Below are 57,210 nucleotides of genomic sequence, written 5' to 3'. Positions count from 1 at the left end.
ACAGCTTCCTCATGGCGGCCATTGCCGGCGTCAGATATTTGCGCGGATCGAACTCGCTCGGGTTCTCGGTCAGCACCTTGCGGATCGCGCCGGTCAGCGCCATGCGGTTGTCGGTGTCGATGTTGATCTTGCGCACGCCGTGCTTGATGCCGCGCTGGATCTCCTCGACCGGCACGCCCCATGTCGGCTTCATCTGGCCGCCATATTTGTTGATGATCTCCTGCAGCTCTTCCGGCACCGAGGACGAGCCGTGCATGACCAGGTGCATGTTCGGCAGGCGGCGGTGGATCTCCTCGATCACGTTCATGGCGAGCACCGCGCCGTCCGGCTTGCGCGAGAACTTGTAGGCGCCGTGGCTGGTGCCCATGGCGACGGCCAGCGCATCGACATGCGTGTCCTTGACGAACTGCACCGCCTGCTCCGGATCGGTCAGCAACTGGTCATGGCTGACGGTGCCCTCGACGCCGTGGCCGTCTTCCTGTTCGCCGCCGCCCATCTCCAGGGATCCGAGAACGCCGATCTCGCCTTCCACCGACACGCCGCCCCAATGCGCCATGTCGACGACGCGCCGCGTGATGCCGGAATTATAGTCGTAATCGGCCGGCGACTTGCCGTCCTCCTTCAGCGATCCGTCCATCATCACCGAGGTGAAGCCGTGCTGGATCGCGGTCACGCAGGTGGCTTCGTTGTTGCCATGGTCGAGATGCATGCAGACCGGGATATCGGGATGGATCTCGACCAGCGCGTCGATCAGCTTGGCCAGCACGACGTCGTTGGCATAGGCGCGGGCGCCGCGGCTCGCCTGCAGGATGACAGGCGATTTGGTCTCCTTGGCCGCCTCCATGATGGCAAGGCCCTGTTCCATATTGTTCATGTTGAAGGCAGGCACGCCATAGCCGTGTTCGGCGGCATGGTCGAGCAATTGTCTCAATGTGATGCGAGCCACCCAATGGTCTCCCGTATTTGGTTTCAAGCCTATGGTTTGCGAGCTGTCCGGTCGTCATTCAGCCCATTGATGCTTCTGGCCGGATTTCCGGAGAACCGCAACCTCTGGCCATGCCGGCGAGAGCAATTCTTGTTACAAGGCAGCGATCAGAAGCAAGGAATATCCCAAGGAAACGTAACACCATCACAAAAAATTTGCCATGCATGCGATTTTATCTGTTATAATAGCTTCTATCAGCCGTTTCTGCCACGGCGGACGCGGCGACGTGAATTAAAGGAAACAGGCTGGACAATGAAGAGCGACGGCCGGCGGCAAGGCATCATGGATTTTCTGATGGACACCGGCACGGCCAGTGTCGATGACCTTGCCTCGCGCTTCGGCGTGTCGAAGATGACCGTCCATCGCGACCTCGACGAACTCGAGGAAAGCGGCTTCCTGCGCAAGATACGCGGCGGCGCCTCGATTCAGCCGAGCGGCCTTTTCGAGAGTGATTTCCGCTATCGTCAAAAGCAGGCCGCCGAGGAGAAGCAGCGCCTGGCGGTTGCTGCCGTGGCTGTCATCGAACCGGGCCAGACGGTGATCATCGACGACGGCTCGACGGCGGGCGGCATTGCGCGCCACCTTGCGGATCTGCGCCCGCTGACCGTGATCTCCAACAATCTGGCCGTGATACAGGATCTGGCCGGCGTTGCCGGTATCACCCTGATCGCGCTCGGCGGCCAGTACAGCAAGAAATTCCACGGTTTCTTCGGCCTGCTCGCCGAGGACACGCTGAGATCGTTGCGCGCCGATGTCGCCTTCCTGTCGTCGTCCGCCATCCACGGCGTTTCCGCCTTCCACCAGGACCAGGAAGTGGTCCATACCAAGCGGTTGATGATGGCCGCGGCCGCCCGCAAATATCTGCTGGTCGATCACGGCAAGTTCGGCCGCACCGCCCTGCATTTCCTGACCGATCTCAAGGCGTTCGACGCCGTCTTCACCGGTCGAGAACTGGGACCGCAGATGCGGGAGGCGCTGGATGGCGCCGGCGTTTCGCTGACACTGGTCGAGAAGGACTAGACCATGATCCCGAAAAGTGGGAACCGGTTTTCGGAAAAAGATCATGGTCAAAGGAGAAGATAGAACCATGATCCCGAAAAGTGGGAACCGGTTTTCGGAAAAGATCATGGTCAAAGAAGAAGATAGAACCACGATCCCGAAAAGTGGGAACCGGTTTTCGGAAAAGATCATGGTCAAAGAAGAAGATGGAGCCCCATCCCGCCTCGCGGGATGGAACAGGCTCTAGAAGGAGGACGCGTGGCTTACTGGGTCGGCACAAGCTGGAAAATGAACAAGACGCTTGCAGAAGCGACTGACTTTGCCAGGGCGCTGGCGGGGTTCGTCCCCGGTTTCGACGACCGTATCCAGCCCTTCGTCATCCCGCCCTTCACGGCGGTCCGCGAGGTCAAGAAAGCGCTGGCATCGACGCGGATCAAGGTCGGTGCCCAGAACATGCACTGGGCCGACGCCGGCGCCTGGACCGGTGAGATCTCGCCGGTGATGCTGACGGACTGCGGGCTCGATCTCGTCGAGCTCGGCCATAGCGAACGGCGCGAGCATTTCGGCGAGACCGACAATACGGTTGGTCTCAAGACCGCAGCGGCGGTGAAGCACGGGTTGGTGCCGCTCATTTGCGTCGGCGAGACATTGGCGCAACGCAACAGCGGCCAGGCCGATGCGGTGCTGGCCTTGCAGGTGCACGGCGCGCTGCAATACCTCGAGGGCCGGGCCAAGGCGGCGACGATCCTGTTTGCTTACGAACCGGTCTGGGCGATCGGCGACAAGGGCATTCCGGCAAGTGCCGACTACGCCGACAGGCAGCAGGCGCTGATCAAGAAGATCGCCGGCGATCTTCTGCCGGCCATGCCGCCGGTGCTTTATGGCGGCAGCGTCAATCCGCAAAATGCCGCCGAGCTGATCGGCCAGCCTCATGTCGACGGGCTGTTCATCGGCCGCTCCGCCTGGCAGGCGGAAGGCTATATCGACATCCTCGAACGCGCCTCGGCGGCGATCTAGAGCATGATCCCGAAAAGTGGAATCCGGTTTTCGGAAAAGATCATGCTCAAACAAAAGATAGCATGATCCCGAAAAGTGGAATCCGGTTTTTCGGAAAAGATCATGCTCAAACAAGAGATAGCATGATCCCGAAAAGTGGAATCCGGTTTTCGGAAAAGATCATGCCCAACAAAAGTTAGAGCCCCATCCCGATGCCATCGGGATGGAACAGGCTCCAGAGCAATCGAACAGGAAAGGACAGAAAAAATGAAAATAGCCATTGGGGCCGACAGCGCCGGCAAGCCGCTGCTCGACGTCATTGCCGCTCACCTTGCCACCAAGCCCGGCCTCTCCGTCAGCGACGTCAGCCAGGCCGGCTACTATGCCGACCTGTCGCAGAGGCTCGCCCAGACCATCCTCGACGGCGAAAACGATCGCGGCATCTTGTTTTGCGGCACCGGCATCGGCGTTTCCATCTCGGCCAACAAGGTACCCGGCATTCGCGCCGCACTCACCCATGACACCTATTCGGCGGAGCGCGCGGCGAAATCCAACAATGCCCAGATCATCACCATGGGCGCCCGCGTCATCGGCCCGGAACTGGCCAAGTCGATCGTCGATGCCTGGCTCGCATCGGAGTTCGACGAAAACGGGCCATCGGCCGGCAATGTCCAGGCGATCGACAGGCTCGACGCGGCGAAGCTGGGCTAATGCATGTCGCCCAAAAGCATGCCCTCGGGCGTGAACCGAGGGTGCGCAGCGGTTTTGGGATAACGACATGTATAAAACAGGAGCTTAAGCGCGTCGCATCGATGCGATGCGCTTAAGCCAGGCTTTTTCGCATCGCGCCGATAACGGTGACCGCCGACGCCGCACCGGGATCGATGTGTCCGAGCGACCGCTCGCCGAGCCGCGACGAGCGGCCCTTCGCGGCGATCATGTCCTTGGTCGCCTCGGCGCCCCGTTCGGCTGCTTCGAGGGCGGCTGCCAGGCTTTCGGACAGGGTCTTGCCGGCGGCATGGGCAGCGGCCGCGGCTTGCGCCGCCGGCAGCCAGGCGTCGACCATCGTCTTCTCGCCGATCTCCGCCTTGCCGCGATCCTGGATGCCTTGCGCCATCGCCTGGAACAGGGCGACGACATCGGCGCCCGCCAAGGTCGCCTTGCCCTTGACGGCAGCCGCGCCACGCATGAAGGCCGTCGCGTAGAGCGGGCCCGACGAGGCGCCGACGGCGTTGAGGAACGACTTCGCCGCAGTGTTGAGGAGAACAGTCGGCTCGGTTGCCGTGAGCTCCAGCGACGCCAGCGCATCGCGCACCGCCCCAAAGCCGAGCGCCATGGCGATGCCATGATCGGCGTCGCCGATGACCCCGTCGAGCTGACAGAGCCTGTCCTTGTCGGCTTCGATCGCCATCGCGATCGCATCGAACATTCTTTTCAGATCGGCTGCATCGATGGATGTCATGGATGCACCCTTTCAGCCGGCGCGGAACATGGCGCAGTCGCAAGGATGGTCGAGCATCGTCTGCAATTCGGCGTCGAGATGCATCAGCGTCACCGAGGCGCCGGCCATTTCGAGCGAGGTGCAATAATTGCCGACCCAGGTCGCGTGAACTGACACGCCGATGTCATCGAGCCGCTGCTTGACGCGCCGGTTCATGATGTAGAGCTCCATCAGCGGCGTCGAGCCGAGCGAATTGATGAGCACGGCGACCTTGTCGCCGCGTGCCGGCGCCATCTCGTCGACGATCTTGTCCAGCATCTCGTCGGTGATCTCGTCGGCGGTTTTCAATTTTCCGCGGGCGATGCCCGGCTCGCCATGGATGCCCATGCCGATCTCCATCTCATCCGGTCCGATCTCGAAATTCGGCCGGCGGGTCTGCGGCAGCGAACAGGGCGACAGCGCCACGCCCATGGTGAAGGTGTGATCATTGGCCTTCCTGGCGATACGCTCGCATTCGTCGAATGACAGCATCCGCTCGCAGGCGGCACCAGCGGCCTTGAAGATGAAGAAATTGCCGGCGACACCACGGCGCTTTTGCCTCTGGTCGCGCGGCGCCGATGCCACGTCGTCGGTGGTCAGCACGGTGCGCACTTCGATGTCATCCATCGCCGCCATCTCTGCGGCCATGTCGAAGTTCATCACGTCGCCGGCATAGTTGCCATACATGAACAGCACGCCGGCGCCGCCGCTGGCCGCCTTGGCGCATTCAAGGATCGGGTCCGGCGGCGGCGAGGCAAAGACATTGCCGATCGCCGCCGCGTCGGCCAGCCCCTTGCCGACGAAACCGAGGAAGGTCGGCTCGTGGCCGGAGCCGCCGCCGATGACGAGGCCGACCTTGCCCTGGCGAGGTCCATCGCGAGCGATGATCGAGCGTGGGCTGCCCTTCATGCTTTTGAGATGGCGGGGATGCGCGGCCAGAATGCCTTCCAGCATCTCGTCGACAGTGCGGTTGCCGTCGTTGATGATCTTCTTGGTCTGCACCGGCAGCCTCCCGATTTCGGTAATTTCGCAGATAGTACAGCGTGTTACCGGAATTTCCACCCGGGGAGGGAGATTTCACGCGGCAATATGTTCCGGCGCGGCCAGTACCTGCACGCAGGGATTGGCAGCCGCTTTGTCCTTGAGCTTGAAATGCCCGAACAAGACTTGCCGCGTCAAATGGCGATCACCGGCAAGGCAGGCAGCAGCTTGTCCAGGGTGATGGGAAAGTCACGCACCCGCACGCCGGTCGCGTTGTAGATGGCGTTGGCAACAGCTGCCCCCGCACCGCAGACGCCGAGTTCGCCGATCCCCTTCGCGCCGAATGGATTGGCCTTGTCGTCATGTTCCTCGAGGAAGACGACCTCCATCTCCGGGACGTCGCCGTTGATCGGGACGTGATACTCGGCAAGATCGTGATTGACGAAGTGGCCGTAGCGCCGGTCGAGCACCGTCTGCTCCATCAGCGCCGCACCGATTCCCCAGGTCATGCCGCCGATGATTTGCGAGCGCGCGGTCTTGGGGTTGAGGATACGGCCAGCGCCCATCACCGCCAGCATCCGGCGCATGCGGATCTCACCGGTATCGCAATCGACAGCGACCTCGGCGAAATGCGCGCCATAGGAATGCTGCGAGTAAGCCTTGTATGACGGGGTGGCTGCGCCGGCGGCTACGGAACCCTCGGCCTCGAACCCGTCGGGAGCGATCCGCCGGACGACGTCGGCCAGGCTTGCCGAACGCTGGCCGAGCCTGACCTCGCCGTCGGCAAAGCTCGCTTCGGTGGCGCCAGCGCCGCGCAACGGCGAGGCTTCGCTCGACCGCGCCGCCTGCAATATCCGTTCCCTAAGGGCGTCGCAGGCGTTGTGCAGCGCCGACCCTGCACTTGCCGCGCCCCAGGACCCGCCGGAGCCGGCGGTACGCGGGAAGCGGCTGTCGCCAAGCTCCACTTTGACGGACGAGATCGGCACGCCGAGGCTGTCCGCGGCGATCTGGGTCAGGATCGTATAGGTGCCGGTCCCGATATCGGTCATGTCGAGCCGCGCCGTCACCCGACCGTCGCGGTCGATCGCAACCCGCGCCGTCGCCGCGCCGATGTAGTTCGGACGGATCGCCGCCGCCATGCCGTAGCCGATGAGCTTGCGGCCCTCTCGGGCGCGGCCCGGCGTCGGGTTTCTTCGCTGCCAACCGAAACGGCGGGCGCCTTCCTCCATGCAGGCGACGAGGTTGCGGGTGGAGAACGGCACGCCGCGCTCGGGATCCTGGGCCGGTTCATTGCGGATCCTGAGTTCGATTGGGTCCAGTCCGAGCCGCTCGGCGAGTTCATCCATGGCGCATTCGAAGGCCAGCATGCCGGGGGCTTCGCCGGGCGAGCGCATCCATTCGCCGCGGTTGATATCCAGCGGGACCAGGCGATGGCGGGTGACACGGTTCGGCGCCGCATAGAGCGAGCGGGCAAAAACTGCCGTTTGCTCGCAGTACTCCTCGAAGCTGGACGTTGCCGACCAGACGTCGTGCGCGATCCCTGTGAGCCGCCCGTCGGGGCCCGTGCTGAGACGTACCTGTTGGATCATCTCTGCGCGATGACCGGCATTGGCGAACATCTGTTGTCGCGTCAGCGCGATCTTGACGGGACGCTGCAGGACCTTTGCAGCAAGCGCGGCCAGGATCGTATCGGCATGGGCAATCAGCTTGGAGCCGAAGCCGCCGCCGATGAACGGGCTGATGATGCGCACACGCTCGGGTGGGATGCGAAGCGTGCTGGCGACCCCCGCCCGGAAATTCGCCAGGGTCTGCGCCGATGTATGGATCGTCAGCTCGTTGCCTGACCAGGCGGCGAGCGTCGCATGGGGCTCCATCGGATTGTGATGTTCGAAGGGCGTCCGGTAAGTGGCATCGAGCTTGACCGGAGCCGCGGCAAAGGCGCTCTCGAAGTCGCCGATGACGCTGTCGGTCTCGAAGCCGGCATTGGTCCGCTTTGGTGCGTAGGCGTCGGCCACATGTCCCGGCAGATCGTAGAGGCCCGGCTCCTCGTCGTAGCGCACTTTGATGAGGCCGGCAGCAGCGCGTGCCGCCTCGAACGTCTCCGCAACGACCAGCGCGACGGGCTCGTCGTAATAGCGCACCCACTCGCTGTTGAGCGCGGGCCGGGCGCGGGTGAAGACCTCCGGCACCGTCGGCGTGACCGCCGGGCCGAAATCCGGCTGGGCCGGCGCATTCCGGTGCGTCATGACGAGCAGCACTGCCGGCGCCCGTTCGGCTTCGGCCGTGTCGATCTCGGCAATGCGCCCCTTGGCGACGGCAGCCCCGAGAATATAGCCAAAGGCTGTACCCTCCAGCGTATTCTCGTAGGCGTAGGTGGCATCGCCTCTCACCTTGAGCGGACCATCGATGCGATCGAATGGACGCCCGATGACGCCGCTGCGTGTTTCGCGAGACCGGTTCGAGATCTTCGTCTCTGTCATCATGTCACCTCACGCACTCTCGGCGGCAGCAGCGAGCGTGTGCCGCATCGTCCGTTTCGCCAGCGGGATCTTGAAATCATTGCCGCCATATCCGACGGCTCCGGCGAGCGCGGCTTCGGCCGCGTCGGTAAAGGCGCCGGCGGACGCCGCCGCTCCTGCGAGCATGTGCTCCGCCTCCGTCGCGCGCCAGGGCTTCGCTGCCACGCCGCCCATGGCGATCCGAGCGCTTTGGATACGATCGCCGCTTTTCTCGACGACTGCCGCCACCGATACCAGCGCGAAGGCGTAGGAGGCACGGTCGCGCACCTTGCGGTAAACCTGCCGGCCGGGCGGTGGCGGCGGCAGGGTGACGGCGGCGATCATCTCGCCGTGGTCGAGTATGGTTTCCACATGCGGCGTCGCCTTCGGCAATCGATGGAGATCGCCAATCGGCATCGTGCGGGTCCCGCCGCCGGGCGATATGGTCTCGATCCTGGCGTCGAGCCCGGCCATGGCGACCGCCATGTCGGAGGGATGGACCGCGATGCAGGCCTGGCTGGCGCCGAGCACGGCGTGCATGCGATTGAAACCCTGCAGCGCCGCGCAGCCCGAACCTTGCTCGCGCTTGTTGCAAGGCATGTTGCGGTCGTAGAAATAGGGGCAGCGCGTGCGCTGCAGGAGATTGCCGCTGGTCGAGGCCTTGTTGCGTATCTGGCCGGACGCTCCCGCCAGCAGCGCTTGCGTGAGCATCGGATAGCGCGATCTCACCCGCGGATCGGCGGCAAGATCGCTGTTGCGGACCTGGGCGCCGACCCGAAGCCCGCCTGCCGCCGTCTCCTCGATCCGATCGAGCGGCAGCCGGCTGATGTCGACGAGATGCGCAGGGCGCTCGATCTCGAGCTTCATCAGGTCGAGCAGATTGGTGCCACCGCTGATGAACTTGGCGCCCGGCCGCGCCGCGACCGCGGCGGCTGCCTGCTCGGCACTTGCCGCACGTTCATAAGTGAAGGACTGCATTGCTCACGCCCCCTCTGCCGCGTCGCGGATTGCAGCGACAATGTTCGGATAAGCGGCACAACGGCAGATGTTGCCGCTCATCCGCTCGCGGATCTCGGCATCGGTGAGAGCGACCGATGCCGCAGCCACGTCGGCGCTCGCATGGCTCGGCCAGCCGGCCCTGGCCTCGCCTAGCATACCGACCGCCGAGCAGATCTGGCCCGGCGTGCAGTAGCCGCACTGGAAGCCGTCGCGGGCAACGAAGGCGGCCTGCACCGGATGCAGCCGGTCGCCCTCGGCAAGACCCTCGACCGTGGTGATCTCGTCGCCTTCATGCATTGCCGCAAGCGTCAGGCAGGAATTGATCCGGCGCCCATCGACCAGCACCGTGCATGCGCCGCACTGGCCGTGGTCGCAGCCTTTCTTCGAGCCGGTGAGGCCGAGATGATTGCGCAGCGCGTCGAGCAGCGTCGTCCGCGGGTCGAGCTCGACGGCAAAATCCTTCGCGTTGATCCGCAGGGATATCGGCATCGTCGGCGCCGGCGTCGGCGATGCGGCCGCCGAAACGGCGCCGGCCGGCTCCGCGTATACCGGTATACCGGTAGCCAGGAGCACGCCGGTCGCCACCCCGCCCTCCAGCACCGCTCGGCGAGTCGGCCCGCTCCTTGTGTCTGTTCTGGCCATACATGATCTCCCAGTCGCAGTTCTGTCACTCATCGACCTTGGAGGTGGGGAGGCGCGCGGTGGCTTTCTTTCAAGAAACCGGCGGAAATATCAGGATTCCGGAGAAGAATTCACCCGATAGGCCCGAGGCGTCATGCCCCTGAGACGCCGGAATGTCGTGGTGAAGTGGCTCTGGCTTGAAAAGCCGAGCCGAAAGGCAATGCTGCCGATCGACAAGCCCGTTTCGCGCAGCAGTATCTCGGCTCGCCGGACGCGTTCCTCGATCACATAGGCATAGGGTGCAAGCCCGGTCGTCGCCTTGAATCGGCGCGCAAAACTGTCGACGGCCATATCAGCGACGGCTGCCAACTCGCATAGCGAAATGTCTGCATTCATATGGGCATCGATGTAACCCCGAACTCGACCAAGCGCGCGACGGCTGAGACAGCCGTGGCGCACCGACGGGTGTTGCTCCCGGTTCAGGGCGGCCACGCGGAGGCTGACCAGGGCGACCAGATGCTCGATATAGGCAGTGTCCGGCTGGTGGCCGAGTGCCATCTCGTCGCGAAGCGAACTCAGCAGCGTGGCGATCACCACGTCTTTCCTGTTCACCAGGATCGGCAACTCTCTCAGGCGTTCGCAGCCAGGAAGCCTGATATCGGGATCGATCCACAGGGCTGAGTAGGAGAGGTCTACATCGCGATAGAAGCCGTGCCGCTCCGCGCCTGCGGGGACGAAGGTGAGGGCTCCGGGACGGTCCATTCCGTCGTACAGCGATTTTGCCTCGTGCCGGATAGATGTATGGGAAGTTCCGCCTTCTTCGGTCAGCACGATCAGATGATGAGGGGCTGTCCAGCGCAGTTCCGCCTCGCGGCACGCCCACCGCCGGTTGTCGAAAACGATCGAAGAGCTGGCCCATGACGCGGTTTGCAGGGGCTCCGACTTCTCCTCCTGGCTCCGAACCCGTCCGTCACCAAGCAATGGTCTGAATGACATCGCGGCATCCCGCTGGTTCATTCGCGGAGCCGTGATCCAGCCCCGCTTGAGCGTTTACGCCGCCCCGCCGCTGCGCGTACGGCGCCTTATGTGGGGCAGCTATCGTGTGTTGGTAACCGCGCCGTGTTCAAGAAGTCGTGAGATCAGGCAAATCCAGCGCGCCTGCTGTCACCCGCCAAGCCCATCGCGGATGGCGCAGAAATAGCGATCGGTACCGACTTGCCCGCCCTTGAGCGCAATCTCCAGTCCGTCGATCGCCTTGACGCGCGAGTGGGCGACGCAAAGCGGCGAGCCCGGCGAGGCGGGCAGCGGCATCCTGACCGTCAGCGCATCGACGCCCATCTGGCCGAGCGCATGGCTCGACGTGTCACCGCCGGCAATGACCACGCGCTGCAATTTTTGTTCGATCGTCAGCTCGCGAAGAAGTTCGCCGAGGCCGCGGCCAAGCTTGTGGCGGCCGCCTTCCTGCCGATCGATCTCGGCGCCCCGATCGGCTGTGGGGCCGAGGGCAGTGTAGAGGACGACGCTGCGACCGGCTTCGAGGCTGGCACGCCCGCTTGCTGCCGCGCGCGCAATCGCATCGCTGGAGGCCTCGGAAACCAGTTCGACAGGGTCCACCTCGACCCGGTCGAAACCGTCCGTCAAAGCATACCGGATCTGTCGTTCCGTCGTCGGCGAGCAGCTGCCCGAGACCACTGCGATCCGGTCGGCCGTACCCGGCGGCGAAAAGCTGGGCTCGGCACGGACGGTCCGGTTGGCGGCCCATTCGGCCAGCAGCGCATATTCGATGCCCGAAGAGCCGACGACGAATGCGCCCGGCCGGCGAACGCGCCATATCTCCTTGCCGGCAAGCGCCTGACTTTCCAGGCTGGCGACATCCAAAAGCACGATGCTGGTGCCATCGCCGAGCAAGCGATCGAACGCTTCCGAGCGCGATGCCGACTGCAGCGTCGCCAAGTCGACCAGCCCCGAGGTGAGGTCCGTCTGGCGCGATAGATGGATCAGCAGGTCGGATTCATCCATTGGCGTGGTCGGGTGTCGGCTCATCACCGGGTGGCGGTCGATACGGAAATATTTGTCGCGGTAAGCCGCAAACAGATGGCCGAAGGCGGTGTAGCGCTTGAGCTGCGGCGCGCCGACCACCAGCGGCACGCTGTCCTGGCTAAAAACCGAGCGGCCGATCTCGATAGCCCGGCCGATGCTGCCGATCGCCGGGCTGGAATCGAAGGTCGAGCAGACCTTGTAGTGGCAGATCTCGGCGTTCAGGGTCTTCAGCCAGGCGAAGGCGCGGTTGAGGTGCATGTCCATCCACTGCGGCGTCTCGCTTCGGCTGGTGCCGGCCAGGCCGATGGCACGGCAATGCCCGAACTGCGAAAGCATGGCCTCGTCCGGCTGACGCATGAACAGCACGGTCGGCACGCCGCCGAGCTCGAGCGCCTCCATGACGTCGGTCGAGCCGGTGAGATCATCGCCATAATAGCTCAGAAGCAGGCTTTGCATGGCGTCAGGCCGCTTTGCCGTCGCCGAATTTCTCGATCGACCGCGCCAGTTCCGGGTGGCTCAGGGCGAAGTCCGCCAACGGTATGCCATCGACGGCCGCCTGCCAGGCTTGCTGCACGGCGCGTACGCCGGCGCCCGGTCCGTCAGGATGGCTGACGATGCCGCCGCCGCAGAGATAGAGAAGATCGACTGTTCGGCCGGTTCGCCGGTAGGTTTCGGGGGCTTGTCCACCCCATTGGCCGGAGCCGGCGACCGGCAGCGCGCAATCCTCCGGCGAAAAGATCGGCGTGGTCACCGCCTCGAAGGAACTGATGAAGGACCAGTCCGGCTCCCAGTATTTCGAGGCGATGCCGTTGATCTGGAACTGGTCGACGCCGAGCAGCCGCCAGAACTGCTGCCAGACCTTGAAGTCCATGCCCAGACCGGGGTGGCGGGTGAGGATATCCCAGCCGTTGCGGTGGGCATGGAGCACCAGGCTGGAGCGCTTTCTCAGGTAAGCCATGCCGCCGAAGCCGACGGAATTGATGTTGACCACGGCGCAATTGCCGCCGGCCTTGGCCACCAGATCATGGTTGCGCATCATCTCGTCCGGGTCGGCGTGCGAGATGCCAAAGGCATACATCACCTTTCTGCCGGTCTTCTGCTCATGGTCGAGGACAAGCGGCATGATCGCCTTCACCCGTTCCGACAGCGGCGAATAGGCCGGGCTCATCAGCTTCTCGTCGTCCTTGATGAAATCGACGCCGGCGTCGATCAGCTCACCGACCATTTCGGCCGTCTCGTGCGGGCGCAGCCCAAGCGCCGGCTTGACGATCGTTCCGATGATCGGGCGATCCCTGACGCCGGTCAGCCGGCGGCTGCCGGCGACACCGAATTGCGGACCCGGGTGCGCGCCCCGGTATTCCTCCGGCAGCTTCATATCGACGACGCGAATGCCGTACAGGTCCTTGATCGAGAAGGCGCCACCGATGGCGATGGTCATCAATGCCGAAAGATCGGTGCCGATGGCATCAAACGGAAATGCGATGTCGACATCCGCGCGCTTGAAGGGCCCGACGCCGGCTTCCGGAAGGGACGGGCGTTCGGCGTCCGGAAGAGGCCGTATCGCCAGTACGCGCGCCGCCACCCGGGCCTTGAGCTCCTCGGTCTCGCCGGCCAGCGCAACGAAGGTTCCGGTCGACTGGTCGCTGGCGATCTTGGCCGCCAGCGCCTCGATGCTGCCTGGGGTTTCGATGCGATAGGTGAGGGTGATCATAGTCCGAAAAAAGTTCCCTGATCCTCGGAATCTGGTATAATGAGTACATAAGTATTGCAAGCGATATCCTGCTCGGCCGAGCATTCCGAGATTCGTGATGACGATGCTAAACAGAACCGGTCAAGGGAGTGATTCGCGACGATGAACCGTTCGGAGCCGATCGTCCGGCGCAAACTTTCCGACGAAGTGTTTTTGCGACTGAAGCGCTTGATCACCAGCGGCGAATTGCAGCCGGGCGACGACATGCCGTCGGAGCGCGAGCTGATGGAGCGCTTCGCGGTCGGCAGGCCGGCGATCCGCGAGGCGATGCAGGCGTTGAGCAATATGGGCCTTGTCGCGATCTCGCATGGCGAGCGGGCGAAGGTGCTTCAGCTGACCGCCAAGTCGATCATCAAGCAGGTCGACGGCGCCGCCAAGATCATTCTGTCGTCGTCGAAGGACACGCTCGAGCACCTCAAGAGCGCCCGCATCTTCTTCGAGCGCGGCATGGTCAGGGAAGCCGCCGAAAAGGCCACCGCCGAGGACGCTCAGCGGTTGCGGGCAACCGTTGCCGAACAGCGGAGCTTTCGCGGCGATTCCGAAGCCTTCATATCTGCCGATATGAAGTTTCATACCCAGATCGCGGCGATATCCGGCAACCCGATCTACGTCGCGGTCAGCGAAGCGATGCTTGGCTGGCTGAAGGAATATCACACCGAGATGCTGATCTGGACCGGCAAGGAAAATTTTACGCTGACCGAGCACGAAGAGATCATCGGCCGCATCGAGCAGAAGGACGCGGACGGCGCCGAGAAGGCGATGATCAAGCATCTTGAACGTTCACGCGCTCTCTACGTGATGAACTCCGGGTGACGAATTCCGGCAGCTGATTCACCCGATCCGGGTGATCGCGTAAGGCGTCATCACAAGGCGGCGTCGTTCGAACCCGGAAATATCAACCGTCACTTCGCTCGCCGTCAGGTTTGCCAGCCACATGACGGTCTGGCCCGCGGCAGAACGGCCGGCCAGCGTGAGCACCCGCGTCTCATCGCTCGTCCTCGCCGCCACTTGCCTGAAGCCGGCCAGTTCGCAAAGCCCCTGCACGGCTTGGAAGATCGGCCGGGGTTCACCTTCGCCGACGGGTTCCCCGGATGCCCCCAGCACGCCGAACGGTCCGCTGAAGCTGGACAGCGTGAGCATCTCCAGCCCGGCCGGCGCGACCCGCGCGGCATAGCCGATCGTCCATGCTGCCGCGAACAGCCCGGCATGGCGCGGATCCCGGTCGGCCATGGCGATGCGCTGACGGTGCGGATTGGCCTTGGTCGCGCCGCCATAGGGGTTCTGCCGCATGGCGATGGTCGATGGGCCGATCCGGTAGGGTTTTGCTCCGAAGATCGCCCGCGCCGATTGGGTGATGAAAGGCAGCGCCTCCAGCGATTGCATGACGCTGAGATCGTCGGCGGCGTGCACGATCGGGCAGGTGCAGTGGCTGACGAAATCGAGCAGATCGGCGGGAACGCGCTTGCGGTTGAGTTCGGTGAAATAGCTGAACATGCCACCGCCGAGGCGGATGTCGGGAAAGGCGCGGCGTGCCGCGGCATAGACATCTTCAAGCGGCGGACATTGAGGCCATGCGCTGCCCGGCGGCGTCGACTGCCGGTCGACCGAAGGCGAGACGGCAATAGCCGAGAGTTTCAGCCCGGCCTGACGCACCATGCCGGCGACGCCTGAGAGCTCGGCATCGAGATCGCCAACGCAGGAAACGACGCATTCGAGCATGGTCTCGACCGGGTAGGCTGCGGCGAGCCGGGCAAAGGACTGCAAGGCGTCGAGGCCATGGCCCCGCGTTGGATCGTAATGGAACATCAGCTGCTGCGGGCCGAGCGCGGACAGTGTCGGCAGGTTTGCCAGCGCCGTCTCGACCTCGTCCGGATAGATGATCACGCCGATATCCGGCAGCAGCGGTCCGGTTTCGCCGAGTTCGACTCGGACCGGCTCGGCGGTTGCTGCGGCAGCCGGCACCCTGCCGTCCCCGGTCACACGCAGCCTGATCGTCTGGCGCACAGTCTGGCCGGCGGGCAGCATGTAGGGCCAAGGCAGCGCCAGCGGCCGGACATAGGTCTTGTAGGACGCGTCCGACCAATTGCGCTGGTCCTCCATCTCGAACGCATCGCCTTCCATCCGGCATTCCGCGGTGACGCCGGGCCGGACCTCATGCGTGATCGCCCGCAGATCCTTGAAAGGCTGCCAGGGGTCGATCAGCTCAGGAAGTTTCGTTGCGACGACGCTGCCGTCGGTGTGCTCGACAGTGACCGGGCTGCCGGCCAGGCCGGCGATCGGATGCAGGATGCAGAAGCCGCAGCGATTGGTCTCGAAAGCGTTTTCGGGAAGCGCGCTCACGTCGAAAACCAGCTGGCCGTCGGCGCAACCTTTGATCGTCGCGCGAAAGTCGAGCCGGCTTCGCTCCGGTCCGACACAGCTTGCCGAATAGCTGACAGTGAAAGTGTCGGCGCCCTGGTCGATGACCAAATCCGTCAGCGCCGGCTCGTAGGTGCCCCAGTCGCGATCCCTGACGATATAGGCTATGGCGCGCAGCACCTCAATGCCGCCATGGCGGATGGTGCGCAGATTGCCGTTGACGAAGTCGGCGCTGAGCGCGCCGGCGCGCAAGCTGACTGGCTCGGTTTCGACCGTGTGTGTGCCATAGAGGAGGAAGGCATCCGCGGTCATCTCAGCAAAGCGTCGAGTTGCACCGGTTCACCGCTTGCAGCACCGGCATAGGCGGCCTCGACCAGCGCCAAGGTCCTAAGATTGTCGGCGCCCGAGGTTGCCGGCTCGGTTTTGCTCGCCAAGCAGGCGACCCAGTGCTTTTGGATGGCGACGACGCTTTCCTGGATGTTGTGCCACGGCCGCGATGCCCAGGGCAGCAGCGGCGGCGAGACGTCGCTGACCGCCGTTCCGTTCCTGCCGGTGACGGTGAGCCGGTAATTCTGCTCGAGCCGGATCGTGCCGTCGCTGCCGTCGATCTCGACCAGCGTCTGCGGAAACGGCTCGGTCGCGAGCTTGGTCGCATAGCTGCAGTCGACCACGGACGTTGCACCGCTCTTGTGGTCCATCAGCATGGTAGCGACGTCCTCGCCGGCAATGTTGGGGTTGATGCGAGCGGTTCGGGTCGTGATCGTCGAAACGTCGCCCAGTAGGAAGCGGGCTATGTCGAGACTGTGGATGCCGAGGTCTTCGATGATGAAGCGCTTTCCCGTCGCCAGATAGGGCTGCCCGGAAAATACGTCATAGGCCGAGCGGAACGAGATCCGGCCGAAGAAGGGCGTGCCGATGTCGCCGCTGTCGAGCACCGCGCGCACCGTCTGGATCGGCGACTGCCAGCGAAAATTCTCATGCACCATCAACGCCACGCCGGCATCGCTGCATGCCTTCACCATGGCCTTGGCGTCGGCAAGCGTCGGCGCAAACGGCTTTTGGCAGATCGCCGGAACGCGGTGTTGTGCCGCCATCTCGACAAGCGAACGATGGCTCGGCGCGGTGGTGGCGATATCGACGAAATCCAGGCTTTCGCCGGCAAACAGTGCCGCCGCGTCTGTGTAGCGTCGCTCAATGCCGAACTGGTCGCCGAGCACCTTGAGCCGTTCCGGGTCGCGGTCGCAGATGGCGACGATCGAGGCGCTGTCGATGTCGCGCCAGGCATGCATCTGGTTGACGGCAAAGAAGCCGCAGCCGATCAGCGCTCCTCGCAGTTCCGCCACGGGTCAGCCCGCCTTTGCCATCTGCATCAGCGTCACCCGGCTCTGCAGCCGGCGCTGCGCCTGGTCGACGACGACGGCGACGATGATGACCAGGCCCTTGATCACCATCTGCCAGAACGAGCTCACCCCCATCATCACCAGCCCGTCGGAAAGGATGCCGATGACGAAGGCGCCGACGATTGTGCCGCCGATCGTGCCGCGGCCACCCGACATCGAGGTGCCGCCGAGCACAGCCGCGGCGATGGCGTTGAGCTCGAAGCTTTCGCCGGTCGCCGGATGCGAGGCCATCAGTTCGGACGAGATGATCAGCCCGACGACCGCCGCGCAGAAGCCGGAGAACATGTAGACGAACATCTTCACCATGTTGACCCTGACGCCCGAAATCCGCGCCGCCCGTTCGTTGCCGCCGACGGCGAAGATGTGGCGGCCGAGCGGGGTGTATTTGGCGAGATAGGCCGCCCCAACTGCCACGACGACAAGAATCCATATCGAGACCGGCAGGCCGAGCAGCCGGCCGGCGCCGAGGAAGCCGAACCCCGTCGTGCCCAGATCGGGCTTGCCGACGAGGTTCGGAAAGGTGCGGCCATCCGACGACAGCAGCGCCAGGCCGCGCGCGACATAGAGCACGCCGAGCGTGGCGATGAACGGCGCGACATTCAGCCTGGTGATCAGCAATCCATTGACGGCGCCGATCAATATGCCGACCGCCAGCGTGATCAGTGCGATCTCGAAGACGTTGAAATAGATCGTGTAGCCGACCTGCAGGTCGATGCCGTTGAGCACGAGATAGCCGGCGACCATGCCGCACAGGCCGACAATCGAGCCGACCGAGAGGTCGATGCCGCCGGTGATGATGACGAAGGTCATGCCCATGGCGAGGAAGGCGTTCAGCGCGACGTGCTTCGACATCAGGATCAGGTTGGCGGCCGACAGGAAATTCGGCGCCGCGATCGAGAAGAAGATCAGGACGGCGATCAACGCAATGAACGTCCTCGCCTTCATCAGCGTCAGCAGCACGGACCCGCTCGAGGCGGAGGCAACCGAAGCCTTGGCCGGGATGTCAGTCATGGGCGTGGCTCTCCATGTGCGGGACCGGCCCGTGGCCAAGCGCCGATGCGGCGACAAGTGCCGCCTCCGTCGCCTCGGCGCGATCGAACATGCCGGTCAGTTTTCCATTGCTCATCACCGCGATGCGGTCGGACAGCGCCATCACCTCGTCGAGATCGGAGGTGGCGAACAGAATGCCCAGCCCGTCGCGGGACAGTTTGCGCATGGTGCGAAAGACGTCGGCCTTGGCGCCGACATCGATGCCGCGGCTTGGTTCGTCCATCAACAGCACCTTCGGTCCGGTGAGCAGCGCCTTACCGATCACCACCTTCTGCTGGTTGCCGCCCGACAGCGACGAGACCTCCTGCGCCGGATCGGCGACCTTGATCGCCAGTTCCCGCACCATCTGTGTCACCGCCTGGTTCTCCTTGGCGCCGCTGATATGGAACAGGCGGACAAACCGCGACAGGCTGGCCAGAGTCAGATTGCTGGCGACCGAGAGGATCGACACCAGACCTTCGCGCTGGCGATCCTCGGGGATCAGCGCCAGCCCGCGCCGGATGCGCCGCGTGGTGTCGCGTTCCCTGACCTTCTTGCCGACAATGAAGATCGCCCCGGTGGCATGGCCGTGGCGCCCCATGATGCAGTCGAACAGCTCGCTGCGTCCGGCGCCCATCAGGCCGTATATGCCGAGGATCTCGCCGGCACGCAGCGACAGCGAGACATGATCGACCGCAAGCCCCCCGGTTACGCGCGGCAGGCAGATATCCTCGGCGCGGAAGATCTCATCGCCCGGAACATGGCCGTCGGGCTTGGCGAAGTCCTTGGCGTCGGAGCCGATCATCTGCCGCACGATCCATTGCGTGTCGACGTTTTTCATCCTCTCCTGGCCGGTGATGCGGCCGTCGCGCAGCACGGTGATGTAGTCGCCGATGCGGATCAGCTCCTCGAGCCGGTGCGAGATGTAGACGATCGCCACGCCGCGCGCCTTGAGGTCGGCGATCACCTTGAACAGGATCTCGACTTCCGCCGCACTCAGCGCCGAGGTCGGCTCGTCCATGATCAGGATGCGCGCATCGAGCGAGACCGCCTTGGCGATCTCGACCAGTTGCTGCTGGCCGATGCGCAAATCCTCGACCAGCATGTCCGGCCGGATGCCGGCCTGCAGGCGCTCGAGAAATTCCGCCGCGCGGCGCTCCTGTTCCCGGCTGTCGATCTTGCGGAACCGGTTGCTGATCTCGCGGGTGGCAAATATGTTTTCGGCGACGCTCAGATTGCCGAACAGGTTCAGCTCCTGGAACACCATGCCGATGCCGCGGTTCACCGCGTCGCCGGATGAGGAGAAGGAGACCTCTTCGCCCTCCAGGAGGATGCGGCCGAGCGTCGGCTGTTCGACGCCGGCGATGATCTTCATCAGCGTCGATTTGCCGGCGCCGTTTTCGCCGACCAGCACGTTGACCGCGCCCTTGCGCACTTCGAAATTCGCGCGCTTGACCGCGACTGTCCCCGAATAGACCTTGGAGACGTCTTCCAGCTTCAGGATGACATCATGATCGCCGGCGGCAGTCATGGCTTCGGCCCCACCTCTGCCTCCGCCGGGGTCACCAGCGGCAAGTCCTGGCCGCTGCCCATGACATAAGCGCCGACGACCCTGGCGCTGCGGCCCTCCAGCGCTTCGCGCGGCAGCTTGGAGAGCACCGTCTTGTCGGCATGGATGTTGAACGCCTTGCCGAACTGGGCGAAGTCGATCTGATTGGTGAAATCGTTGAACTGGATGAAGTCGAGGCTGTCGCGCAGCGCGGTGCCACGCATCGCGGGTCCGATCTGCACCCGTGCATCCGCCTTGCCGTCACCGTCGGCATCGACATCCATGGTTGCCGCGCGTGACTGTGTGTTCGCCGCAACAATCTTGCCTTCGAGGCGAACCGCGAAGGTCCACGGCGAATTCGCCTGCTTCTTCGGATTGCCATACTTGGCGCCGGCAGCCGCAGGATCGGCTTTCGCCAGGGCGTGAACCTCGGGAAACGATCCGGCCTTCTGCTGGAGATAGGGCAGCATTTTGGCAGCCCAGATATCGCCGACCATCTTGTCCGCATTGAAGGCCGGTGCATTGCCGCCATCTTCCGCGGACGGTGTCGGCAGGATCTTGCAGGCAGTCAGGCTGATGCCAAATATCACGGCAACGGTCGCCCAAGTCAGCTTGTTCAACATGTCGGCTTGTTCGGCATGGCGGTCAGGCACCCGGGAAATGGAAGCAAGGGACGAGCCGGAAGCTCGTCCCTTGCGATTGATGTCACACCGGCTCAGTTGGTCAGCGCGAAGGTTTCCAGCTTGGCGGCATTGTCGCCATTGATCAGGACGCAGTCCATCAGCTGCTTTTCCTCGGCCGGAGACTTCTTGTTCTTGATGAAGTCGTTGGCCTGCTCGACCGCCATCTGCGCCTGCGCATAGGCCGGTTGCAGGACCGTGGCCTTGATGCCGCCAGAGGCGATCGAGTCGCGCACGTCATTCGATCCGTCGAAGCCGACGACGATGACGTCCTTGCGGCCGGCGGCGGCAAGGGCGGCATGGGCGCCCATCGCCATCGTATCGTTGCCGGAGATCACGCCCTTGATGTCCGGGTTGGCCTGGAGGATCGATTCCATCTTGGCATAGGCCTCGGTCTGGCTCCAGTTGGCCGATTGCTGCGCCACCATCTTCAGATCCGGATAGTCGTCGATGACGTCGTGATAGCCCTTGGAGCGGATGCCGGCATTGGTGTCGGATTCCTTGCCGACCAGCTCGACGTAATTGCCCTTCTCGCCCATCAGCTTGACGAACTCCTGCGCGCCGAGCTGGGCGCCCTGGTAGTTGTTGGAGACGATCTGCGCGACGGCGACGCCGGTGGCGTTGATCTCGCGATCGATCAGGAACGACGGAACGCCCGCGTCCTTGGCCTTCTGCACGGCGGCGACCGAGGCGTCGGCGCCGGCATTGTCGAGGATGATCGCCTTGGCGCCGCGGCCGATCGCCGTGTCGATCAGCTCGGACTGCTTGTTGGCGTCGTCGTCATGGACTAGCACCAGCGTTTCATAGCCGAGTTCCTTGGCCTTGGCTTCCGCGCCGACGGCTTCGGCCTTGAAGAATGGGTTGTCGTGCGAGGGCGTGATGATGGCAATGAGATCCGCCGCGTAGGCGGGTGCCGCGGTGCCCAGCGCCAGCATGCCGGCAAAAGCCGCAAATGTCATTCTGCGAGTGAGTTTCATGATTTCCTCCCATTTGAAAAAGCCTGTGCTTCCGCGGCCCAGGCTGAAATGCATTCCAGTTTGTCAGGCGGATCGCATCCGGTGTCGCGGGACCGGGTCATTTGCCGGCTCACCTGGGCGGATCATCCGGTTCGGTTCCGTCTTCAGCCTGCCCCTCCACCTGCCGCCTGCCCAATTTTCAGCCCGGCCTCGGCTGGCCAAAGCCAATCCAACAGCTAAGCCAACTGGTATAATGAGTCAACCACAAATTCAGATGATATGTATCTGATGAGCAGAAAGCGCCACCGGAGAGTCATCCCACCAAGAGCGATACTTCGTTCCCTGCGATGCGCCTGCATCTGGCCAGGTCGGAGAACCACCACCTTAAGCGGTATGATACGCGGGCGAGGGCGCAATAAGTAAGTAAGGAGGAGACATTCCTAAGCCTTATTCGGTGCTCAGCGCTACGCGCAGGCTTTGCTAGTATCGCCTACTGGTTGTGGAATTTCTCCGCGGCCCCAGCCTGCGCGCGGTTTTTCTAAAAAATCCGTTCGCGGCAAGGGTCGCGTTGCCGGTGAGGTTCAGCTATGACTTTTGTGCAGAGTTTCAGGCCGCCATCCTGCAGCCCCGCGCCAAGCTTTGCTGACCGACGGCATTCGGCTTCATTGCGTGGCATGCGCGGCAGCAGCTGCAGCGCCGTGCTGTGCCTCATTTCGTTGTGTATCATCCTGCTGCTGGGATCTGCGGCACACGGTCGGCCGCAGGCTGACGACAGACTTGCTCCGCGAGACACGATCGAACTGCACGTTTGGCAATGGACTGCCTTGCGCGACGGCGTTCTGGAGGCGCTGCAGCTCAACCATAGTTTCACCATCGACTCGACTGGCACGCTTGACCTTCCCTTGATCGGCAGCATTGCCGCGGCAGGTCTGCGTGAGGAGGAATTGGCAAAGCTGATTTCCGATCGCTTGCAAGCCAGGAGCGGCCGTCAGGAACGGGCTGACATAACCGTCAAACTGATACAAAGTTCGCCTTCCGACCTCACGGCTTCGGTGGAGGTTAAACAAGAAGCGCCCGAACCGCCGGCGGACGCAGCCAGCGACGGCTCTTCGGCCGTGGCTTCGCAACGCGCCAGTGTCGAGAACGGCCAGGCCGAGGCGCAGCCGGGCGTGCGCGGTTCCCACACACCTCGGCAGCCTGCTGCGGAGCAGCGGCAAAATCTGCAAGGGGCATTGCTGAATGAGCTAGCCGCCGCTCGTATGGAAATTGCGGCAGCGCGCGCGGAAGCACTTGCGGCTCGCCGGACTGCTCGCAACGATGCCGCCCGACACAATCAGAACCTTGCGACGGCCCGTCAACGGGCCGACGCCTTGGTGCGGGAACTCGATGCGGTGCGGATTAACCGTGGTACGCTGGAACAAAAGCTCTTTGCGGCGCTGAGGGAAGTCGACGCGCTCAGGAAGAGCGTGCAGCCGGCTCGCGGTGACCCAGCTCGCGCTGACCATGACGGCCGCGATTTGGCGGCGGCGCGAGCCGAACTGGCCGTGATGCAGCGCGGCGCCCGCGATGCCAGTGCGCAGGCGCGTGCGGTAGCCGACATGATGGCTGAACAAGGACAGGCGCTAAAACAGCAGCGGCGATGGGCCGAAGAGCTCGCGCTCGATCTGGAAGTGGCGCAAAGCCAAGTGAAAGGCTTGAAGGCCAAAGCCATTCTCGCCGATCACGAGAAGGCCGCCATGCTTGAAGCGCGTCACTCCATGGCGGCCTCTGTGGCAGAGGCGCAGCGAGCGCTGGATGAGGAGCGGCACAAGGCTGAGCGCTTCGAACGCGAACTCACCGCGGCGCGCCAGACCATCGACGCGCTTAGGACAAGCGCGGATCTGGCTGCTGCTGCGCGCACCGACGCCATCAGGGAACGACAGGTGGCCGAGGCGGCTTTGAAGCGAGCTGGCGACGCATTCGAACTGGAGCGCGAACGGGCAGATTCAGCTGCTCGTGATCGCGACAGCGCCCGGCGGGAACGCGACGCGGCAAGGCAGGAAGCGAGCCGCGTCTCGATGGAGCTGAGCGTGGCGTTGGAGCAAGAGCGCAACAAGGCCGTCGGCCTGGCCCGCGAGCTCGGCGCCGCTCGAAAGGCGATTGACGTTGAAAAGGCCCGGGATGAGCGTCGCAGCGAGCGTATCAACCGCGTTCCGAAAACGCGTGCCGTCGCAGCTTCGCGTGCAGATGTGTCCGTGCGCTCGCGACCAGCCCGTCAATCGGGGTTGCGGGAAAACCACAAAGTGAAGGCCAAAAAACCAACGCGACCTGTTCTGGTGGCGACCATCGCGCTTCCCGACGCGTTGCTCCCGACGCGACCGCCGAAGCTCGGCGCTCCCTAGCGAGGCTGATCGTGAAGGGCATTTCGGTGGGCCGAATCCATGCCGCAGGAGGAATATGGTGATGAACAAATACGTCGCAGCCGCATTGACCGTCGCGATCGCAATTTGCCCTGCCTCGGCTCTTGAGGCGGGGCTTGGCGGCAAACTTGGCGGTGTCGGGGTCGGTGCTGGCCTTAGCGCCGGCCCGAAAGGCGCCTCGGTGGCGGGCGGCTCGAGCGTCGACGGAGTAGGGGGAGCAAGCCTTGGCGGATCGCTCGGCGCGGGCAAGGGATCGCTCGGTGCCGGACTTGGCGTCAGCGGCAACCTCGGCGGCGCAAGCGGCGGCCTGTCGACAGGTGTCGGGGTGGGCGACCCTTCGTCCGCATCGGGCACCGCTCCAGGAGGTAAGCCAGGCAACCCGGCGCTGGGCGCTGGGCAAGCCGCGAGCAGCAATGCCGGCATCACGCCAGCCACCACCAAGGCCAAGGCTGCGAGTCAATTCGCCATCCTGCCACGCAAGCTCAGGCCTTCCGGAACTGGTCGCAACACGTCGGCGCGGATCACCTACGGCTATCCGTTTATGGCGCCACTGAACGCCAAACCCGGTATCCCACCAGCTGTGGTGCGCGCCTGCCGCACGGCGATCGCGTCGGCCGCGACGCCGCTTGGCGCCGTGCTTGTTCACGCGGTAAGCGCGGGCCCGTTGCAGCAATTTCGGGGCGCACTCACGGCGCCGATCGAGGTGCGCATACACTATGCAAGACAAGGCGGCGTCGAGGTTCGGCAGGCGCGAGTCGGCTGTCGCCTCGATGCGGCGGGCAGGGTCACCGCGGTGACATAGGACGCGCCTGTACCTTCTCCTACGAGAGGAGAAGGAAAGGCGGCTTCCGCCTTCAGGTGATGCGCTGGATGCTCGCTGCAATCTCTTCCGGCTCGAAGACCCGCTTCCAGTCGTCGCGCATCAGCACCGGCTTGCCGAACTCGATGGCCTTGTTGCAGGCGTCGGAGAACACGCCCTTGGTCTCGCCGAAGATGACGGCGCCGAGCACATTCATGTGGCCAAGCAGGAAGTCGAGCGCGGCCTGCTGGTCGACCCCGCGCGCAACGACCTCGTCGACCGCTTCCTTCATGACGACCAGCAGCGAAGCGCAGACGGTCTCCGAAAGGCCCGGCTCAAGCAGCGCCATCTGGTCGACCGTGACGCGATGCGACCGCATCACCGGTGCCCAGATGATCTTGGCGATCGCTTCGCCCTTGGCGAAATCCTCTTCCGGTCCCTGCATCAGCGCGCTGACCATATGCTGCTTGGCCTTGACGCCGCCGAAATAGTCCTTCTTGGCCGCCATGTCGGTCTCGTCGTTGAAGATCGGCGGATGGCAGGGATGGGTGACGAAATAGGTCAGGTCCGGCCGCTTCGGCAAATGACCGGCGAAAGGCGCTGCGGCGTCGAGCACGACCACCATGGTGCCGGACGCAAGCTTGCCCTCGATGCTGGCAGCGACCTTGCCGACATGCGTGTCGGGAACCGCCAGGATCACCACCTCGGCGCCGTTCAGGGCTTCATCGGCGCTGACCGCGTCGATGCCCAGCCCGGTCTTCAGCCGCTCGCGGCCGGCGTCGCTGACCTCGACATGGCGTAGGATGTAGGGAGAGCCACGAAAATTGGTCGACAGGCGGTAACCCATTTTGCCGCCGGCACCAAACAGCGCAATCGTTGTCATCTAGCCGTCCTCCTGATCTCCAACGATGGCCCTGCCGATCGTCACCTTAGTAACTGGTATAATCACACTACCATGGATTTGGCAACCGTTTGGGACGAACGCGTTCACGACAGCCAATTCCGCAGTCCCGCCGTTGGCTGCGCCAGTTGGTGGCGGCCTTGTCGGATCATGCGGTGGATCGACATCGCATTTGGCATTGCCGGCGAGGCCGGGTCTTTTCGGGGGTCCGGCGAGCCGTCAGTCTTAACGTTGTGTTACATTAATTCGCACATGACAGCGGCATGTCCGCCCGTCCATTGAACGGGCGAGTTTCTAGCTAGCCGGAAACGGCAACTCGCGACCCAAAACGGTCAGCGAAGGCAGATGCCATGAGTGGCTCGATTGGAGTTCTTCGGATACGTTCCCTCAGGCGATGCGCGGCTGAAAGGCGATTCCACCCCCTGCCCAGATTTCCGCCATGACTGGGGGCTTTTTCGTCACAGACCGCAATTGTATCGGGTGTGCACCAGGATCTGCGAATAGGACGGCTCGACCGTTACGCCGTTGACGTTGTCACGGATCCATTTGGCGGCCGCCGTCAGCTCGCCACTGAAGTCATGTGAAATGACATAGTCCATGACGCCGGATTCCAGGAGGTTTCGTGAGTGGTTGGTCAATTCGTGGCCGACGAAGACCGTGTCGCGGGCCTTTCCGGCGTCCTCCAGTGCCTTTGCCACGCCGCGGTTGGCGCCGGCGACATTGTAGATCGCGGCCGGGTAACCATGTGCCTCGAAATAGCGGGTTAACTGCTCACAAGTGCTCTCCGGCCTGTCGTCAGAAATCACACGTTCCTCGATCTTCAAATATGAAAAGTCGGAACGGAGCACCCTCCGGAAGCCCATCTCACGCTCTTGCTTGCAGCGGAACGCCACGCTCATGACGATCAGAATATTGCTACGTTCCTTTGGGAGAGCATTGCCGATCAGAAGCGCCGCCACGCTGCCAGCGGCGTACTGATCATTGCCAATATAAGCGCTGCGACGGGAACTCGGCAGATCGGTCGTCAGGCAGATGACGGGAATTTCAATGGACCGAAGCTTGCGTATCGCGCGGTTGATCGCCGGATGCTCGCGAGCGATGACTACGACACCATCCGCGGCGTTACCTTGCTGCTCAATCCGGCGCGCAAACGATGAAGGCTCGACTTCGCTGGTGGTTAGGTAATCTCCCTCAATCTCGATGCCGGCAAGGGTTCGGTTGACCTCGGTTACAGCGGCCGTCATTGCTGCATTGAATGTTTCGCCGGAGTCACAAAATAGACGAATATGCAAAGGGATGTCGCGGTCCGCGCTTTCGTTTTTCAGCTTTTCGACCGCCCCCAGGACGCGGGCTCTCGTTCGTTCTCGGACACCGCTGCGGTTGTTAAGGACCCTGTCGACCGTCGCAGGACCGACTCCTGCGAGCTTGGCAATTTCCTGGACCTTGGGGCCTTTCCATGTCCGATTTTGCAGGTGATCGATCACAGCTTTCTCCAGTTTCCGCTTAAAAACTGATGGTGAAAACATCATCTCGGAAGTCATTACTCATCGCAACGCCAAATTTTTGAACGGCTTGCCCCATTGTTGTGTTGCATGGGCATTATGATGTATTTCGCATCATAAAATGGCCTCCATCTTCCTTGTCTGATGTGATTTCAATCCAGATAATCACATCGTTAACGGAGGAGGAACCCCATGAAATTCGGAAATTCAATTCTGCTTTCTGCCTTGATGGCCGCCACCGCATTCGGCGGCACCGCCCATGCGCAGGACGGCGAAAAGCAATATCGCTTCGTCATGGTCTCTCACATCGGATCGAACGATCCGAACATGGGTTGGCTGACGAAGTCGATGGAGGAGTTCGAGAAGAAATATCCGAACGTCAAAACCGAATACATCTCCACCAACAACTATTCGGTCCAGGAACACGTTCGCCTTCTCGAGCAGGCTATCTCGACCCAGCCCGATGGCATTGCTGTCCCGATCGTCAGTTCCGATGCCTTCGAAGGACCGCTGCGCAAGGCTATCGAAGCCGGCATTCCGGTCGTTGCCTTCAATATTCCGGACGGCCGGCCTGAGGGCGAGCGCATTCCCTACCTGACTTATGTTGGCGGCGACGAATATCTCACAGGCAAGAAGCTCGGCGAATACGCGCTCGAAAAGGCCGAAGCCGGCGAAATCCCGAAACCGACCCATATCGTCTGTGCAAGCCATGACTCCGCCCACCAGGGTCTCAAGGCTCGTTGCGCCGGAATGAAGGACGCAATGGAGAAGGCCGGCGCCAAGGTCGATGAACTGTTTATTGGCGCCGAACCGGCGACGGCACGCAATACCTTGCAGTCCTTCCTGCAGGCCAACCCGGACACCAATTACATCTTCACGGTTGCTGGCTGGTCTTCACCCTGGGCATGGGGTGTCGCCAATGAGATGAAGCTCGACCCGGATGTCGACGACAAGGGTGTGACTGTCCTGACGGTTGACGAGGGTCCGGTTTCGATCGAGGGCGTGCGCGCCGGACATGTGCTGGCGACGAACAGCCAGGGCTTCTGGCTGCAGGGTTACGCGCCGATGGAATGGCTCTACTGGAACAAGGAGTTCGGTTACGCGCCGCAGTCGAATATCCTGACCGGTCCCGTGATTATCAACAAGGATAACGCCGACAAGTGGGCCGAACTGGTTCGCGGTGTCTTTGGCGACAAGGCCTACGACGAGCAGAACACCTGGTAAGGGTTCCTCCCGGAGGGGCGGCCGGCTGCGACGAGGAGCGCCGGCTGCCCCGACTCATTTGTGCGCCTGATGTCGCACATGAAACCAGCGAGCAGAGTGTCATGAAACAGCTTGTGCGAGGCCAGGGCTTCGGCGCGATCATCGGCGTCGTCGTCATGCTTGTCGTGTTTTCCCTGATCGACTTTTCCGGCTGGTGGACCGCCCAGACCATCACCAATGTCACGCAGTTCACAGCCATCCTGTCCTTCGTCGCCATGGGCCAGGCCTTTGTCATCATGACGAAGGAAATCGACCTGTCCGTCGGCTCCGTTTACGGACTGGCTGGCGTTGCCTTCATCACGCTGGAACCGAGTTTCGGCGTGCCCGGATCGCTCGTTGTAGCGCTGGTCATGGCCGCCTTCGTCGGCCTTCTTCAGGCGCTTGCCGTCGTCAAGGGGCACTTGCCGTCGATGATCGTGACGCTCGGCGGACTCTTCGCGGTCCGCGGGATCATCTATGTCTGGACGGGTGGCTCGGTCCACAATTTCTCAGCCGATGCACGCATCCATCCGGTGACCCGTCTGTTCGGCGGCGAACTGTTCGGTGTCGAAGCGGCCATATTCTGGCTTGCCGTGGCCGCGGCCGTTCTTGGTATCGTCCTCTGGGCCACACCCTTCGGAAATCGCCTTCTGGCCACCGGGGGAAGCCGTGAAAGCGCGGAATCGCGCGGCGTCCGCACCGACCGAGTGAAGATCTGGGCCTTCGTCCTTTGCTCGCTGCTCGCCGGATTCGCCGGCATCCTGACCCTATGCAACCAGCCGCAAACCCATGTCACGCTCGGCGAGAACATGGAGCTCGAGGCCATTTCTGCCGCGGTCATCGGCGGCTGCCTGCTGACTGGCGGACGCGGCTCGATCATTGGAGCCGTACTCGGAGCTCTCATCGTCGTCAGCTTCCGCTACGAACTCATCGCTCTTGGCGCGCCCTCGTCCTGGTACATCACCTTCGTCGGTGTCGTGCTCATCGTGGCGGTCATCTTCAATCAGAAACTGGCCCGTTTCCTCGGACACAGCGTTTGACGCGGGAGGACATCAAATGGCGAACAGCAACGCCCTCATTCAGGTCAAGAACCTTGATCTCCACTTCGGCGCTTTCCACGCCCTCAAGAACGTCTCGGTGGACTTTCACGCCGGCGAGATGATTGGCCTGGTCGGCGATAACGGTGCCGGCAAGACAACGCTGATCCGCGTCCTTTGCGGCATTTACGCCCCGACGTCGGGCGAAGTCTTTTTCGATGGCAAAAAGGTGGAGAAGTTTCACCCGAAGCTCGCGATCGACCAAGGGATCGAGACGATCCAGCAGTCCGTCGGCCTCTGCGACAACCTGTCGATCGCGCGCAATTTCTATCTTGGACGCGAGCCGGTCAAGCGTGTTCTCGGCATCCCCTTCCTCGATATGGGCAAGATGCGAGAGAAGTCTACACGCGTGATCCGGCAATTCGGCTTGCGTGCAAATGTCTCCGCGGACGACGAGGTGGAACGCCTGTCAGGCGGAGAACGTCAGTCCGTGAAGATCGGTCGCGCGGTCGAATTCAAGAACAGGGTCGTCATCATGGACGAGCCGACCAACCATCTGTCGGTACGCGAACGCGAGCACGTCAACGAGCTCGCCGTCCAGCTCAAGGAGCAGGGCCTGCTCGTCATCTACATTACCCACGACATCTTCCAGGTGCACAAGCTCGCCGATCGAATTGTGATCATGGAGAATGGCGAAAAGGTCGCGGACGCAACGACGGATTCCATGACGGCGGAAGAACTCGAAGAGGTTATCCGCCGGGGCGGGCGCGTCGTGGAAAAGCGGGAGGCGGTCTGATGGCTCTCTCCTCCGCCAAGCCTCTCATTCGGCGTCACGCGGAGATCGGGATCTTCCTGATCGGCGTCGTTCTGATCGTCATCTTCGCCTCAACATCGGACGGTCGATGGGCCAATCTCTACAATATCGGCACCATCCTGCAGGTGACGGCAACGCTGGGTTTGATGAGTCTCGGCGTCGCTCTGGTGATCGGGACGGGCGAGATCGACATCTCGGTCGGTTCGACCTTCGGCATAGGCGCGCTAGCCTACCTCTGGCTTGCGGCTCAGGTTGACCCGTCGATCGCGGCAGTTGCTGCGGTGTTGGCCGGCGCCGCGATCGGACTGTTCAACGGCTTGCTGGTAACCCGAACCGGCACGCCATCCCTCATCATCACGCTTGGGACGCTGATGATCTTCCGCGGCATCGCCATCGCTCTGACCGAGGGATTTTCATTCTCTATTCCCTATGCAGCGCGCAAGGGCTGGACCTACTTCGTCCTCGGCGGCGGTGACTTCCTGGGCTTTAACACCGCGCTCTACTGGCTCATGACCTTGACCGTTATTCTCCTGGTGGCGTTGAAAGCAACGCCTTTCGGCAACCGCCTACTCGCCGTTGGCGAGTCTGCCGAAAGCGCGCATTCGCGTGGCGTTCGCGTTGATCGGATCAAACTGTCCGCTTTTGTCCTGTGCGGCATGTTGGCGGGTTTCGCTGGCACGCTCGAGGCCGGCAAGCTTGGCTTCGCAGACGGCTCGATGGGGCGCCTGATGGAACTGCAGGCGATTGCTTCCTGCGTGCTTGGCGGCTGCCTGCTCGCCGGCGGCAGGATCTCGCTGCCAGGTGCACTGATGGGGGCCTTCGTTCTGTCCTCCATTCAATCCTATCTCGTGGTCACAGGCGTCCGTCCACAATGGTTCATCCTCGTCCTTGGTCTGATTGTGGTACTCGCCGCCTACGGCGACCGATCGCTGCGGCAATGGGCGCTTCGCAAGTAAAGGATCCAAAATGTCTGTCAGAATAGCGATCATAGGCGCGGGTATCATGGGGGCCGACCACGCCCGCATTGTCGCCGAAGATCTTCCGGGAGTCTCGCTGCAGGTTGTGTGCGACGCCTCGCAGGAGCGTGCGCGCAAGGCGGCCGACGAATACGGGGCAGGTGACGCCTCGGACGATCCGCTTGCCACCATAAGACGCGGTGACGTTGATGCCATTCTGATTGCCAGCCCCGACGAAACCCATGCGCCGCTTGCACTAGCAGCCATCGAAGCCGGAAAACCCGTCCTTTGCGAGAAGCCACTCTCGCAAAGCTCGAAGGAGTGCCAGGACGTCATCGAGGCGGAAGTGTCCCGCGGCCGGCAGTTCGTCCAACTGGGCTTCATGCGCCGCTTCGACCCGTCCTATCGAGACATGAAAGCGGCCTTGGACGACGGCTCGCTCGGGGCCGCGATCATGATGCACAATTTCCACCGGAACGTGGAAGCGCCTGCAAACTTCACGGGCCAGATGGCTATCACCAACTCTGCCCCCCACGAGTTCGATGTCGCCCGGTTCGTCCTCGGCGCCGATTACAAGGCGATCTCCGTCTTCCAGCCAGCCGGGATAGACGCTTCCAGGACGGGAGCGCCGGTCTTCATGGTCCTGGAGACCGACAAGGGCCAGTTGGTCAACATCGAAATCAACAACAACGCCGCCTACGGCTATGACGTCCGCGGTGAGCTCGTCGGCGAAAAGGGGTCAGTCTTTCTCAACGCGCCGATCCATACGCGACAGAACGGCCGGCTCATGTCCTACGAGCTTTATGCGCCGGACTGGAGGCCGCGATTTGCGGAAGCCTATCGGCTTCAGAACAAGGCCTTTCTCAATTTCGTCCGAACCGGGGAATTCCCTCCAATCGCGGCGGACGCTTGGGACGGCTACTGCGCAGCGCGCGTTGCGGAAGCGGCCGTCGAAGCCCTTCAGAAGGGCGCGCGCGTCACCCTTGCGAGACCGAAAAAGCCGTCTCTCTACAAACATTAAAGGATAAAAGAGATGAAACTCGGCTTCGTTTCCGACAGCCTCGGCGGAATGACCTTCGATGCGCTTCTCGACAGCGCCGCGCGCCTTGGAGTCTCGGGCGTGGAGGTCAACACGGGCGGCTGGTCGACAGCTCCCCACTTCGACCTGAAGACGATGAAGGCAAGCGCCGATGCTCGCCGCGCCTTCACTCGCGCCTTCGAAACCCGCGGGCTCGAGATCATTGCGCTGAACGCCAACGGCAATCCCTTGCATCCAACCCAACCCGAGCAGGGCGAGTGCCTCAAGGACACGATCCGCATCGCCGGCGAGATGGGGATCAAGACCGTCTGCACCATGTCCGGACTGCCGGCAGGACGTAACGGCGATCTGATGCCGAACTGGGTCGTCTCTTCCTGGCCGCCGGAAACGCAAGAGATCTTGCGTTACCAGTGGGAGGAAAAGCTCCTACCCTTCTGGGCCGAGATCGTCGTTCTCGCGAAAGACTGCGGTGTCGAACGCATCGCGCTCGAGCTTCACGGCAACCAGTGCGTCTACAACGTTCCCTCGCTTCTGAAGCTCCGGGCGGCCGTCGGCCCGATTGTCGGCGCCAATCTCGATCCATCGCATCTGTTCTGGATGGGGGCGGATCCCCTCGTCGCCGCCGAAGCACTCGGCGAGGCCGTCTATCACGTCCATGCCAAGGACACGATGCTCAACGCGCCTGTTCAAGCGACAACTTCGCTCCTCGAGAATGGTTCGCTGATGGACATTCCGGCGCGAAGCTGGTCCTACATCACCCTCGGTTTCGGCCACGGCGAGGAGTGGTGGCGACAGTTTTGCTATCGGCTGAAGATGGCAGACTATGATGGCTGGTTGTCGATCGAGCACGAGGACGTGTTGCTCAATAGCCTCGAGGGGTTGGAGAAATCCGTTGCGCTGCTCAAGGCGGTGATGCCCGTCGCGCCGAGTGACTTCAAGCCGCAGGCAATTTGAGGGTCGAACGACGGTGCGCCCGAATTCACATGGACATCCGTAATTGCCGCTCACATCTGGAGAACAGTAGAGAATGCGAGGCCTGAATGAAGATGCACCACCAAGCAGTCTTTCGGAACTGAAGTCGATGATCGCCTCGAGACAGCTCGAATTCCCAGATCAGCTTGAACGGGTTGTCCGCTGCGCCCTCGTCACGCCGGAACTAATCGCCTTTGGTAGCTCCAATTCGGTGGCACTTGCCTGTTCGGTGTCACCGACGACCGTGGTCCGGCTCGCTGGCTTCCTCGGCTTCGAGAACTTTCGAGATCTTCGAACTCTGTTTCGAGAGCACATGAGGCGGCGTGCCGCACGAGCGTCGGCATCCGGCTCAGCGACGGGGCTAGCCGAATAGCGCCTCCACACGGATCCGCGGTGAAATGTGAGGCTGGCCGCTTGAGAATTTTGGGGGCGCCTTTGGCGCGATGGCCGCTGTTGGCCACATTCCGGTCTCAACGGCCGATACAGCCGAACTTCCGCAGTCCACCCGCAGCCGTCATTTAGCATGGTCTAATATCTGGCGGGCTGTACTCGCTGATGTTGAGGTCCGCTGCCGTTTCAGCAGTATTCGTGGCAGCCCGGATCATCCCCGTCCGGGAAACATCGCCTTCAAGCCGTCGCGCGACGCCCTGGCGACGCCGCGTTCGGTGATCAATCCGGTGACCAGCCGCGCCGGCGTCACGTCGAAGGCCGGGTTTGCCGCGGGCGTCGTCTCCGGCGAGATGCGGACCTGCGCAATCTCGCCATTCGCGGTCTTGCCCCAGACCAGCGAGACCTCGTCGCTGGAACGCTGTTCGATCGGGATTTCGGCAAGCCCGTCCCCCACCGTCCAGTCGATGGTCGGCGACGGCAGCGCGACATAGAACGGCACGTCGTTGTCGGCGGCGGCCAGCGCCTTCAGATAGGTGCCGATCTTGTTGCAGACATCGCCGTCGGCGGTGGTGCGGTCGGTGCCGACGATGACCATGTCGATCTGGCCGCGCTGCATCAGATGGCCGCCGGCATTGTCGACGATCAGTGTATGCGGCACACCGTGGCCGGCCATCTCCCATGCGGTCAACTGGGCGCCCTGGTTGCGCGGGCGGGTTTCATCGACATAGACATGAACGGGAATGCCGGCTTCCGTTGCCAGATAGATCGGCGCCGTGGCGGTGCCGTAGTCGACGGTGGCCAGCCAGCCGGCATTGCAATGGGTCAGGATGTTGACCGGCTCGCCCGGTTGCTTGCGTGCTGCGATTTCCCTGATGATTTCAAGCCCGTTGACGCCGATGGCGCGGTTGAGGCCGACATCCTCGTCGGCGATTTCGCCGGCGCGCCGGTAAGCCGCCTCGGCGCGCTGTCCTGATGGAAGCGGCCGCAGCAAATTGCGCATCTCATCGAGCGCCCAGCGCAGATTGATCGCGGTCGGGCGGGTTTCGTGCAAGACCTCCCAGACGCCGTCGAGTGCCGCATCCGAAGGGTCGTCGGCCATCTGCATGGCGACGCCATAGGCGGCGGTGACGCCGATCAGCGGCGCGCCGCGCACCCACATGTCGCGGATCGCAGTGGCGATGCCGGCAACGGTGCCGACTTTTTCGACGCGGAAATCATGCGGCAGCCAGCGCTGGTCGATGATCTCCACCGAACGCCCGTCGTCGCTCAGCCAGATGGTGCGGTAGTGGCGGTCGCCGACGTTCAAATCCTATTCTCCCGTTCGATCAGTGCGGCCAATTTGTTGACCTCGTCGATGCTGTGGATCTGGCGCCGGTTGACGGCGATGTGACGGCCGAATTTCAGCGCCTTTGCCTCACATGTGGCGCGCAGATCGGCGTCGGCAATGGTCTCGAAATCGGCGTTGTGCGCGAGGCCCAGAATGCGCCTGTGCACCTCGACGCCGGCAAAGCCCAGCATGTCGGTCCACACCTGGTGCAGCATGTGGTCGAGCGCCTGTTCGGCGCCAAGCCTGTCGCCCTGATCCTCGAACAGGCTTTGCTGGTAGAGCATGCCGGTGCGCTCGGTCCGCCACAGATGCGAGAACTCGCTGCGGAACACCGACCATGTCTCGACCGTCACTCCGAGCAGATAGGCGCGCATGGCGTCGCGCGTTCCGTTCTGCTCGTGGCCACGCTGCGAAAAGAACGCCATCCAGAAATTGGCGAGCAGCATGCCGACGTCGAAGGCGATCGGGCCGTAGAAAGCGAATTCGGGATCGATCATCCGCGTTTCTGTCTCGGTGACCATGATCGAGCCGGAATGCAGGTCGCCGTGCAGCAGCGTCTCTGCATTGGCCGCAAAAATGTGCTTCAGCCGCTGCGCCTCGACCTTGAGGTCGCGGTCGGCGCGCAGCTCTGCGACGACGCTGTCGAGTTGCGGGCTCGTATGCCGGTTCATCCTGGCGTCGAAATACGGGTCCGAGAACACCAGGTTCTCGGTAATGTCGCAGAGCTCGACATTGTCGGCGAACAGCGCCAGATCGGCCTTGCGATCCCTGGTCGCCATATGCAGGTCGGAGCCGCGAAACAGGGTGCGGGCCATGAACAGGCCGATGTCTCTGGCGATGTTGGGCGGTTGCCGGCCCTCGATCAGCGCGCGCCGCAGGATGATGTGCGGCGACAGGTACTCCATGATGATCAGCGCCTGGCCTTCGACGAAGTGATGGATCGCCGGCACCGAACCGGGCGCTCTCGCCTGCTGCCGGGTCAGCGCGTGATATTCGAAGAAGGAGCGTTTTAGCGGCAGCGGCCAGCTGTCGCCGACCAGGCGGACATAGGGCAGGGCCTGCTTGACGACCGCCGCACCCTGCGCACCCTCGACGATGAACACCAGGTTCAGATTGCCGTCGCCGACCTCGCGAACCTTCCAGCGGCTCGTGTCCTTGCCGATATGCGAGCACAGCGCCGCGTTGGCGCCGAGGCGTGCCGCCAGTGTTTCGACCGACAGTGCTTCGAACGGCAATTTTCCAGTCATCCTCACCTCCCGTTTACGTGCTCTCATCTTAGTGGAGCCATCACGGTTGGTCCAAGCTAGGAAGCCCTCTGGCAATTGTCAATCGTGTTGACAATTGCCGGAACAGCCCATAGCGTCGTCGCCAGGGAGGAACGAATGGGCAATGATGCCGTGTTCCGCGTCGACGGCCTGAGGAAATCCTTCGGCCCTATCGAGGTGCTTGGCGGCGTCTCGCTCGATTTGCATGCCGGTGAAGTGACCGTGCTGATGGGCGCCAACGGCGCCGGCAAATCCACCTTGGTCAAGATCATCAGCGGCGTTTATGAGCGCGGCAGCGGCACGATGAGCCTCGCCGACCAAAACTTCGCGCCGAAAACGCCGGCGGAGGCGATCCGCGCCGGCGTCGTCACCGTTCATCAGAACATCAATGACGGTGTCGTCGCCGATCTCGACGTCGCCACCAATTTGACGCTCGACAGGCTGAGCGGCAGCGGCGCGCCGACCCTGTTCAATCCGGGCCGGGTGCGCCGCGAGGCAAAGGCGGTCGCCGACCGCATGGGGCTGATGATCGACCTGAAAGCCCGGATCAGCGATCTCTCGCTGGCCGACCGCCAGATGGTGGCGATTGCGCGCGCCATGGCGCATCAGCCAAAACTGCTGATCCTCGACGAGCCGACCTCGTCTTTGTCCAGCGCCGAGGCCGACCGGCTTTTCGCGCTGCTCGACAGGCTGCGCGAGCAGGGCGTCGCCATCCTCTACATCTCGCACCGCATGTCCGACATCAGGCGGCTTGCCGACCGGATCGTCTCGATGCGCGACGGCGTCATCTCAGGCGTCTTCGACAGCAAGCCGCTCGATTATGAAGGCGCGGTCAACGCCATGCTCGGCCGCAAGATCCACCTCGACCGGATCGTCGCCAGGAAATCGGCCAGGCCAGTCCTGACGATCGACGGATTGCGCATTGCCGAAGGTTCCAGGCCGATCTCGCTGACGCTCGGCGACGGCGAGGTCGTTGCCATCACCGGCCTCGTCGGCGTCGGCAAGACAGCGCTCGCCGAGACGCTGTTTGGCGCCCGCAAGCCGCTGTCCGGCACCATGGTGCTGAACGGCAATCCCTATGCACCGGGGTCGACAGGCGAGGCGATCGCCGCCGGCGTGTTTCTCGTCGCCAAGGACCGGAGCGAAAACGGGATCGTCGGCGACTTCAACATCCAGAAAAATATCAGCCTGCCGTTCCACAGGCGGATGTCGCGTTTGGGCGTCCTCAAGCGCCGCGTCGAGCGCGCCATCGCCCGCCGGCAGATCGGGGAGTTGGGCATCGTCTGCCGCTCGGAGAAGGACGAAATGTCCGCCCTTTCCGGCGGCAACCAGCAGAAGGTGATGGTCGCCCGCTGGATGTCGCAGGCGGCAAGACTGTTCATCCTGGACGAGCCGTTTCAGGGCGTCGACATTTCAGCCAGGCGCGACATCGCCGCCAAGCTGCGGGCGAGCGCGAACGGCCGTGCGACGCTGCTGTTTGTCACCGAGCTCGACGAGGCGCTGGAGACCGCCGACCGCATCCTGGTGATGTCGGAGCAGACAATCGTCGGTGAGCATCGCAACGCCGACATCGACCTCGAGCGCCTGCTGGCCGAAGTGGCGGGCGGGCCGCTGCACCACGCAGCGTGAGGGGCAGGTAATGGGACGTGGAATGGAGAGGGCATGAGTTCGGGTTGGGTAAGGATGGCAGCCGCGCGCGGCCATGCCATCCGCTATGGCTTCATCGTTCTGCTGTTCGGGTTGATCGCCTATTTCGCCATCGCCGCCGATGGCTTCGTCTCGCCGCAGAGCGCCGTCTTCATCTTCCAGTCCGTCGCCATCACCGGCGTGCTGGCGCTCGGCGTCACCGCCACCCTGGTCGTCGGCGGCTTCGACCTGTCGATCGGCTCCGTCGCCACCAGCGCCATGATGGCGGCCGCCTATGTCATGGTGGTGCTGGAGCAGAACGCTGTCGTCGCGGTTGTCGCCTGTCTCGCGATCGGCGCCATCGTCGGCCTCATCAATGGCTGGCTGATCGTCTATATGCGTGTACCGGACCTTCTGGCGACGCTCGGCATGATGTTCCTGCTCGTCGGTTTGCAGCGAATCCCGACCGAGGGCCGCTCGATCGCCACCGGCATGACGATGCCTGACGGCTCGGTCGCCAACGGCACGTTCGGCGCCGGCTTCCTGGCGCTCGGCCGCCACCGCTTCGATTTCTTCATCCCCAACCTCATCCCGGTTTCGGTCGTCGTGCTGCTCGTGCTTGCGGTGCTGATCTGGTTCTTTCTCGAATACACCCGTTTCGGCCGCATGATGTATGCGGTCGGCAGCAACCAACGGGCTGCCGAACTCGCCGGCGCGCCTGTCAAGGCATACAAAATCTGGGCATACGTTATTTCAGGGGTTTTTGCCTCGATCGGCGGCATTTTGCTCGCTGCCCGGCTTGGACGCGGTGACATCGCCTCGGGTAATAATCTCCTGCTCGACGCAGTGGCTGCGGCACTCATCGGCTACGCGGTTCTTGGCGCCGCCAAGCCGAACGCCTTCGGCACGGCTGTCGGCGCGGTGTTTGTCGGCGTGCTGCTGCAGGGCCTGACGATGATGAACGCGCCCTATTACACGCAGGATTTCATCAAGGGCGTGGTTCTCGTGGTTGCCCTGGTCTTCACCTTCGCCCTTTCCGGCAGGGGCAACAGGTAGGATTTCGACGGACAGGATTTTCGACCGGCTGAAATTTGAATTCAACAAGTGGAGGAGACAGCATGAAGATCACAAGAAGAGTTTTGGGGAAGGCAGCAATCGGGCTTGCAGGTGCTGCGCTGCTGATGCAGGTCCCGGCGATGGCGCAGGACAGGCCGGCGCCGTTCGACAAGCCCGGCGCCGTCAAGATCGCGCTGGTCCGCTATCTCTCGACCGGCGACTTCTTCCAGGCCTATCTGTCCGGTGTCGAAGCGCAGGCCAAGGCGCTTGGCGTCGATCTGCGCGTCCTCGACAGCCGTCAGGATGCCGCCCTTCAGGCGGACATGGTCGACCAGGCCATCGCGCTCGGCGTTCAGGGCATCATCATCCAGCACGGCTTGACGGAATCGATGAAGGAAGCCGCCCAGCGCGCGGTCGACGCCGGCATCAAGGTCGTCGCCTTCGACGTCAACCTCGAGAACCCCAAAATACCGCAGATCGAGCAGTCCGACCGCGACCTTGCACGCCTCGCTCTCGAGCAGGCAATCAAGGACAATGGCGAGGGCTGGAAGGCCGGCTACGTCTATGTCGCCGGCATCGCGCCGCTCGACCGCCGCAACGAGACCTGGGTCGAGTTCAAGAAGAAATATCCCGGCATCAAAGAGGCGGCGATGTTCGGCACGCTCGACAACCCGATCGCCAATTCCGTCGCCAACCAGGCCCGTTCGGTGCTGTCGGCCAACCCCGACATCAAGGTGATGTTCGCGCCCTTTGACGAATTCGCCAAGGGGGTGAAGATCGCCGTCGACGAGGCCGGCCTGTCACAGGACATCAAGATCTATTCGGCCGACATCTCGACCTCCGACATCGCCGCGATGCGCGAGCCCGACAGCGCCTGGGCGGCGACGGCTGCCACCAACCCGGCCGTCGTCGGCCAGGTTTCGGTGCGCGCGCTGGCGCAGCTTTTGGCCGGCGAAGACCCCGGCCAAAACGTCATCGTGCCGCCGACGCTGATCAGCCAGAAGGACCTGATCGACAAGGACATCAAGAACATGGAAGACCTCTCGGCCAAGCTGCCGCAGTTCGCCCATGCCGATGTCGCGATGCCGGCCTGGATGCCGAACCCCAACGCCAAATAAGCATACCATCGCAGGCCCAAGGGAAGAGCGGCTCGCGGGCGGGCCGCTCTTTTCCAGGTCTGAATGCCTGCTCCGTCAGGCTCGTGGTTTACAGCCAGTGCTCCGGATCGCGCATCCCGTGGACGATCGCCACGACCAGGATGCCTTCCAGCTGCGGTTCGTAGATGACGATGTAGCGGCCCTCGATGAGCACGCGGGCCGTCACACTCAACTCTGGCCTGGCTGTGCCCATCTTGGGGTGCTCCGCCGCCAGTTCCAGTTTGTCAAAAATGCGCATAAGCAGCTTGTCGGCTGCCTTTTCATTCTCGATTGCGATAGTGTGCCCAAATATTCCGCAAATCTTGCGAGGCGCGCGGCGTGAGCCGATATCTAGCCACGGGCGCGGCGTTCTGCCTTCAAACCGCGTATGAACTCGGCGGGTTCGACTTCCACCGGCTTGCCGCTGGCCATGCCGTCGGCATAGGCCCGCTTCAAGTGTTCCAACTCCAAGGCGCGCAATTCCTCGCGCTGTTCCCACAGGCGCAGAGCGTCGCGGACAATCTCGCTGTTAGAGGCATATCCCCCGCCTTCGACAGCGCTTTGCAGGCGGGCCGCCTGTTGCGGGGTGAGGGATATGGTAAGGGTGCGCATGGGATGGGTTTTCATGCTTGGCCATGTATCATATCTCACAAGGTCTAACAATCTTTGTTAGGATTCTCCGGTGATCTCTCACCGCGAGAATGGCAAAGTTCCAAGCTACCGCAGCGCCGCCGCGATATTGCCGCCATCCACCGTCGTCACATTGGCGGTGGTGCGCTCTGCCAGCGCCTGATGCAGGAAGGCCTGGGCGACGTCTTCGGCCGTCACTTCCTGCCCGAGCAGATTGCCCGCCATATATTCCTTTTCCGATACCCCGCGGGCGCTCGAACGGCTGGCGATCATCGCGTCGGTCAACAGCCCGGAACGGATGCGGTCGGCGTTGACGGCATTGGAGCGGATGCCGTGGGCGCCGTAGTCGACAGCATATTGCCTGGACAGGAAAAGCGTCGCCGCCTTTGGCATGCCATAGGCGCCGAACTTCGGACCCGGATTGATCGCCTGCTTGGAGGTGTTGAACAAAAGCACGCCGCCGGTGCCCTGCTCGAGCATGATGCGCACTGCGTTCTGCGCCGCCGACTGGTGGGCGAAGAAATTGAGCTCGAAGCTCTTGCGCAAAGTGGCGTCTTCGAGTTCGCCGATCCTGCCTTCCCAGGCCGCACCGGCATTCGAGACGAGGATGTCGAGGCCACCGTAGACGGCAACCGCCTTGTCGAAGGCAGCGCGCATCTGCGCCGGGTCGGTGATGTCGGCGCCGACGCCGATCGAACCGTTGCCGGCTTTTTTTGCCGCCTCCGTCGCCCTCGCCGCGTCGAGATCGACGACGACCGCATGAGCGCCATTGTCGGCGAACAGCTTTGCCGTGGCGGCACCGATCGCGCCGGCGCCGCCGGTGACCAGCACAATCTGGCCGGTCAGCGGCTTCGGCTTGTTGGCGGCGAGCTTGGCCTGTTCCAGCGACCAGTATTCGAGTGGGAACAGGTCGGCCTTGGACAGTGGATGGAAATCGCCGATTGCTTCGGCGCCGCGCACCGCCTCGATCCACATTTCACCGACGTCGGAGGCAATCTTCGCATCCTTCAGCGTGCGGCCATGGCCGAACATGCCGAGCCCCGGCACCAGCGTCAGGCGCGGCATCTGGTCGAGCATAGTGCGCTTCACATCGTCGAGCGCGTCGTTGGTCTCGAAGTAGGCGCGATAGTCCCTGGCGAAGTTTTCGACATGCTGGCGAATGACGGATTTGTAGTCGCCGATCTTGTCCGCGTCCGGCGCCGGCAACGCCATCGGTCCGGTTTTGATGCGAATCGACAGGTCGGGCGTCGACACACCGCGCCCGGCATAGTCGGCAATGTCAGCCGAGTTGATGAAATCGACGATCGCGTCCGAGGTGCGGAAATCGCTGATCATGCGGTCGAAGCGGCCTTCGCCCCGCGCCACCGCCACCGCGCCGCGCAGCATCGGCGCAATCTCCGCAGGCTTCGCCAGCCTGGCCGGCAAGGCGGTTTTTTCGCTACGCGGCTTGCCGTGGCTGGCGATGAAATCCTCGGCGATATCAACATAATGGATCATCCGGTCGTAAGCCTGCTTGGCATCGTCGCCGAAGGTGAAAATGCCATGCTTGTCGAGGATCAGGCCTTCGACCGTCGGGTCGGCGTCGAAGACATCGGCAGCCGCCTTCGCCAGGTCGAATCCCGGCATGATGTAGGGCACGAACCCCATCTTGTTGCCAAAAACCTTCTTGCTCAGCGCCTCGCTGTCGTCCTGGTCGACAATGGCCAGGATCGCGGTCGAGTGCGTATGGTCGACGAATTTATGCGGCAGGAAGGCGTGCAGCAGCGTCTCGACTGAAGGGTTGGGCGAAGACGGATCGATCAGGTTCACCCGCTGCAGCGCCACCATGTCTTCGTCGGAGAGTTTTTTGAGCGACCGCGCCTTGAGCAGCGCGCCGAGCTTGACCGCCGGCAGGCCCTGCGGCTCGATGATGCCCATGTCCCAACCGCTGCCCTTGACGCAGAGCACGTCCCATTCGTCGCCGACGAGATCGATGGCCTTTGTCTTGCACGATGTGTTGCCGCCGCCATGCAGGACAAGCCGCGGTTCGCCGCCCAGAAGCCTGGTCGTGTAGACGCGCAGCGCCAGGTCGCGGGCCACGCCCTTCATCGCATAGTCGGCAACCAGCTTTTCGGCGTCGCCGTCATTCCACAGGTTCTTCATGTTCGCTTCGTCCGGTTGTTTTGTTGTGAAACAGGAATGCCGCGACGCCTTGATGACAATGCGTCCGCGGCTTGTGTTCTCTAGGCGACCTTTTCTGCTGCCGGTCCGACATCGTCGAGCAGCCGTCGCGCCATCCGGGCGCCGACCACCAGATGCGTGCATAGCCCACCCGCGATCGCCGCCACCAGCGGTCCGAACTTGCTGTCCTCCTGCACCACCACGAGGCGCTTTTCAATCTTGCGCAGCGATGACAGCTCCGCCGAAATGATCCGCCTGTTGTAGCTGCAGTCGAGCGCCTTGCCTTGCGCGTCGATGATCTGACCGGCGATGACGCCGGCAGCCCCGGCACGACGCAGCACCTCCATTTCGCTGGCAGTCAGCGCGCCGCATTTGACGACATGGCTGTCGGCGTCGACGGTGCCGACTGAGTAAAGCGCCAGATTGCACGCACTGATGCCCGACAACTGCTCGCGGATCACCGGCTCGTCGCGCAGGCCGCGCGCCAGTTCCTCTGTCGTCAGCACCAGCGGCGCATAGAAATTGAGTCCCTTGGCATTGAGCCGGCGGGCGATTTCCATGGTGCATTGGTCGGGGCGGTAGGAATAGGGGGCTCCCAGATTGCCGCAGAGCTGCACCACCGTGACATCCTGCAGATCGGCATAGGACATGATATCGGCGATCGTATAGATGGTCCTTCCCCAGGCGACGCCGATGCGATCGCCCTTCTTGATCAGTTCGAGAAAGACGCTTGCCGCCAGCACCGCGATGTCGGTCGACGGATCGGCGACATGGCCGTTTTCCGGCGCTATCCAGACGGCATCGAGCTTCAATCCGTCTTCGAGTTTGCGCGCCATGACGTCGTCGGTGAAAAGCTGGGTCGAGGTCGAGATGTTGACGATGCCGGTCTCGCGCGCCTTGCGCAGATACATGGCGACCGAGGCTCGGGAAATCTTGAGCTGGCTGGCGACCTGGTCCTGGCGCAAGCCGTGGGCATAGTAGAGCCAGGCGGCCTTATGGATAAGCTGTTCTGCCGGTCGGATCGCCATGCCATCTCCTCGCTGACATTATTCACGGCTGTCGACAAAAGTCAAATTGTGGAATCTTGGTGAACTGCGGGTATTGTCGATGCCAGTGATTGCGCCATTTTTGTTATCGGGATAAAAACTGAACAGGAGGCCTGACAATGAACGTATCATTGGGTGAGCGCTGGGAAACTTTCGTGTCCAACATTGTCAAGCGGGGCCGCTACGGTTCTGCCAGCGAAGTCGTGCGCGAAGGCTTGCGCCTGGTCGAAGAACGCGAGGAAAAGCTAAAGGCGCTACGCGCCATGCTGGATAAGTCGTTTGCTGACGACGGCGAAGCGACCGAGCAGGACATTGATGCGGCTGTGGAAGCCAAGGCTGAGCAACTCGCAAAGGAAGGCTTCTAGGAGTGCCACGGCTGCGTATGTTGCCGTCGGTACAGACAGATTTGGTCAATATCTTTGAATACGTCGCTCGCGAAAGCGGCAGCCTGGTGCTTGGCCGCCGTTTTGTGGATGCTCTGCGCCAGAAATGCCGTGATCTGGCGAGCTTGCAGGCGACGATCGGTCGTGCTCGCCCCGATCTCCGGCCGGACATCCGGAGTTTCGCTTTCCGGGGATACGTCATTTTCTTCCCCTATAATGGAGATTGCTTTGAGGTGGCGAACATCATCGAAGGGCATCGCGACATCAACGCGTTATGGTCAGAAGGCGAAGGCGGGCAGGGGCGCCAGGAGTAGCTGAGGCGGCCTCGCTCGCCAGCGTCCCGAAGCGTTCGATAAACATGGGGAGGACGGGATGGGCAATCCCTACGAACAGGATCTCGGCAGGAATCCAGCCAACCACCAGCCGCTGACGCCGCTCAGCTATCTGGAGCGGGCGGCAAGGACCTTTCCCGCCCATGTCGCGATCATCCATGGTCGCCAGCGCACGACCTATCGCGATTTCTGGCGGCGGTCGCTGAAGCTTGCTTCGGCGCTCTCCAGGCGCGGCATCGGCAAGGGCGACACCGTCACCGTCATGCTGTCCAACACCCCGCCGATGCTGGAAGCGCATTTCGGCGTGCCGATGACCAAGGCGGTGCTGCATTCGCTCAACACCCGTCTCGATGCCGCCGTCATCGCCTTCCAGCTCGACCATGCCGAAACCAAGGTGCTGGTCGTCGATCGCGAGTTCGCAAATGTCGTCAGCGAGGCGCTGGCGCTGGCCAGGGTAAAACCGCTGGTCATCGACTATGACGATCCCGAATACCCCACTAATGCCCCCTATCCCAAGGGCGAGCGGATCGGCTCGCTCGACTACGAGACCTTCGTCGCGGGCGGCGACGAGGATTTCGCCTGGTCGATGCCGGACGACGAATGGGACGCGATCTCGCTCAACTATACCTCCGGCACGACCGGCAATCCCAAGGGCGTCGTCTATCATCATCGCGGTGCAGCACTGATGGCCTATGCCAACACCATCCATGCCGGCATGGGCAAGCATGCTGTCTATCTGTGGACGCTGCCGATGTTCCACTGCAATGGCTGGTGCTTTCCGTGGACGCTGGCCGTGCAGGCCGGCACCCATGTCTGCCTGCGCTGGGTGCGGCCGAAGCCGATCTACGACGCCATCGCCGACCACGGCGTCACCCATCTGTGCGGCGCGCCGGTGGTGATGTCGGTGCTGATCAACGCCAGCGACGAGGACAAGCGGCAATTTCCGCAGACGGTCACCTTCAACACCGCCGCGGCACCGCCGCCGGAAGCGGTGCTGTCGGGCATGGCCGATGCGGGTTTTGCCGTCACCCACCTCTATGGCCTGACCGAGACCTACGGCCCGGCGGTCGTCAACGAATGGCAGGGCGAGTGGGATGGGTTGGAGAAGGGACAGAAGGCGGCGAGGAAGGCCAGGCAAGGTGTGCGCTATGCCGCGCTCGAGGATCTGACGGTTATGGATCCCGAGACGATGCAGGCGACGCCGGCCGACGGCGAGACGATCGGCGAGGTCATGTTCCGCGGCAACATCGTCATGAAGGGCTATCTGAAGAACCGCAAGGCGAGCGACGAGGCCTTCGCCGGCGGCTGGTTCCACTCGGGCGACCTCGGCGTCATGCATCCCGACGGCTACATCCAGCTCAAGGACCGCTCCAAGGACATTGTCATTTCCGGCGGCGAGAACATCTCCTCGATCGAAGTCGAAGAGGCGCTCTACAAGCACGGCGCCGTCGCCTCCTGCGGCGTCGTCGCCAGGCCCGACGACAAATGGGGCGAGGTGCCGGTCGCCTATGTCGAGCTGAAGCCGGGCAGGACGGCGACCGAGGCCGAGATCATCGACCACTGCCGCGCGCTGCTCGCCCGCTTCAAAATGCCGAAAGCGGTGATCTTCGCCGAAATCCCGAAGACCTCAACCGGCAAGATCCAGAAGTTCCGGCTGAGGGAGATGGCTAAGGGGTAGGTGCCGTTAGCGTCACGACGGTGCAGAGCGTTTGATGGCAGCGGGACAGCGCCCCCCTCTGTCCTGCCCCTCTTTGCCAAAACTTGGCATCTCCCCCACTTGGGGGGAGATTGGCTGTCATCGCCGCTTTCGCCAACTTTCAACATTGCAGGACTAGCTGGGCGCTAAAACCGCCAATCTCCCCCCTCGTGGGGGAGATGTCCGGCAGGACAGAGGGGGGCGCGAAGGATCACGACAGATCAGAATTTAGCCTGAGCCGCCGCTCATGCCGGGAACCGGCAATTGGGCCCGTTCAGTATTGCGAACAATTTTTTTTGCCGAAGATGCGAGAGCACGTTGAGCAGCTTGCCGGTTGGGTCGGCAATGAAGAAGCGTCTTACACCCACGGTTCGTCGGTCAAATCATAGACTCTCTGCAACCGATCTCGTTCGCGCGAAGATAAACCGCGTCGACATTGTCTACCTCGATCGACAGATCAGCCACCGGGGTGCCTGAGCCGCACTCAACAACGTGCCTTGCAGCAGCTGGATCGGCTGAACGGAGCAAAAAGATCGCTCAGTGTCGGATCGAGCGCCTCGCGATCGTCCTCGCTAAAGAACCGACTCGACGAAAGAAGATCTAGCAGGAGGAGCATTCTAATGGAGAACGCGGAGCGGAGCCCCAGGGCTACACGGCGCGAATGGATCGGGCTCGCGGTTATCGCGCTGCCTTGCCTGCTCTATTCCATGGACCTGACAGTCTTGAATTTGGCTGTGCCGCGGTTGAGCGCAGACTTGAGGCCTTCGAGTTCGCAACTTCTGTGGATCGTGGACATTTATGGCTTTCTGCTTGCCGGATGCCTGATCACGATGGGCACGCTGGGCGACCGCATCGGCCGCCGCAGACTGCTTTTGATCGGCGCGGTGACATTTGCAATTGCTTCGGTCTTCGCGGCGTTCTCCACAAGCGCCGAAATGTTGATCGTTTCGCGTGCGCTGCTCGGGATAGCCGCGGCGACACTTGCGCCGTCCACCCTTTCGTTGATCCGCAACATGTTCCTCGATCCGAGGGAGCGCACGGTTGCGATCGGCGTCTGGATCGCCAGCTTCTCCGCGGGCGCTGCCATCGGCCCGTTGGTCGGGGGCATCCTGCTGAGCTATTTCTGGTGGGGTTCCGTGTTCCTCGTGGCCGTACCGGTCATGGTCGCGCTTCTGGTGTTCGGTCCGATGGTCCTGCCCGAGTATCGCGATCCCGAAGCGGGTCGGCTCGACATCTTGAGCGCCGCGCTGTCACTTGTCGCGGTGCTTTCGGTGATTTACGGCATCAAGGAAATCGCCGAACATGGATTCGGCCTGGCGGCGGCCTTCGCCATTGTCTTCGGCGTGGCTGTCGGCGCGGTTTTCGTCTTGCGTCAACCACGGCTGAAAAACCCCCTGGTCGATCTGCGGCTCTTTCGGTCGCGCGCCTTCAGCGCTTCATTGGCGGTCAACGTTCTCGGCTTCTTCGTCGCGTTCGGCTCGTTTCTCTTCATCGCGCAATATCTGCAACTGGTGCTCGGAATGGGACCCTTTTTAGCGGGCCTGTGGACGGTGCCTTCCGCCGTCGCTTTCATCGCCGGTTCGATGCTGACGCCAATCGCGGTCGGTAAGGCTCGCCCGGGCTATGTGATGGCTGCCGGCCTTGCGCTCGCGGCAGTGGGATTCCTTATTCTCACCCGCAGTGGCGGCCGAGCCGATCTCGCGGTCATCGTCACAGGCTACAGCGTCTTCTCCCTGGGCCTTGCACCGGTGTTCACTTTGGCCACCGACCTCATCGTGGGCACCGTTGAACCCGGGCAAGCCGGTGCGGCCTCGGGCCTCGCGGAAACCAGCAGTGAGTTGGGCGGCGCGCTCGGCATCGCGATCCTTGGCAGCATCGTCACCGCCATCTATCGCAGCGGAGTGACCGGGATGGTCGCGGAGGGGGTGTCCGAACAAGAAATCAGCGTTGCCAAGGACACGCTTGGAGGCGCCGTTGCAGTTGCAATCGCCTTGCCGGAGACGCTCGGTTCCGACCTGCTCGGCAAAGCGCGGGAGGCGTTCACTCAGGCATTCCAGATGACTGCCGGCATCTGCGCGTTGGTGGCGCTGGCTGCGGCCATCCTTGCGGGGGTCCTGTTGCAAAAAGTACGGGGGCAGGTCTGAGGCTGGGCAGCAGTCAGCAAAAGCTGCGACACCAACCGACCCCTGAGGCATAAGCACGACACGGAACATGAGGAGGAGACCCATGCCGATTTTCGGACTATCGCCTGGAGGTCAAGACGAGACCCTTTCTCGGCCATGGGCGCGAAAGGCCGCCGCGGTCGGCGACTAGATCGAAAACGCCCCGCTCGCCACCACGATGCCACGTCCACACACGCTCACCGAGCCGGCATCGACATCGACCTCGATGATGCTGGTACGTCCGAGCGCCGTGCCTTGTTCGACCTTGATGACGCCGGGCTGCGCAACACCGTGTGCAACCAGATGTGCGGCGAGCGGACCAGCCGCCGTACCGGTTGCCGGATCCTCGGCAATGCCGACAGTCGGGTTGAAAAACCGTGCATACGCCGTGGTTTCGGGCTGCCGTGGATCGAGTGAGAAGACGTAGCAGCCTTCCCCGCCGATCTGGTTGAGCAGGTCGAAAAGCTGTTTGGCATCAGGCGAAATCCGGTCGACGGCTTGGCGATCGCGGATTGGCACCAGAAGATGGGCAGCACCGGTCGAGACCACCTGGCAAGGCACGACGTCCGTTATTTCTTCAGTATTTAGGCCAAGTGCCGCGGCAAGGGCGCCAGGATTTGAGATCTGCCGGCCAGCCACTGGGGCTTTCTGCCGCATAATGATCTTTTCGAGTTTTCCCTGGCTTTGCCAGATGGCCAATGGATATACCAAGTCGCCGATCTGTTGGTGAAACCATGTCGGGCCATCGCCCAACTTGAGCCGCCCCGCGGCAGCGAGCCACCACCAGGCCCCTAGCGTGTTGTGGCCGCCTGCGCCGAAAACCTCCACGCCCTTCGGCGTGAAAGAGCGCAATTTCCAATCGGCGTCCGCCCGGGTCGCCGGTAGGACAAAAGTGGTCTCGGACTGGTTGAACTCACGGGCAATGTTCTGCATCAGCTCGAGCGCCAACTCGTCACCGCCATCGACCACCGCAAGGGAATTGCCAGTCAGCGGCTCTACCGCGAAGACATCGACGAAATGAAACGGAATTGTTCTGCTCATGGTTCTTCCTCCGAGAACCGCAATTAGGTCCGTTCAGTTTGCAGAACAATCTCTACCGAAGATGCGAGAGCACGTTGAGCAGCTTGCCGGTCGGGTCGGCAATGAAGAAGCGTCTTACGCCCCACGGTTCGTCGGTCAAATCATAGACCACTCTGCAACCGATCTCGTTTGCGCGAAGATAAACCGCATCGACATTGTCGACCTCGATGGACAGATCAGGCACCGGGGTGCCTGAGCCGCCCTCGCTGGCGATGCTGATCTGGGGGACGGTGGTTTCGCTGGACGCCAGCGTGACGAGCCAGCCGTGATCCATGACGGCATCGAGCCCGAACAAGTCGGTATAGAACTTCCGAACATCCGGAATGCTGTCAGTTGCGATATTCGAGACAATGCGCAGCACGGTCATTCCATGTCTCCTTCACAGCTTGCCATATCTCCACAGCTTGGATGGTAACGCATAGCTGCGCGCTGCGGAGCACGTCTCGAACAAAATAAGGCGCCGATCACCTGAGCCGCAGTGCGCAGCAGGCTTCGTTAACGTTGTTCACGCCCAGGTTGTATCAACGGATGTCGCCGGTCGCCCAGAAAGGTTAACATCACCTGTTGACAGGCGGGCGATTTCGAATTACGAGTGACGAAATTCAAAATTCGTCACTCGTAATGAGCTAATGATACATGATGCATGACACCCTCGACACGACGGCTGACCTGGTCCGGCAGGAGAATGTCGCGCGCATCCTCGATTGCGCAGAGCGACTGTTCCGCCACTACGGCTACGGCAAGACCAATGTCGCCGACATAGCCCGTGAACTCGGCATGTCGACGGCCAATATCTACCGTTTCTTCGCCTCCAAGGTTGAGATCCACCAGGCGGTTTGCGGGCGTATGCTCGCTACCTGCTACCAACTGACCTACGACGCCTGCCATAGTCCCGGAACGGCCAGCGAAAGGCTGCGCCGCTACGTGCAAACGCACTATCAGTGGACCCGCGACACCATGCTCGACCAGGAGAAGGTGCACGAAATGGTCGTCGTCGCCATCGAGCGCGATTGGCATGTCATCGAGAAGCATATCGACAGGATCCGCGGCTTGGTCGAGGAGGTGATCCGTGAGGGAATCGCGGCCGGCGAGTTTGCCGACCAGGACCCGGAAGTCGCTTCGCGGTGTTTCGGCGCCGCTATCATCACCCTGTGTCACCCGCAGATGGTCGCCCAGTGCCTTGCCAAGAACAACCGGGCGATGCCGGACGACCTTATCGAGTTTGCCATCAGGGCTTTGAAGAAATGACCGGCGGCGTCCGCCGGGCGTCGACAATCCATCTCCAGTTTGGGAGTACGCAAGTGTCTTTGTCCAAATCCATCATGAACAGGCTGCCGGCCATTGGTCCGGCTCTGGTCGTCGTCGCGGCGCTTGGGCTCGCCGGTTGCTCGCAAGAAAAAGTGGAAGTCAAGGACATCGTCCGGCCGGTCAAGGTCGTCGAGATCGCCAAGGCGAACAATACCCGTGAGCTCTCCTACTCCGGATCGGTGCGTGCCCGCACCGAGATGAATCTCGGCTTCCGCATCAACGGCAAGATCACCGAGCGCCTGGTCGACATCGGCCAGCGCGTCAAGCCGGGCGACGTTCTGGCCCGCATCGATCCCGCCGACTACGACCTTTCGGTCAACAGCGCCGAGGCCAGCCTGGAGGCCGCCGAGCGGCAGGTCGAGACAACGGGCCTTGCCCGCCGTCGTGCCGAACAGCTGTTTGCCAAGAAGTTCTCCTCGAAATCGCAGCTCGAACAGGCGACGCTCAGCTATGATCAGGCGGTCGCCACCCGCAATTCCGCCCGCTCAGCGCTTGACCAGGCGAAGAACCAGGTCCTCTACACCGACCTCAAGGCGGACAGGAATGGCATCGTCACGTCAGTCACCGCCGATGTCGGTCAGGTGGTCGGCTCCGGCACGCCGGTTGTGACCGTTGCCGTCGATGGCGAAAAGGAAGTGCTGATCGCCGTGCCGGAAACGGATATCGCCCAGTTCAAGCCGGGCAAGGACGTCAAGGCAAGCTTCTGGTCCGACGAAGCGCTGACGCTCGACGGCAAGGTCCGTGAAGTCGCCGGCAGCGCCGATCAGCAGTCGCGCACCTTTGCCGTTCGCGTCAGCCTGCCCAGCGATCCGCGCGTGCTTCTCGGCATGACCGCGAATATCGAGGCTTCGGCCGCCAACAACAGCCTGCAAAGCGTATCGATCCCGTTGAGCGCGCTGGCGCAAAAGGACGGCCAGCAGATCGTCTGGACCGTGGACCGCAACGGCGAGACCGTCCATGCGCGTCCGATCAAGGTCGCCGAGTTCACCTCCGACGGCGTGCATGTTGCCGAAGGATTGAAACCCGGCGATGTCGTCGTTGCGGCGGGCACGCAATTCATGACCGAAAATCTGAAAGTCAAGCTGGCCGGCGATGCGGTGCAGCAGTCAGCATCGGCGGACGATGATGGCGACGCCGTCAAGCGCGTGCGCTGACGGCCAGGCAGAAAACGGCTTTTCCTCGCATCGGCGCAAGCCGCGAGGTCAAGCGGTTCACGGTTTCCGGGCGGCAGGTGCCCGATTGTCGAGACGTCAGGTCGATGTACCCCCCCGACATCGATCCTAGCGCCCCACCGCGATGAGTGTCTCTCCGCTCGGAAAGCCTCGCCGCCCGGAAGCCAGAGCATGATCCCGAAAAGTGGAAGCCGGTTTTCGGAAAAGATCATGCTCGAACAGGAAAGATGGAGCCCCATCCCGATCCTATCGGGATGGAACAGGCTCCAGCATTAGAAGCTCCGTGGGCATGCCATGTGCGTGCGCTGACGATCAGACAGATGGACTGGCGCTATGACCACCGATACCACCGACACCAATGAAAAACGGCCCTTCAATCTTTCGCGCTGGGCGATCGGGCACCCGAGCATTGCGCGGTTCCTGTTCGGCCTGATCATCGTTGCCGGTGCGCTCGGCCTGATGCGCATGGGCCAGAAGGAAGATCCGGATTTCACCTTCCGCGTCATGGTCGTCCAGGCGGTCTGGCCCGGTGCCTCGATCCAGGAGATGGAGGACCAGGTCGTCAACAAGATCGAGCGCAAGCTGCAGGAAACGCCGCATCTCGATTTCGTCCGTTCCTATACGCGCGCCGGCAGCGCCATCATCACCTTGCAGGTGGAAGGCGACACCAATCCGACGCAGGTCGCGGATGCCTTTTACCAGGTACGCAAGAAGGTGGGCGATATCGCCAATGAGCTGCCCCAGGGGCTGCTTGGGCCTTACTTCAACGACGAATTCGGCGATACTTTCATCACCCTGCATTCGATCAGCGGCGATGGTTACAGCTATCCCGAGCTGAAGAAATTGGCCATCCAGGCGCGTGACATGCTGCTGACCACGCCCGGCGTCGAGAAGGCCGTGATCATCGGCGACCAGCCGGAAAAACTCTATATCGACGTTTCGTCCAAGGTGCTTGCCGAGCGCGGCCTGACACTCACCGATCTGCAGAACGCGATCAAGGGCCAGAACAATGTCGATCCGGCAGGCTCGGTCGACACCGGCCAGCGCTCGGTGCGCATCTCGGTCGAAGGCAGCGTGACGGAGGCGGCCGACATCCGCGAACTTCGCCTGCGCGCCGGCAATCAGGTGACGCGCCTCGGCGACATCGCAACCGTGACCACAGGTCTCGAGGATCCCTATCAGCGCAAATACCGCTTCAACGGCCAGGACAGCGTCCAGGTCGGCGTCGTCATGGCCAAGGGCTTCAACGTCACCGATGTCGGCAAGGAGGTCGAGGCGACCTATCACCGCTTCGAAGAGGCCTTGCCTTACGGCGTTTCAGTCGATCAGATCGCCGACCAGCCGGAAGTCGTGCGGGACGCGGTGAGCGAGTTCATGACGGCGCTCGGCGAGGCGCTGCTGATCGTGCTTGTCGTTTCGTTCCTGACGATCGGCTGGCGTTCAGGCCTGGTGATCGCGATCACCATTCCGCTCGTTCTGGCCGCCACCTTCGCCATCATGTACGAGATCGGCATCGATCTGCAGCGCATTTCGCTTGGCGCGCTGATCATCGCGCTCGGCCTGCTTGTCGACGACGCGATGATCGTCGTCGAAATGATGGAACGCAAGCTCGAGGAAGGAATGGTCAAGATCGAGGCGGCGAGCTTCGCTTACACCTCGACGGCCTTCCCGATGCTGACCGGCACGCTGATCACCACCGCCGGCTTCATCCCGGTCGGCTTCGCGGCTTCGACGGCCGGCGAATATGTGCGCACGCTGTTCTACGTCGTCGGCATCGCGCTGGTCGTCTCCTGGTTCGTGGCGGTCTATTTCACGCCGTGGCTTGGTCATATGATCCTCAAGCAGCGAAAACACGCCGGCAGCCATCACGATGTCTTCGACACGCGCTTTTATCGCCGGCTTCGCGCCACCGTCAGCTGGTCCGTGCGCCACCGCATCATCGTGCTGGTCATGACGCTGGTGACCTTCGTCACCAGCCTGTGGGCGTTCCAGTTCATCCCGCAGAATTTCTTCCCGCAGTCGTCGCGTCCGGAAATCCTTGTCGACCTCTGGCTGCCGGAAGGCACCAGCATCAAGGAAGTCGAGACGCAGGCCAAGGCGCTCGAAACCAGGATGATGGACGACAAGGACAAGCGCTTCATCGCCACCTATATCGGCGAGGGCGCGCCGCGTTTCTTCCTGCCGCTCGACCAGCAGCTTCGCAATCCGAATTTTGCCCAGCTTCTGGTGATGGCCAATGACGAACCGGCCCGCGAGCGGCTGATCGTCAAGCTGCGCACCATTCTGGCCGAGGATTTCCCGTCGGTCCGTGCCAAGGTCGACCGCCTGTTCCTCGGGCCGCCCACCGGCTGGCCGGTGCAGATGCGCGTCATGGGCCCGGATCGCCAGGAGGTGCGCAGCATCGCCGACGAGGTGAAGGCGAAGTTCCAGGCAAATCCGCTGCTCGGCGCCGTCCACGACGACTGGCTGGAGCCGGTGCCGGAGATGAAGCTGATGATCGACCAGGATCGCGCCCGTGCGCTCGGCGTCACCTCGCAGCGCATCCGCCAGATGCTGCAGGCGACAATGTCGGGAGCGCCGCTCGATGATTTTCGTGATGGCGAGGAGACGGTTTCGATCGTGGCTCGCGACCCGGAGGCAAGCCGCCACCTGCTGTCGGCGGTCGACTCGATCTCTGTCCCGACGGATTTCGGTGGCTTCGTGCCGCTGTCGCAGGTCGCCAAGGTCGTCCCGGTGCTGGAGCAAGGCGTCGAATGGCGGCGCGACCGCCTGCCGACCATCAGCGTGCGCGCCACGCTGCCGGACGGCGTGCAGTCGAACGATGTCGTCATGAAGATGTACAGCGAGATGCAGGGCCTGCGCGACGGTCTGGCGCCCGGCTACAACATCGAGATCCAGGGCGGCGCCGAGGATTCGGCCGAAAGCCAGGCCTCGATTGCAGCGAAAGCGCCAATCATGCTGGCCGTCATCGTCGTGCTGCTGATGATCCAGCTGCAGCACTTCGGCAAGGCGATGCTGGTGCTGGCGACCGGTCCGCTCGGCATCATCGGTGCTGCGGCGGCACTTTTGATCAGTGGCGCGCCGTTCGGCTTCGTCGCCATTCTCGGCGTCATCGCGCTGCTTGGCATCATCATGCGCAACTCGATCATCCTGGTCGACCAGATCGACCAGGACATCGCAGCCGGCATGGAACGCTCGGAGGCCATCATCGGCTCGGCAGTCCGCCGTTTCCGGCCGATCATGCTGACGGCGCTGACGGCGGTCCTGGCACTGATCCCGATCTCGCGCGGCGTCTTCTGGGGGCCGCTCGCCTATGCCATGATGGGCGGCATCCTCGTTGCCACGGTGCTGACCATCCTCGTCCTTCCGGCAGGCTATGCCTTGTTCTTCGGCCGGGAGCGCAAGAAGGTCGAGGACGCGGCGCCGGCCGCCGAGCCGAAACTGGCGGAAAACGATGACCAGCCGCAACTGCCCCTGGCGGCTGAATAGGGTCGAGGCAGTCGCGCAGGTTGGCGCCGCCCCTCATCTGGCTGCCGCCATCTTCTCCCCGTATAGTGACGGGGAGAAGGGGCTGGCCGCACGCTCGGCGCTTTTTTTTCAGCGCTGGAGATTGGCGAAATCCTTTGCGCAGGCGTCCTTCTCCCCGTCACTATACGGGGAGAAGATGGCGGCAGCCAGATGAGGGGCGGCGCCGAGATCGATAATTAATCTCAAGTGAGGCTACCGCGCGCCGAGGAGGACGTCATGACCATAGCTCAGGCACCGGTGGCGCTGCGCCGGCCGATCGACGGACGCCACCGCAAAATGTTCGTCGATGGCGGCTGGGTCGACGCCCGCTCGGGCAGGACCATGGAGACCCGCAATCCGGCCACCGGCGCGGTCATTGCCACGGTGCCGCGCGGCGACCGCCAGGATGTTGAGCTGGCAGTGGCGGCGGCGCGCAGGGCCTTCGACGGGCCGTGGAGCCGGTGTAAGCCCTATGAGCGGCAGGTGCTGCTGCTCAGGGTCGCCGATCTCTTCGAAAAGCACTGGGAGGAGATCAGCCGCTCGGACACCACCGACATGGGCATGCCGATCGTGCGCACCCTGGCCAACCGCAACCGCGTCATCGGCATGCTGCGCTATTACGCCGGCATGGCGACGTCCCTGCACGGCGAGACGATCGAGAACTCGCTGCCGGGCGAAATCGTCTCCTTCACGCGCAAGGAGCCGGTCGGCGTCGTCGGCGCCATCATCCCGTGGAACGCCCCGACGGCGGCTTCGATCTGGAAGATCGGACCGGCGCTGGCGACCGGCTGCACGGTGGTGCTGAAACCGTCGGAAGAGGCGCCGCTGACGCCGCTTCTGATCGCTGACATCATGAACGAGGCCGGCGTTCCGCCAGGCGTCGTCAACATCGTGACCGGCATCGGCGCCGAGGCAGGCGCCGCCCTTGCCGAGCATATGGGCGTCGACAAGATCGTCTTCACCGGCTCGACGGCAACCGGCCAGTCGATCGTCCGCGCCTCGGCCGGCAACCTCAAGCGCGTCTCGCTGGAGCTTGGCGGCAAGTCGCCGGTCATCGTCTGCGCCGACGCCGATCTCGACAGAGCGGTGCCGGTGGCGGCGATGTCGGTGTTCGCCAATTCCGGCCAGATCTGCATCGCCGGCTCGCGCCTGTTCGTCGAACGCTCCGTCCATGATCAATTCGTCGAGCGGCTGGCGGCCTATGCCAAGGGTCTCAGGATCGGCGACGGCATCGATCCGGCGACCGAGATCGGCCCGCTCGTCTCCGAAAAGCAGCTGCAACGGGTCGCCTCGTATTTCGAGGCCGGCACGGCGGAGGGCGCGACCCTCGTCACCGGCGGTGAACGCCTCATGGAAGGTGCGCTGGCCGCCGGCAATTTCGTCGCGCCGACCGTCTTTGCCGATGTCTCGGACGACATGAGGATCGCGCGCGAGGAGATCTTCGGGCCGGTGATTTCGGCGCTGCCGTTCGATACGCTCGATGAGGCGGTCGAGCGCGCCAACAACACGCCCTACGGTCTTGCCGCCGGGGTCTTCACCCGCAACGTCGCCACCGCCCACCAGCTGTCGCGAAAAATCCGCGCCGGCTCAGTCTGGGTGAACACCTATCACGCCATCGATCCGGCCGTGCCCTTCGGCGGCTACAAGATGAGCGGCTACGGCCGCGAGGGTGGTGCCGAGCACCTCGACGAGTATCTCAACACCAAGGGCGTGTTCATCAAGATCGATTGAGCGGTGCCAAATTGCCGAAGTTGGCGTCGCCCCTCATCCGCCTGCCGGCACCTTCTCCCCGTATAGTGACGGGGAGAAGGGGGAGTCGTCGACGGTTTCGCCAATCACCAGCGTTGCAAAAAGGGCCGCCGACGTTGCGGCCAGCCCCTTCTCCCCGTCACTATACGGGGAGAAGTGCCCGGCAGGGCGATGAGGGGCAGCGCAAACCTGAGGCGATTGCC

Annotated in this window: 50 protein-coding genes (1 of these 50 only partly in view); 25 read left to right on the top strand and 25 right to left on the bottom strand. The window is 62.9% G+C overall.

The window, feature by feature from the left end; genetic code table 11:
* Positions 1–946 carry the 5' portion of a class II fructose-bisphosphate aldolase gene (gene fba, locus AC0L2A_RS18660; RefSeq protein WP_473494042.1) on the bottom strand. It extends 119 nt beyond the left edge of the window, so the window shows 946 of its 1,065 coding nt (coding positions 1–946); its start codon is at positions 944–946; the stop codon falls past the left edge of the window.
* 291 nt (positions 947–1,237) lie between these two features.
* On the opposite strand from fba, the gene AC0L2A_RS18655 reads away from it, so the two are divergent.
* The 4 genes from AC0L2A_RS18655 (at position 1,238) to derI (ending at position 3,691) form a co-directional block, all read left to right on the top strand.
* Complete coding sequence (locus tag AC0L2A_RS18655) at positions 1,238–2,005, top strand: DeoR/GlpR family DNA-binding transcription regulator (protein ID WP_023800192.1); 768 nt, start codon at positions 1,238–1,240, stop codon at positions 2,003–2,005.
* Between the two features lie 43 nt (positions 2,006–2,048).
* On the top strand, positions 2,049–2,231 hold the full coding sequence (locus AC0L2A_RS18650) for a hypothetical protein (RefSeq protein ID WP_473610011.1): 183 nt from the start codon (positions 2,049–2,051) through the stop codon (positions 2,229–2,231).
* Positions 2,216–3,001, top strand: a complete 786-nt coding sequence (locus AC0L2A_RS18645) for a triose-phosphate isomerase (protein ID WP_473610010.1) — start codon at positions 2,216–2,218, stop codon at positions 2,999–3,001. The genes AC0L2A_RS18650 and AC0L2A_RS18645 overlap by 16 nt, the downstream gene beginning before the upstream one ends.
* A 246-nt stretch (positions 3,002–3,247) precedes the next feature.
* Positions 3,248–3,691: a D-erythrulose-4-phosphate isomerase gene (derI, locus tag AC0L2A_RS18640; RefSeq protein ID WP_473610008.1), complete on the top strand. Its 444-nt coding sequence runs from the start codon at positions 3,248–3,250 to the stop codon at positions 3,689–3,691.
* Positions 3,692–3,803: 112 nt separating this feature from the next.
* Here the strand turns inward: derI and dhaL are convergent, their stop codons facing one another.
* The 8 genes from dhaL to oiaX form a co-directional block, all read right to left on the bottom strand.
* Positions 3,804–4,442 carry a dihydroxyacetone kinase subunit DhaL gene (gene dhaL, locus AC0L2A_RS18635; RefSeq protein ID WP_473610007.1) on the bottom strand — a complete coding sequence of 213 codons (639 nt, stop codon included), beginning with the start codon at positions 4,440–4,442 and terminating at the stop codon, positions 3,804–3,806.
* 12 nt (positions 4,443–4,454) lie between these two features.
* Positions 4,455–5,462, bottom strand: a complete 1,008-nt coding sequence (locus AC0L2A_RS18630) for a dihydroxyacetone kinase subunit DhaK (RefSeq protein WP_473610006.1) — start codon at positions 5,460–5,462, stop codon at positions 4,455–4,457.
* Positions 5,463–5,635: 173 nt separating this feature from the next.
* Complete coding sequence (locus tag AC0L2A_RS18625) at positions 5,636–7,921, bottom strand: xanthine dehydrogenase family protein molybdopterin-binding subunit (RefSeq protein ID WP_473610004.1); 2,286 nt, start codon at positions 7,919–7,921, stop codon at positions 5,636–5,638.
* Between the two features lie 9 nt (positions 7,922–7,930).
* Positions 7,931–8,917, bottom strand: coding sequence for an FAD binding domain-containing protein (locus tag AC0L2A_RS18620; protein WP_473610003.1), 987 nt, complete (start codon positions 8,915–8,917; stop codon positions 7,931–7,933).
* Positions 8,918–8,920: 3 nt separating this feature from the next.
* On the bottom strand, positions 8,921–9,580 hold the full coding sequence (locus tag AC0L2A_RS18615; RefSeq protein WP_473610002.1) for a 2Fe-2S iron-sulfur cluster-binding protein: 660 nt from the start codon (positions 9,578–9,580) through the stop codon (positions 8,921–8,923).
* A 90-nt stretch (positions 9,581–9,670) separates the two neighbouring features.
* On the bottom strand, positions 9,671–10,555 hold the full coding sequence (locus AC0L2A_RS18610) for a helix-turn-helix domain-containing protein (RefSeq protein ID WP_473610000.1): 885 nt from the start codon (positions 10,553–10,555) through the stop codon (positions 9,671–9,673).
* Between the two features lie 168 nt (positions 10,556–10,723).
* Positions 10,724–12,055 (bottom strand): four-carbon acid sugar kinase family protein, encoded by a 1,332-nt coding sequence (locus AC0L2A_RS18605; RefSeq protein ID WP_473609999.1) that lies wholly within the window; start codon positions 12,053–12,055, stop codon positions 10,724–10,726.
* A gap of 4 nt (positions 12,056–12,059) precedes the next feature.
* Positions 12,060–13,310, bottom strand: a complete 1,251-nt coding sequence (gene oiaX, locus AC0L2A_RS18600) for a 3-oxo-isoapionate-4-phosphate decarboxylase OiaX (RefSeq protein WP_473609998.1) — start codon at positions 13,308–13,310, stop codon at positions 12,060–12,062.
* Positions 13,311–13,451: 141 nt separating this feature from the next.
* Between oiaX and AC0L2A_RS18595 the strand changes: the two genes are divergently transcribed.
* Positions 13,452–14,162: a transcriptional regulator NanR gene (locus AC0L2A_RS18595; protein WP_287172310.1), complete on the top strand. Its 711-nt coding sequence runs from the start codon at positions 13,452–13,454 to the stop codon at positions 14,160–14,162.
* Positions 14,163–14,180: 18 nt separating this feature from the next.
* On the opposite strand, the gene apnL is transcribed toward AC0L2A_RS18595, so the two are convergent.
* The 6 genes from apnL to AC0L2A_RS18565 all read right to left on the bottom strand — a co-directional run bounded on the left by apnL (position 14,181) and on the right by AC0L2A_RS18565 (position 21,342).
* Positions 14,181–16,019 (bottom strand): D-apionate lactonase, encoded by a 1,839-nt coding sequence (gene apnL / locus AC0L2A_RS18590; protein ID WP_473609996.1) that lies wholly within the window; start codon positions 16,017–16,019, stop codon positions 14,181–14,183.
* Positions 16,016–17,050 (bottom strand): Gfo/Idh/MocA family protein, encoded by a 1,035-nt coding sequence (locus AC0L2A_RS18585; RefSeq protein WP_473609995.1) that lies wholly within the window; start codon positions 17,048–17,050, stop codon positions 16,016–16,018. The genes apnL and AC0L2A_RS18585 overlap by 4 nt, the downstream gene beginning before the upstream one ends.
* A gap of 3 nt (positions 17,051–17,053) precedes the next feature.
* On the bottom strand, positions 17,054–18,118 hold the full coding sequence (locus AC0L2A_RS18580) for an ABC transporter permease (RefSeq protein WP_023800208.1): 1,065 nt from the start codon (positions 18,116–18,118) through the stop codon (positions 17,054–17,056).
* Positions 18,111–19,667, bottom strand: coding sequence for a sugar ABC transporter ATP-binding protein (locus AC0L2A_RS18575; RefSeq protein WP_473609993.1), 1,557 nt, complete (start codon positions 19,665–19,667; stop codon positions 18,111–18,113). Before AC0L2A_RS18575 ends, AC0L2A_RS18580 begins: the two co-directional genes overlap by 8 nt.
* Positions 19,664–20,308, bottom strand: coding sequence for a DUF2291 family protein (locus AC0L2A_RS18570; protein WP_473514811.1), 645 nt, complete (start codon positions 20,306–20,308; stop codon positions 19,664–19,666). The genes AC0L2A_RS18575 and AC0L2A_RS18570 overlap by 4 nt, the downstream gene beginning before the upstream one ends.
* Before the next feature lie 92 nt (positions 20,309–20,400).
* Positions 20,401–21,342 (bottom strand): D-ribose ABC transporter substrate-binding protein, encoded by a 942-nt coding sequence (locus AC0L2A_RS18565; protein WP_031255363.1) that lies wholly within the window; start codon positions 21,340–21,342, stop codon positions 20,401–20,403.
* A 653-nt stretch (positions 21,343–21,995) separates the two neighbouring features.
* Between AC0L2A_RS18565 and AC0L2A_RS18560 the strand changes: the two genes are divergently transcribed.
* Positions 21,996–23,702, top strand: a complete 1,707-nt coding sequence (locus AC0L2A_RS18560) for a polysaccharide biosynthesis/export family protein (protein ID WP_473609992.1) — start codon at positions 21,996–21,998, stop codon at positions 23,700–23,702.
* 61 nt (positions 23,703–23,763) lie between these two features.
* Entirely contained in the window at positions 23,764–24,522 is a 759-nt protein-coding gene (locus AC0L2A_RS18555) for a hypothetical protein (RefSeq protein ID WP_473609991.1), read from the top strand.
* Positions 24,523–24,574: 52 nt separating this feature from the next.
* Here the strand turns inward: AC0L2A_RS18555 and AC0L2A_RS18550 are convergent, their stop codons facing one another.
* Complete coding sequence (locus AC0L2A_RS18550; protein ID WP_473609989.1) at positions 24,575–25,402, bottom strand: phosphogluconate dehydrogenase C-terminal domain-containing protein; 828 nt, start codon at positions 25,400–25,402, stop codon at positions 24,575–24,577.
* A gap of 476 nt (positions 25,403–25,878) precedes the next feature.
* The gene (locus AC0L2A_RS18545) at positions 25,879–26,961 is read right to left on the bottom strand and encodes a LacI family DNA-binding transcriptional regulator (RefSeq protein ID WP_473609988.1); all 1,083 of its coding nucleotides are present in this window, start codon (positions 26,959–26,961) and stop codon (positions 25,879–25,881) included.
* Between the two features lie 153 nt (positions 26,962–27,114).
* Between AC0L2A_RS18545 and AC0L2A_RS18540 the strand changes: the two genes are divergently transcribed.
* The 7 genes from AC0L2A_RS18540 (at position 27,115) to AC0L2A_RS18510 (ending at position 33,355) form a co-directional block, all read left to right on the top strand.
* A complete protein-coding gene (locus AC0L2A_RS18540) occupies positions 27,115–28,146 on the top strand; it encodes a sugar ABC transporter substrate-binding protein (RefSeq protein WP_023801756.1) in 1,032 nt (343 codons plus the stop codon).
* 101 nt (positions 28,147–28,247) lie between these two features.
* Complete coding sequence (locus AC0L2A_RS18535; RefSeq protein ID WP_473609986.1) at positions 28,248–29,204, top strand: ABC transporter permease; 957 nt, start codon at positions 28,248–28,250, stop codon at positions 29,202–29,204.
* A 16-nt stretch (positions 29,205–29,220) separates the two neighbouring features.
* Entirely contained in the window at positions 29,221–29,997 is a 777-nt protein-coding gene (locus AC0L2A_RS18530; protein WP_473609985.1) for an ATP-binding cassette domain-containing protein, read from the top strand.
* A complete protein-coding gene (locus tag AC0L2A_RS18525) occupies positions 29,997–30,971 on the top strand; it encodes an ABC transporter permease (protein ID WP_473609984.1) in 975 nt (324 codons plus the stop codon). The genes AC0L2A_RS18530 and AC0L2A_RS18525 overlap by 1 nt, the downstream gene beginning before the upstream one ends.
* A 10-nt stretch (positions 30,972–30,981) precedes the next feature.
* Positions 30,982–31,992, top strand: coding sequence for a Gfo/Idh/MocA family oxidoreductase (locus AC0L2A_RS18520; RefSeq protein ID WP_473609983.1), 1,011 nt, complete (start codon positions 30,982–30,984; stop codon positions 31,990–31,992).
* 12 nt (positions 31,993–32,004) lie between these two features.
* Entirely contained in the window at positions 32,005–32,964 is a 960-nt protein-coding gene (locus tag AC0L2A_RS18515) for a sugar phosphate isomerase/epimerase family protein (protein WP_473609981.1), read from the top strand.
* Between the two features lie 73 nt (positions 32,965–33,037).
* A complete protein-coding gene (locus tag AC0L2A_RS18510; RefSeq protein WP_473609980.1) occupies positions 33,038–33,355 on the top strand; it encodes a transcriptional regulator in 318 nt (105 codons plus the stop codon).
* A 228-nt stretch (positions 33,356–33,583) separates the two neighbouring features.
* Here the strand turns inward: AC0L2A_RS18510 and mtnA are convergent, their stop codons facing one another.
* A complete protein-coding gene (mtnA, locus tag AC0L2A_RS18505; protein ID WP_473609979.1) occupies positions 33,584–34,678 on the bottom strand; it encodes an S-methyl-5-thioribose-1-phosphate isomerase in 1,095 nt (364 codons plus the stop codon).
* Positions 34,675–35,946, bottom strand: coding sequence for an S-methyl-5-thioribose kinase (mtnK, locus tag AC0L2A_RS18500; protein WP_473609977.1), 1,272 nt, complete (start codon positions 35,944–35,946; stop codon positions 34,675–34,677). Before mtnK ends, mtnA begins: the two co-directional genes overlap by 4 nt.
* 135 nt (positions 35,947–36,081) lie before the next feature.
* On the opposite strand from mtnK, the gene AC0L2A_RS18495 reads away from it, so the two are divergent.
* From AC0L2A_RS18495 to AC0L2A_RS18485, 3 genes are all read left to right on the top strand, one after another.
* Entirely contained in the window at positions 36,082–37,593 is a 1,512-nt protein-coding gene (locus tag AC0L2A_RS18495; RefSeq protein ID WP_473609976.1) for a sugar ABC transporter ATP-binding protein, read from the top strand.
* Between the two features lie 33 nt (positions 37,594–37,626).
* Positions 37,627–38,646 carry an ABC transporter permease gene (locus AC0L2A_RS18490; protein ID WP_473609975.1) on the top strand — a complete coding sequence of 340 codons (1,020 nt, stop codon included), beginning with the start codon at positions 37,627–37,629 and terminating at the stop codon, positions 38,644–38,646.
* Between the two features lie 62 nt (positions 38,647–38,708).
* Positions 38,709–39,764 carry a substrate-binding domain-containing protein gene (locus AC0L2A_RS18485; RefSeq protein ID WP_473584455.1) on the top strand — a complete coding sequence of 352 codons (1,056 nt, stop codon included), beginning with the start codon at positions 38,709–38,711 and terminating at the stop codon, positions 39,762–39,764.
* Positions 39,765–39,852: 88 nt separating this feature from the next.
* Here the strand turns inward: AC0L2A_RS18485 and AC0L2A_RS18480 are convergent, their stop codons facing one another.
* From AC0L2A_RS18480 to AC0L2A_RS18465, 4 genes are all read right to left on the bottom strand, one after another.
* Positions 39,853–40,041, bottom strand: coding sequence for a type II toxin-antitoxin system RelE/ParE family toxin (locus AC0L2A_RS18480; protein ID WP_353820448.1), 189 nt, complete (start codon positions 40,039–40,041; stop codon positions 39,853–39,855).
* Positions 40,042–40,133: 92 nt separating this feature from the next.
* Positions 40,134–40,394 (bottom strand): type II toxin-antitoxin system ParD family antitoxin, encoded by a 261-nt coding sequence (locus tag AC0L2A_RS18475; protein ID WP_413468400.1) that lies wholly within the window; start codon positions 40,392–40,394, stop codon positions 40,134–40,136.
* Positions 40,395–40,499: 105 nt separating this feature from the next.
* The gene (locus AC0L2A_RS18470) at positions 40,500–42,554 is read right to left on the bottom strand and encodes a bifunctional aldolase/short-chain dehydrogenase (protein ID WP_473609973.1); all 2,055 of its coding nucleotides are present in this window, start codon (positions 42,552–42,554) and stop codon (positions 40,500–40,502) included.
* Between the two features lie 80 nt (positions 42,555–42,634).
* Positions 42,635–43,600: a sugar-binding transcriptional regulator gene (locus tag AC0L2A_RS18465; protein ID WP_473609972.1), complete on the bottom strand. Its 966-nt coding sequence runs from the start codon at positions 43,598–43,600 to the stop codon at positions 42,635–42,637.
* A gap of 137 nt (positions 43,601–43,737) precedes the next feature.
* Between AC0L2A_RS18465 and AC0L2A_RS18460 the strand changes: the two genes are divergently transcribed.
* The 4 genes from AC0L2A_RS18460 (at position 43,738) to AC0L2A_RS18445 (ending at position 48,173) form a co-directional block, all read left to right on the top strand.
* Positions 43,738–43,983, top strand: coding sequence for a type II toxin-antitoxin system ParD family antitoxin (locus AC0L2A_RS18460; RefSeq protein ID WP_077381476.1), 246 nt, complete (start codon positions 43,738–43,740; stop codon positions 43,981–43,983).
* A 2-nt stretch (positions 43,984–43,985) separates the two neighbouring features.
* The gene (locus AC0L2A_RS18455; RefSeq protein ID WP_473609970.1) at positions 43,986–44,315 is read left to right on the top strand and encodes a type II toxin-antitoxin system RelE/ParE family toxin; all 330 of its coding nucleotides are present in this window, start codon (positions 43,986–43,988) and stop codon (positions 44,313–44,315) included.
* Between the two features lie 58 nt (positions 44,316–44,373).
* Positions 44,374–46,011: an acyl-CoA synthetase gene (locus AC0L2A_RS18450; RefSeq protein ID WP_473609969.1), complete on the top strand. Its 1,638-nt coding sequence runs from the start codon at positions 44,374–44,376 to the stop codon at positions 46,009–46,011.
* 638 nt (positions 46,012–46,649) lie between these two features.
* Positions 46,650–48,173, top strand: a complete 1,524-nt coding sequence (locus tag AC0L2A_RS18445) for an MFS transporter (RefSeq protein WP_473609968.1) — start codon at positions 46,650–46,652, stop codon at positions 48,171–48,173.
* A 165-nt stretch (positions 48,174–48,338) separates the two neighbouring features.
* Here AC0L2A_RS18445 and AC0L2A_RS18440 read toward each other — a convergent pair whose 3' ends face one another.
* Positions 48,339–49,232 carry a PhzF family phenazine biosynthesis protein gene (locus tag AC0L2A_RS18440; RefSeq protein ID WP_473609966.1) on the bottom strand — a complete coding sequence of 298 codons (894 nt, stop codon included), beginning with the start codon at positions 49,230–49,232 and terminating at the stop codon, positions 48,339–48,341.
* Positions 49,233–49,284: 52 nt separating this feature from the next.
* Positions 49,285–49,638 carry a VOC family protein gene (locus AC0L2A_RS18435; protein WP_023800231.1) on the bottom strand — a complete coding sequence of 118 codons (354 nt, stop codon included), beginning with the start codon at positions 49,636–49,638 and terminating at the stop codon, positions 49,285–49,287.
* 272 nt (positions 49,639–49,910) lie between these two features.
* Here AC0L2A_RS18435 and AC0L2A_RS18430 point away from each other — a divergent pair, with 272 nt between their 5' ends.
* The 4 genes from AC0L2A_RS18430 (at position 49,911) to AC0L2A_RS18415 (ending at position 56,989) form a co-directional block, all read left to right on the top strand.
* Entirely contained in the window at positions 49,911–50,519 is a 609-nt protein-coding gene (locus AC0L2A_RS18430) for a TetR/AcrR family transcriptional regulator (protein WP_473610047.1), read from the top strand.
* A gap of 74 nt (positions 50,520–50,593) precedes the next feature.
* Positions 50,594–51,733, top strand: coding sequence for an efflux RND transporter periplasmic adaptor subunit (locus AC0L2A_RS18425; protein WP_473610046.1), 1,140 nt, complete (start codon positions 50,594–50,596; stop codon positions 51,731–51,733).
* 351 nt (positions 51,734–52,084) lie between these two features.
* Positions 52,085–55,240 carry an efflux RND transporter permease subunit gene (locus AC0L2A_RS18420; protein WP_473609965.1) on the top strand — a complete coding sequence of 1,052 codons (3,156 nt, stop codon included), beginning with the start codon at positions 52,085–52,087 and terminating at the stop codon, positions 55,238–55,240.
* Between the two features lie 255 nt (positions 55,241–55,495).
* Positions 55,496–56,989, top strand: coding sequence for an aldehyde dehydrogenase family protein (locus AC0L2A_RS18415; protein ID WP_473609964.1), 1,494 nt, complete (start codon positions 55,496–55,498; stop codon positions 56,987–56,989).
* Positions 56,990–57,210: the final 221 nt, after the last annotated feature.

It is taken from the genome of Mesorhizobium sp. WSM4844, assembly GCF_055811775.1.
This window is presented reverse-complemented; position numbering and strand designations above follow the sequence as displayed.

Coding starts and splice junctions, on each gene's coding strand:
- AC0L2A_RS18655 (WP_023800192.1), top strand. CDS start 1,238: ATGAAGAGCGACGGCCGGCGGCAAGGCATCATGGATTTTCTGATGGAC.
- AC0L2A_RS18650 (WP_473610011.1), top strand. CDS start 2,049: ATGGTCAAAGGAGAAGATAGAACCATGATCCCGAAAAGTGGGAACCGG.
- AC0L2A_RS18645 (WP_473610010.1), top strand. CDS start 2,216: ATGGAACAGGCTCTAGAAGGAGGACGCGTGGCTTACTGGGTCGGCACA.
- derI (WP_473610008.1), top strand. CDS start 3,248: ATGAAAATAGCCATTGGGGCCGACAGCGCCGGCAAGCCGCTGCTCGAC.
- dhaL (WP_473610007.1), bottom strand. CDS start 4,442: ATGACATCCATCGATGCAGCCGATCTGAAAAGAATGTTCGATGCGATC.
- AC0L2A_RS18625 (WP_473610004.1), bottom strand. CDS start 7,921: ATGACAGAGACGAAGATCTCGAACCGGTCTCGCGAAACACGCAGCGGC.
- AC0L2A_RS18620 (WP_473610003.1), bottom strand. CDS start 8,917: ATGCAGTCCTTCACTTATGAACGTGCGGCAAGTGCCGAGCAGGCAGCC.
- AC0L2A_RS18615 (WP_473610002.1), bottom strand. CDS start 9,580: ATGGCCAGAACAGACACAAGGAGCGGGCCGACTCGCCGAGCGGTGCTG.
- AC0L2A_RS18610 (WP_473610000.1), bottom strand. CDS start 10,555: ATGTCATTCAGACCATTGCTTGGTGACGGACGGGTTCGGAGCCAGGAG.
- AC0L2A_RS18605 (WP_473609999.1), bottom strand. CDS start 12,055: ATGCAAAGCCTGCTTCTGAGCTATTATGGCGATGATCTCACCGGCTCG.
- oiaX (WP_473609998.1), bottom strand. CDS start 13,310: ATGATCACCCTCACCTATCGCATCGAAACCCCAGGCAGCATCGAGGCG.
- AC0L2A_RS18595 (WP_287172310.1), top strand. CDS start 13,452: ATGAACCGTTCGGAGCCGATCGTCCGGCGCAAACTTTCCGACGAAGTG.
- apnL (WP_473609996.1), bottom strand. CDS start 16,019: ATGACCGCGGATGCCTTCCTCCTCTATGGCACACACACGGTCGAAACC.
- AC0L2A_RS18580 (WP_023800208.1), bottom strand. CDS start 18,118: ATGACTGACATCCCGGCCAAGGCTTCGGTTGCCTCCGCCTCGAGCGGG.
- AC0L2A_RS18575 (WP_473609993.1), bottom strand. CDS start 19,667: ATGACTGCCGCCGGCGATCATGATGTCATCCTGAAGCTGGAAGACGTC.
- AC0L2A_RS18570 (WP_473514811.1), bottom strand. CDS start 20,308: ATGTTGAACAAGCTGACTTGGGCGACCGTTGCCGTGATATTTGGCATC.
- AC0L2A_RS18565 (WP_031255363.1), bottom strand. CDS start 21,342: ATGAAACTCACTCGCAGAATGACATTTGCGGCTTTTGCCGGCATGCTG.
- AC0L2A_RS18560 (WP_473609992.1), top strand. CDS start 21,996: ATGCGCGGCAGCAGCTGCAGCGCCGTGCTGTGCCTCATTTCGTTGTGT.
- AC0L2A_RS18555 (WP_473609991.1), top strand. CDS start 23,764: ATGAACAAATACGTCGCAGCCGCATTGACCGTCGCGATCGCAATTTGC.
- AC0L2A_RS18550 (WP_473609989.1), bottom strand. CDS start 25,402: ATGACAACGATTGCGCTGTTTGGTGCCGGCGGCAAAATGGGTTACCGC.
- AC0L2A_RS18545 (WP_473609988.1), bottom strand. CDS start 26,961: ATGACTTCCGAGATGATGTTTTCACCATCAGTTTTTAAGCGGAAACTG.
- AC0L2A_RS18540 (WP_023801756.1), top strand. CDS start 27,115: ATGAAATTCGGAAATTCAATTCTGCTTTCTGCCTTGATGGCCGCCACC.
- AC0L2A_RS18535 (WP_473609986.1), top strand. CDS start 28,248: ATGAAACAGCTTGTGCGAGGCCAGGGCTTCGGCGCGATCATCGGCGTC.
- AC0L2A_RS18530 (WP_473609985.1), top strand. CDS start 29,221: ATGGCGAACAGCAACGCCCTCATTCAGGTCAAGAACCTTGATCTCCAC.
- AC0L2A_RS18525 (WP_473609984.1), top strand. CDS start 29,997: ATGGCTCTCTCCTCCGCCAAGCCTCTCATTCGGCGTCACGCGGAGATC.
- AC0L2A_RS18520 (WP_473609983.1), top strand. CDS start 30,982: ATGTCTGTCAGAATAGCGATCATAGGCGCGGGTATCATGGGGGCCGAC.
- AC0L2A_RS18515 (WP_473609981.1), top strand. CDS start 32,005: ATGAAACTCGGCTTCGTTTCCGACAGCCTCGGCGGAATGACCTTCGAT.
- AC0L2A_RS18510 (WP_473609980.1), top strand. CDS start 33,038: ATGCGAGGCCTGAATGAAGATGCACCACCAAGCAGTCTTTCGGAACTG.
- mtnK (WP_473609977.1), bottom strand. CDS start 35,946: ATGACTGGAAAATTGCCGTTCGAAGCACTGTCGGTCGAAACACTGGCG.
- AC0L2A_RS18495 (WP_473609976.1), top strand. CDS start 36,082: ATGGGCAATGATGCCGTGTTCCGCGTCGACGGCCTGAGGAAATCCTTC.
- AC0L2A_RS18490 (WP_473609975.1), top strand. CDS start 37,627: ATGAGTTCGGGTTGGGTAAGGATGGCAGCCGCGCGCGGCCATGCCATC.
- AC0L2A_RS18485 (WP_473584455.1), top strand. CDS start 38,709: ATGAAGATCACAAGAAGAGTTTTGGGGAAGGCAGCAATCGGGCTTGCA.
- AC0L2A_RS18480 (WP_353820448.1), bottom strand. CDS start 40,041: ATGCGCATTTTTGACAAACTGGAACTGGCGGCGGAGCACCCCAAGATG.
- AC0L2A_RS18475 (WP_413468400.1), bottom strand. CDS start 40,394: ATGCGCACCCTTACCATATCCCTCACCCCGCAACAGGCGGCCCGCCTG.
- AC0L2A_RS18470 (WP_473609973.1), bottom strand. CDS start 42,554: ATGAAGAACCTGTGGAATGACGGCGACGCCGAAAAGCTGGTTGCCGAC.
- AC0L2A_RS18465 (WP_473609972.1), bottom strand. CDS start 43,600: ATGGCGATCCGACCGGCAGAACAGCTTATCCATAAGGCCGCCTGGCTC.
- AC0L2A_RS18460 (WP_077381476.1), top strand. CDS start 43,738: ATGAACGTATCATTGGGTGAGCGCTGGGAAACTTTCGTGTCCAACATT.
- AC0L2A_RS18450 (WP_473609969.1), top strand. CDS start 44,374: ATGGGCAATCCCTACGAACAGGATCTCGGCAGGAATCCAGCCAACCAC.
- AC0L2A_RS18445 (WP_473609968.1), top strand. CDS start 46,650: ATGGAGAACGCGGAGCGGAGCCCCAGGGCTACACGGCGCGAATGGATC.
- AC0L2A_RS18440 (WP_473609966.1), bottom strand. CDS start 49,232: ATGAGCAGAACAATTCCGTTTCATTTCGTCGATGTCTTCGCGGTAGAG.
- AC0L2A_RS18435 (WP_023800231.1), bottom strand. CDS start 49,638: ATGACCGTGCTGCGCATTGTCTCGAATATCGCAACTGACAGCATTCCG.
- AC0L2A_RS18430 (WP_473610047.1), top strand. CDS start 49,911: ATGCATGACACCCTCGACACGACGGCTGACCTGGTCCGGCAGGAGAAT.
- AC0L2A_RS18425 (WP_473610046.1), top strand. CDS start 50,594: ATGAACAGGCTGCCGGCCATTGGTCCGGCTCTGGTCGTCGTCGCGGCG.
- AC0L2A_RS18420 (WP_473609965.1), top strand. CDS start 52,085: ATGACCACCGATACCACCGACACCAATGAAAAACGGCCCTTCAATCTT.
- AC0L2A_RS18415 (WP_473609964.1), top strand. CDS start 55,496: ATGACCATAGCTCAGGCACCGGTGGCGCTGCGCCGGCCGATCGACGGA.